Source organism: Cellulosimicrobium sp. I38E, assembly GCF_001647255.1.
Lineage (GTDB): Bacteria > Actinomycetota > Actinomycetes > Actinomycetales > Cellulomonadaceae > Cellulosimicrobium > Cellulosimicrobium cellulans_E.
On sequence record NZ_LUAZ01000061.1, the window covers coordinates 1 to 54965 of the forward strand.

Sequence of the window (54965 nt, forward strand, 5' to 3'; positions counted from 1 at the left end):
GAGCAGCCGCAGGCGCAGCGGGGCGCTGCGGTGCGAGGGCTCGGGGTGCGGCGGCGCGCGTCGAGGTGCGGCGGGCGGGGCGGGTAGCGGTGAGCGTCATGGGTGGCTCCGGGTGCGTCGGGCCGACGGCGTCGCCGGGGAACCGGCGGGTCGGCAGGGGTCGAGGGCTGAACCGAGGTGCGGGAGAGGGTTCAGGCCTGACAACAGACGCACATGACCGCGCCCGGGAGCGCGCCGGACGGCGCGCTGGCGGGACGGGTCGAGGTGCTCACGGGAGCGAGCATGGCAGCGCACCGCGCAGTACGCCAAGGGGAGCGCGGGAACTTCTCAGCATGCGGACTTCCGGAGTCTCGCGTTCCGGGCTCGGGTTCGGACGACGGGCGGCGCGCCCGGGGTCGCTCGAACGTGTCCGCGCAGGGAGGAGGGGTCAGACGACGCCGTAGAGGCGGTCCCCGGCGTCACCGAGGCCGGGGACGATGTACGCCTTCTCGTTGAGGCGCTCGTCGACCGCGGCGACCACGAGCTGGACGTCCACGCGGTCGCCGACCGCGTTCTCCAGCACCTGGATGCCCTCGGGGGCCGCGAGCAGGCAGACCGCCGTGACGTCGCGCGCCCCGCGCGCGAACACGTAGTCGATCGCGGCGACGAGCGTGCCGCCCGTGGCGAGCATCGGGTCCAGGAGGAACACGTGCCGACCCGTGAGGTCGTCGGGGAGGCGGTTCGCGTACGTGACGGCCTCGAGCGTCTCCTCGTCGCGCTGCATCCCCAGGAACCCGACCTCCGCCGTCGGCAGCAGGCGCGTCATGCCCTCGAGCATCCCGAGGCCCGCGCGCAGGATGGGGACGACGAGCGGGCGGGGCTCCGCGAGGCGCACACCGACCGTCGTCGTCACCGGCGTCTCGATCTCGTGCGGCTCGACGCGCACGTCGCGCGTGGCCTCGTAGGCGAGCAGCGTGACCAGCTCGTCGACGAGGAGCCGGAACGTCGGGGACGCCGTCTCCTTGTTCCGCAGGACGGTCAGCTTGTGGGCCACGAGCGGGTGGTCGGCGACGTGCAGGCGCATGGCGACAACGGTATCCGACCGCAGGCCCTCCCGTACCGCCCGGTAACCCGCCGCCGTCCGCGAGTTGTCAGCGCCACACCGGTCTATAGCCTGGTGAGGCGCTGACAGCTCCCCGCACCACCGAGCGGTCAGCACCTCGTCGCGGTATGGCGCGACGTGCCGCTGACACCTCGGAGGTCCCGTGCCCGACGACGTCGCTCACCCCGGCGACCCCGCCCACCCGGGCGGGGGGCCGGCGTCGGGCACCGTGGGGCCTGCGTCCGGCACCGGGCGACCCGCGTCGGGCACCGGGAGGGCTGCGCCGGGCGCGATGGCGGCCGGCGCCGCCCCGGAGCCGCGGGGGCTCGACCTGCCGTGGGCGGACGGGACGTTCCCGCCGGACACGGTCGCGGCACGCCGCCAGGTCTGGGACGCGCTCATGGGCCTCGCGCTGCACGAGGCGACCCACGCGCTCGCGAGCGACGACGTGCCGGTGGGTGCGCTCGTCGTCGGGCCGGACGGACGCCTGCTGGGCGTGGGGCGCAACCGGCGCGAGGAGACCGGCGACCCGACCGCGCACGCCGAGGTGCTCGCCCTGCGCCAGGCCGCCGCGACGCTGGGGGAGTGGCGGCTCGAGGGCTGCACGCTCGTCGTCACGCTCGAGCCGTGCGTCATGTGCGCCGGGGCGCTCGTCCTCGCGCGCGTCGAGCGGCTCGTGCTCGGCGCGTGGGACCCCAAGGCCGGCGCGACCGGCTCGGTGTGGGACCTCGTGCGCGACCAGCGCGCCAACCACGCCGTCGAGGTGGTCGGCGGCGTCCGCGAGGACGAGTGCGCCCACCTCCTGCGCGCTTTCTTCGCCGCCCAGCGCTGACGGTCACCCCCGCACCCCGCCGAGCACGACATGAGGGTCGTTATCCAGCGGATAGCGACTCCCAGGTCGTGCTCGACGCGGGCTCGTGTCGTGCTCGGTGTCAGCGGGGGAGGGCCGCGGCGAGCGTCGTCAGGGTCTCGGTGGTGCCGGCGTCGACCTTGAGCGTCGCGAGCGGGTCGCCGCGCGTCCAGCCGCGGTTGACGATGACGACCGGCTTGCCGGCCTTCGCCGCGTGCCGCACGAACCGCAGCCCGCTCATCACCGTCAGCGACGAGCCCGCCACGAGCAGCGCGTCGCCCTCGTCGACCATCGCGTACGCCCGGTCGACCCGCTCGCGCGGCACGTTCTCGCCGAAGTACACGATCTCCGGCTTCAGCACCCCGCCGCAGAACTCGCACGGTGCCGGGCGGAAGTGCGACGTCTGCTCGATCACGGCGTCCGCGTCCGGGGCGATCTCGACGTCCGCGACGTCGCCGATGCTCTCGATGAACCCCGGGTTCAGCGCCGTGAGCCGGTCCGCGAGGTGCTCGCGCGAGATGACGCGCCCGCACTGGAGGCAGATCACGCGGTCGTACCGGCCGTGCAGGTCGATGACGTTCCGGCTGCCCGCGTCCTCGTGCAGCAGGTCCACGTTCTGCGTGATCAGCCCCACGAGCACGCCCGCGTCCTCCAGCCGCGCCAGCGCACGGTGGCCCGCGTTCGGCTGCGTGCGGTGCACGTGCTGCCAGCCCACGTGGTTGCGCGCCCAGTAGTGGCGGCGGAACGCCTCGTCCTGCACGAACTGCTGGTACGTCATCGGGTTGCGCGGCGGCGAGTCCGGGCCGCGGTAGTCCGGGATGCCCGAGTCCGTAGACAGACCCGCGCCCGTCAGCGCCGTGACCCGCAGCCCGCGCAGGAGCTGCACGGCGTCCTCCGCCGTCCCCAGCGGCGGCTCCGGCTCCGTGCCCGACGGCGGCGGCTGGCTCGGACGCCACGCGAGCCGCGAGGTCAGGGTCGGGACGGTCGACGGCGGCAGGTCCGCGGAGGACGTGGCCACGTGCGCGGGGGACGCGGTCGAGGGTTCGGTGGAGTCGCTCGGGTACGGCGCGGTCGGGTCGGTGGGCACGTCTCCCACGGTACGACGGCGCGAGGTAGAGCCGCGGTTGTGCGAGGTAGAGCCGTGGTTCTTGTGCTCGACGGCGCGTGGTCGGCCTGGGTGGTCGGGGAGGGTGGTGGTGCCGCGTCTACCATCCGCCGCTCGTTCCTCGCGGCTCCCGCCAGGCCCGCCACGACGCGGCACCACCACCCACCCCTCCCGGCGTCGTCTCACCCTGGTCCGCCCTCACCCGGGTGACCGCCCGTGGTGTGTCTTGTCCGCGTCGAGCGCGCGACCAGGGTTCTCTCTCGGCGGGGATGGCTCTGCCCGACGGCCTGTGGTGGTCGCCGGGCAGAGCGTTCGGGTCTGGACGCGTCAGGACTCGGTGGTGCTGTCCTCGGTCGTGGTGCCGCCCTGAGTGCCCCGGCCTCCAGCGGGGCGGCCGCCGATGCCGCCGCCGGTCCACTCGCCCGCGACGGCGGTCACCGTGCCCGCGGGGGTGGTCACCGTGTAGGTCTCGCCGGTCGTCACGTCGCCCGAGGAAAAGACGACGTTCGCGGTGTCCTTGGTGACCGCGTACTCCGTGAGGACGGTGCCGTCGGCGGCCGTGACGGTGACGGTGTCGCCGGTGCCCGCGGACACGTCCGCCGCGAGCCAGCCCTGCTCCGAGTCGGTCGACGGCACGACGACCATCCCCGCGCTGCCCGCGGCGAGGAGCGAGCCGCCGCTGATCGCGAACGTGCCGTTGACGTCCAGCGCGCCGTTGCCGTCGTTCGTCGGTCCCTGGACGACGATCTCGCCGCCCGTGACGGTGAGAGAGCCGTTCGAGTCGATGCCGTCGCCGCCGGCGTCGACGGCGAGGGTGCCGCCGGAGATCGTCAGCGTCGAGCCGTCGTCGGTGTCCATGCCGCCACCCATGCCGCCGCCGGGGCCGCCCTGGGGCATCTCCGTGCCGTCAGGGAGCTCGCCGCCCTGCGGGGGCTCCGGCATCTGGCCGTCGGCCGGCATCTCCGGCGGGGTGCCGCCGGCCGCGGCGCCGTCCGGAGGCTCGGGCATCGTGCCGTCCGCGGACGCACCGGGCGCGGTCCCGTCGGGCACCGAGCCAGCCGCGGCGTCGCCGCCCGTCGAGCCGTCATCGCTCGCCGTGCCGTCGGTGCCGGTCGCCGCCTCGTCGGTCGTCGACCCCACGGTCGCGTTGAGGCCGTCGTCGCTCGCCGTGACGTCGAGGTCGCCGCCGGAGATGGTGATGGCCGCGCCCTCGATGCCCTCGACGGACGTCGTGACGGTGAGGTCGCCGCCCGAGACGGTGACGTCGCCGTCGGCGTGCACGCCGTCGTCGCCGGACGACAGCTCGACCGTCCCGCCCGAGACGGACACGGCGCCGTTCGAGTGCAGCGCGTCGTCGGCGGCGTCGACCGTGACCGACGCGTCGTCGCCCACCACGACACCGACGTCGCCCTTGAGGCCCTTCGCCGAGGCATCCTCGGCGACGGTCTCGCCGGCGCCGCCCGCGGCGGTCACGGACAGCGTCCCGCCGGAGACGATGACGTCGGTGACGGCCTGCGCGCCGTCGTCGCCCGACGCGATGGTGATCGACCCGCCACGCACGTCGACGAACCCGAGGGTCTCGTCGCCGTCCTCGGTCGACTTGAGCCCGTCCTTCGCGGCGGTGACGTCGAGGGTGCCGCCCGTGATGACGAGGTAGTCCTTGCCGCGGATCCCGTCGTCGCCCGCGTCGACGGTGAGGTCACCGCCCGCGACGACGAGCCCGTCCTTGGAGACGATGCCGTCGTTCGCGTGCGACGTGACGCTGAGCTCGCCGTCGCCGCCGATCACGAGGTCGGCGGTCGAGAACAGCGCCCCGTCGGGCTCGCCGTCGGCGTCCTGGGCGGAGTACGTCTCGGCGTCGGTGAGGCTGTTGGTGGAGCCGTCGGCGAGGACCACGGCGACCTTCTCCGCCTCCTGCACGTTCACGGCGGCGTTGGTCGTCGCGGTGATGTCCACGCCGTCGAGGACGAGCTGGACGAGCCCGTCCTCCGCGGTGTCCACGACGACCTGGCCGTCGAGCGTGCCGCTCAGCACGTACGTGCCGGGGGCCGTGATCGTGACGGTCGAGCCGTCGACGGTCACGCCGTCGCCGTCCGCCGTCGCGGTGTCGCCGTCGAGCGCGACGGCCACCGCGGAGGACTCGTCGTACGCGAGGTCGGCGTCGTCCACCGTCACCTCGGCGTTGTCCGCGCGGGCCTCGTCCGGGGTCAGCCCGGCGACGGCGTCGGAGACGACGCTCGCGGTGGTCGTCGCGTTCGTGTCGGTCGAGGCGGTGTCGGTGGTCGCGCTGCTGCCCAGCACGGAGCAGCTCGCGAGGACGGCGGCCGCCGCGGCGGCGGTGAGAGTGGTCAGGGGTCGGCGGATGCGCATCAGAGGCTCCTGTCGTCGTGCCCGGGAGTGCGGGCGGGAGGGGTCGTGGTCCCCGCGGGCGCGGTGGCGCCGGGGGAGGGGGAGAGGTGGCGGCGGATCACGCGCCGCCACGGGCCGTCGGGCAGGTCGGGGCGCAGGAGCGCCAGGCCGGTGCCGTACTTGGAGATCCGCTCGGGCCGGTGGCCGTGCCGCCACAGCAGGCGGTCGAGGTCCGACGGCGTCGAGCCGCCCTTCGTCTCGACGACCACCAGGTGCGGGACGGACCAGGCGAGCGGCGCGTGCGCGCCCGGCTGGTCGAGCTGCCACGTGAGGCCGGTGTCGACCGTGGCGCGCGCGGCGCCGTCGGCCCGGGGGAGCAGGAGCGTCGTGCGGCGGTACCGCGACACGAGGCCCGGGGCGAGCGCGTGCTCCGGGACGCCGTCGATGCCCTCGGCCGCGAGGGTCCGGCCGACGAACGTACGGCCCGCGCCGAGCGCCGTCGGGCACTCGTCGTGCGCGACGCGCTGCTTGAGCGTCGTGCCGCGCGCGGCGCGGGTCTTGACCTCGAGAAAGCTCGTGCCCGAGTCCAGGTAGGTGCGCGTGCGGACCTTGAACCGCCGACGGCGGCGCGTCGCCGTGAGGCGGAACGACGCAAGGTCGGGGGTGTCGAAGTACACCGACTCGTACGCCGAGCTGCGCGCGCCGTCGATCTCGAGGACGCGGGCGGGGGTCGACCGGGCGAGAGCGTCGAGGACCTCCACGGCGTCGTCGACCGGGAGGACATACTTGCGGTCGACCCGGGTGAGGAGCGCGGCAGCGTCCACGAGCTCGTCCAGGCCGATGCCGTCGAGCGGGTAGAGGACGGCGCGGACGCGGTCGTCGGCCGTCACGGTCCGGGGGCTCATGCGCGCACCCCGGTCCGCTCGGGAAGGGCAGCTTGTGCGGTCGCCCGGGTGAGGGGCGCGGAGGGTGCGGCCTCGCGCGGGGCCGGGAGCGCGGCGTCGGGCACGGGGAGGGGTGCGGCGGGCACCGAGCCGTCGGCTGAGGCGGGCCCGAGAGTGGCGGCCGGGGCGGGCCTCGGCGTCGCACGACGGCGGGCGCGGGGCTCGGTGTAGCGGACGTCCACCCAGGTGGTGTCGTTGACGAGGTCGAGGCGCTGGACGCTCACGCCGCGCACCTCGGCGCCGAGGAGCTCCTCCAGGTAGCGGGTGAGCTCGGCGCGGTCTGCGAGGGCGCGGTCGACGACGACGCTCTGGCTCTGCGCCCGGCGCAGGACCCGCGGGTGGTCGACGACGGCCATCACGCCGACGACGAGCGCCATGCCGGCGAGGGAGAGCCAGCCGGTCGTCGCGCCGAGGCCGCCGAGGAGGCCGAGCGCGAGGGCCGCGAAGTAGTACGCGACCTCGGTCTGCGACAGCTCGGTCGAGCGGAGCCGGATGATCGACAGGACGCCGAAGAGCCCAAGGCCCAGCCCGGCGCCGACGCTGCTCGTCGCGAGCGTCGCCGCGACCGCGAGCACCCCCACGTTGACGCCGAGGTACGCGACCACGAGGTCGCGCCGGCGGTGCCGGGGGAAGTAGAGGCCGAACGCGAGGACGGTGACCGCGACGAGGTCGACGAGGTACAGGACGGGCTGGGACACGAGGCCTCCGGGTGCCGGGGCGCTGGGCGCCGTGGTCGAGGACGTTCCCATTCCGCCGGGGGAGTCTGTGCGGTCGCTGTGGAGGGCACAGGGTGCGTGTATGAGCTGCGTTCAGCCGGGCGTGGCCCGGATTTCACACAGTCCGCCGCGGCGCTGGCGGCGCTCGCGGCTCGTGACCGGGATCACGGCCGCACGCTCACGCGGTGATGTTAGCCTCACCTAAGTCACCGACGAGAGGTTGTCATGTCGACCACCACCGCGCCCGCGCCGCGGCGCGCCCGCCCCCAGACGGTCCTCGAGGTCCTCGAGACCGCGTGGCTCTCCCCGCACCTCGTGCGGGTCGTGGCCGGGGGCGACGGGTTCGCCGCGTTCACCACGAACGAGCACAGCGACAAGTACGTCAAGATCATCTTCGCCAAGCCCGAGCTCGGGCTCGAGCCGCCCTACGACCTCGCGGCGCTGCGCGAGACGCTCACGCCCGAGGACCTGCCGGTCACCCGCACGTACACCGTGCGGTGGGTCGACGAAGCGGCGCAGCGGCTCGCGATCGACTTCGTCGTGCACGGCGACGAGGGCCTGGCCGGTCCGTGGGCCGCGCGCGCGAAGCCCGGCGACCGCATCGTCTTCTCCGGCCCCGGCGGCGGGTACGCGCCCGACCTGGCCGCCGACTGGCACCTGCTCGCGGGCGACGACTCCGCGCTCCCCGCGATCGCCGCCGCGCTCGAGGCCATGCCGCGCGACGCCGTCGGGCACGCCGTGCTGGAGGTCGGCACCGAGGCGGACCGCCTCCCGCTCGAGGCGCCTGCCGGCGTCGATGTCACCTGGGTGCTGCGCGGCGACGCGCCCGCCGGGACGACGACGCTCCTGCCCGACGCCGTCGCCGACCTCGCGTGGCGCGAGGGCCGCGTGCACGTCTTCGCGCACGGCGAGCGCGAGGCCATGAAGGCCCTGCGCCGGGTGTTCGCCGAGCGCGGCGTCCCCCGCGCCGACCTGTCGCTCTCCGGCTACTGGGCCTACGGCCGCGCAGAGGACCGCTTCCAGGCGGAAAAGCGCGAGCCCGTCGGCCAGATCTTCGAGGACTGAGGAGTCCCATGCACCGCACCGCACGCACCGTCCGCACCCGCCGCACCCTCGTGGGCGCGGTCGCCGTCGCGACGCTCGCACTCACCGCCGCCTGCTCTGGCACCGACTCGGACGGCGACGCCGACCAGGGCGACCCGTCGCCGTCGGACGCCGAGAGCGCCGAGGCGTTCCCCGTCACCATCCCCACCGCGTTCGGCGACGTCGAGATCGCGGAGGAGCCGGAGCGCGTCGTCGCCCTCGGCTGGGGCGACGCCGAGACGGCGCTCGCGCTCGGCGTCCAGCCCGTCGGGGCGAGCGACTGGCTCGCGTTCGGCGGCGACGGCGTCGGCCCCTGGCTCGACGGCGCGTACGACGAGTCGCCCGCGATCATCGGCACGCTCGAGCCTTCGTACGAGCAGATCGCCGTGCTCGACCCCGACGTCATCCTCGACGTGAAGTCGTCCGGCGACCCCGAGCGGTACGAGCGGCTTTCCGAGATCGCCCCGACCGTCGCCATCCCCGAGGGTGGGGAGGCCTACCTGACGCCCATGGAGGACCAGGTCGGCATGATCGCCGCGGCCCTCGGGCGCAGCGAGGCGGGCGACGAGCTGCTCGCCGAGGTCGACGACGCGTTCGCCGCCGCGCGCGACGAGCACCCCGAGTTCGCGGGCAAGACCGCCGTCATCGGGTCGTACTGGGCCGAGGGCTTCGGCGCCTACGTCTCGACGTCCAGCCGCGGCGAGTTCATGCAAGGCCTCGGGTTCGAGACCAAGCCCGAGATCGACGAGGCCGCCGGCGAGGAGTTCTCCGCCAACCTCGGCACCGAGAACGTCGACCTGCTCGACGCTGACCTCACGGTGATCCAGCCCATCGGCTTCACCGCCGCCGACGTCGAGGCCCTCCCGATCTTCCAGACCGTGCCGTCCGTCGCCGACGGCCGCTACGTCGTGTTCGACGACAAGGACCTCTCCAACGCCTTCTCGCTCGGCACGCCCACGGCCGTGATCTACGCGATCGACAACGTCACGCCGCTGTTCGCGGACGCGCTCGGCGGGTCGTGACGACGGGCCTCCGGGCGTCGGACCGGCCGGTCTGACCGGCCGATTCGGTGTCCGGGGGTCTGACCAGGTATCCTTCCTGGGCCGGGTTTCCCGGCGAAGGTAGCGTGTCCGAGCGGCCTAAGGAGCACGCCTCGAAAGCGTGTGTGGGTGAAAGTCCACCGTGGGTTCAAATCCCACCGCTACCGCCACCGGAAGGGCCCCACCCGCAGAATCTTGCGGCTGTGGGGCCCTTCGTCATGTAGAGGTCACCGGAAACTCACCTGTTGGCGCTCGGTGGTCGTCGACCCCGCCGCCGAGATCAGCTGGTCGATGACGACCCGCAGGTCCGGCGCCACGTGGGTGCGCTTCACGTAGTGCCGGACGGTCGTGCCCTCGTCGGCGTGACCGAGCAGCGCCGTCGCGTTGCCGATCGTCGTCGAGTTCGCGACCTGTGTCGCCACGGTCCGGCGGAAGTCGTGCGGGGTGACCGTGGTGCCGATGGAGGCCTGCGCGTCGCGGAGCTGGTCACGCACCCGGCTGGGGGAGCGCGGCGTCGCCCGCGTGGACGGGAACACCAGGGCGTCCGGCCCGCCGTCCAGCCCGAGGTCCAGGGCCTCGCGGATCGCGGTGACGACGAACGCGGGAGCGTGATCGTGCGCCGCGACGAGTCGGACTTCGGCTTGGGCTGCCGCACGAGCCGGTCCTCGACCCGGCCGACGGTCCCGGTCACGGTGAGCGTCGGGGACCTCGGCGTCGAGGTCGACGTCCGCCTCTCGCAGCGCCAGGCACTCACCGATCCGCAGGCCGGTGCCGAGCATCGTGTCGACGATCTGCGGCAGGAGCGTGACGTTGCGGCGACCGCGCGCGAGGGCGGGGCGGTCCTCCCACTCGCGCACGGCCTTGCGCAGCAGCGCGATGTCCTCCAGCCCGAGCGTGCGGACCTCGGCGCGGCGCGGCTTGCGGACGGTCACCGCATCGCGGACCGGGTTGAACGGCGCGGCTCCGTAGCGGACGCACAGCATCATGACCTGGGACATGACGTTGCGGGCCTGCCGCTCGGTGTCGAACTTCTGCGCCCGTGCTCAGCGCCGATGAGCACCCGATCCACCGCGACGGGAGTGACCTCCCGGACCCGCAGCAGGCCGAACGCGGCTCTGCTGCGCGGACGGCCTCCCGGCCGGGGCCCCGCGCTCCGGCGCTTCGCGCCTCTGCGCACCCCACCTGTCGGGCCGCCCACATAGCGAAGGCGGCCTCGGACCATTCCGAGACCGCCGTCAACGTGACCGTTGGCCACACGGTCACCGCCAGTACCGCTGCTCGCGCCACCAGAACCCGTCGACACCCCCGACCATCCGCGCATCCGCATCGCGCACCCGCGCGCGCAACTCGTCGGCAGCGCCCGACGGCGTACAGCGGATGAGCTTCTCGATGATGTCGCGCGTCTCGGCGACGGGCCTGTGGTAGCCGCAGCACTCCCAGATGCCGCAACTCGTCATGGGCGGCTCCTCTACGGCCGGCGCGACCGACCAGACCTGTAGCGCCACGAGCAGCATTCCACGCGGCAGGTCCGCCTGACGCTCGTACTGGAGCACGGCGGCGCGGGCCGACCCTGACAGGTTCGCGCCGCCGACCTTCGGCCGTCGAAGTGGTGTAGCCGGCCGCTTGTGCAGCTGCGCCTCTGCGCGCAACTGGGAGGGACGCCTACGCGGCATATCCCTTCGTGGAGATGTGCATGGCGGCATCCTAGAGCCGCGGTGACCGCCGAGCCGACCCCGTACCGTCCGGCTCCGGACCGATCGCCGAGCATCCGGCCGACTCTAACCCGCGTCAAGGGCGCCTGCGGCGTCGCTACGCGATGGCCTGCGGCCACCCTTGACCCGGGCCTCCGCCGGCCTCTTGTGCTCCGCTATCGGTTCGGCGCCTCCGAGTGTCCCCACCTGGCGTACGGTCAGCCCGTGGACCAGCCGGAGATCGGACTGCGGCGACTTGGTGCCGCGCAGACGAAAGACCAGGTCGTCGATGCGCTCTGGGACCTCCGCGACTCCTCCTACGACCATCCGGAGAGGTGGAACGCGTTCACCGCAGAGGCGTTCTTCCAGCGGCTCGCTGAAGAACTCGAGGCTGCGCCGGGCGACGGAGGCGCCGCGTTGCCGGCCGAGCTCCTGGCGCGAGCTGTCGAAAGAACGCGCGATTACCCGAGCGCGCGCTAGGGCGAGGCTGCGCCGTTCGCTCGCGAGGTCACCCTCTACCCTCCTCTTTGCTGACCAATCGAGCGCAAGGACGAACAACACGTTGCGCGCAGCAGCGAAGCGTTCGACGAGGTCAGAGGCAAGATCGTCCAGCCGGGCGAACACAGTCCAACCTCTGCGGCTCAACCCCACCGCTACCGCCACCTGGAGGGCCCCACCCGCGCGAATCCGCGGCCGTGGGGCCCTTCGTCATTCGAGATCAGCAGAGACTCACCTGTCTTACGCCCGGATCGTCGCTCCCGCCGCCGAGATCAGTTGGTCGACGACGACCCGCAGCTCCAACGTAGGTGCGCTTCAGGTAATGCCCGACGGTCGTACCCGCATCAGCGCGACGTGTGCGTCGCTGCCAGCCCGAACCGCGCGAAGCGAACGTCGCCGGGCGCACCATGCGCGCCCGAGCAGAGCAACTCCAGCCACAACGGCCCCTTGCGTCGCCCCAGCAAGGAGGACGACGACGAGCTCGAGAGCGGGGAGGAGCGGGTGCGTCGCAGGAAGGTCGATGAGGGCGAGCATCACCAGCGTCGTCCCCAGCGAGGCCCAGGGGAACATCAAGCCGTAGTACCAAGCGAGCCCAGCAAGATCACCGTCGAGTCCGCCGCCGGTCAGCGCCAGGGCGAGCAGCGCAGAGAGGGCTGAGGCAGCCGCGACGAGCCATCGCGCTCGACGAGTCATGGCGGGCTCCTTGGTAGAGGTGAGGTGATGGTACCGATTCGCCGTCGTGCGAGGCGCCGTCTCGGGGAGGGTGCCTAGCGAGGATCCTCATTCGCCCCTGAACCGACGCCGAACACCGGGCAGGTTCTGCTCCGGGGACGCCAGCCGTGTCGCCGCATCATGTGATCCGCCTCTGCTTCCATGCAGGCTCTCCATCCGCAGGTTGGATGAGAGCCATCGCTGCAGCGAGGAAGTGTCCAGGCGATCTGCTTGAGCGCGCGGTCCGACTCGGGCTGGACGCGACTTCCTGAGGCACCGCGGGACGGTGATCAGGCTCCTCCGGCGAAGAGGTGGTGGAGGTGCTGGTCGATCGCTGCCAGCGCGGCCTGCGGCTGGATCACCTCGAGCTCGAGCAACGGAGTGAACCCGGTCAGCGCCAGAAGGAGATCCGTCTCGATGTCCGGGTCGCGGTCCGGTGCGATCTGGCCCTGGGCGATCGCCGCTCGGACAAGCTGCGCGACCAGGGCGCGGCCGTCACGTAGCCCGAGGCTCGCCTGCTCGTGCAGCGCCGGGTCGTGCAGCGCCTCGAGGACATAGGCGGCGCTCATGCGGCTCGACGCCCGCGCGTCGGGACCCAGGGGAAGCATCTCGACGACGACCAGCCGGAGCACGTCCCGCGGGTGCGGAGGCTGCTCGAGCGCGGCCAGCCCCCGTGCGACCCGGTCGGCGGTCTGCTCGGCTGCGAATTCCATCGCGAAGGTCAACAGCTCGGTGCGTGAGGCGAAGTAGTGCTGCACGTGCCCGACCGAGACCCCCGCCTCGCTCGCGACCGTCCGCATGGTGGCCTTCGTCCAGCCCTGCTGGTCGACGACGCGCCACAGCGCACGCGCGATCGCCGCGCGACGCTCCTGGTGGTCCACCAGTCTTGGCACTCAGGCCCTCCCTCGTTGACGATACCCGTGACACAATACAGCCGTATGGTCAACGACGGAACGGAGGAGCGATGACCGACCCCCACCCACCCCCGGCGTTCTTCAACTCCTCCGCGGTCGCCATCGACGACGAGGTGGCGATCGCCCTGCTGGCCGACATGCACATCCGCAGAGCGATCGAACGCGGCGAGTTCGACGACCTTCCCGGCAGCGGCAAGCCGCTCCCCATGCCGGACCGCTACGACCCCGACTGGTGGCTGAAGAACCTCGTCAAGCGCGAGCGGCTCGTGATCCTGCCGCCGTCCATCGAGCTGCGCAGAGAAGACGCCGCGCTCGACGAGCGCCTCGACGAGATCTGGGTCGAGGAAGACGTGCGGCACGAGGTCGAGGAGTTCAACCGGCGCGTGCTGCGCGGCCGCTACCAGCCGCCCGCGGGCCCGCCCCTGGTCACCATGCCGCGGGACGTCGACGAGACGGTCGCCGCATGGGCACGCCGCCGGGCGGCACGCGCCGCGGAGGCGGAGGCGAGGTCGCGCGCGAGCGCACCCGTCGAGCGTCGACGTCGCCGTCGGCGCTTCCTGGGGCGGCACCGCTAGCCGCACGTTCCCCTCAGAGCCCGACCTCGGCTGCCGCGGCGCGCAGTGCGTCGGCGGACCGGTGCAGCGCGGTGAGCTCCGCGTCGGACAGGGGTGTCGGCAGCAGGGTCCCGGCGCCGTCGTGGCTGACCATGGTCGGGACGGAGAGGCACACGTCGTCGATTCCGCGGTAACCGTTCACGAGCGAGGAGACGGGCATGATGCGGTGCTCGTCGTTGGTGATCGCCTCGACGATCCGGGAGGCGGCGAGGCCGATCGCGTAGGCGGTCGCGCCCTTGCCCGCGATGATGTCGTAGGCGGAGTGGACGACGTCGTGCGTGATGGCGTCGCGGACCTCCTGGGTCAGCGGCTCCCGCCCGTCGAACGGGTCGAGCTCGAGGAGCGGCACGCCGCCGATGGTCGCGGACGACCACAGCGGCACGGCGGTGTCGCCGTGCTCGCCGGCGACGTAGGCGTGCACGTTCTGCACGGCCACGCCGACGTGGTCGGCGATGAGATACCGGAACCGCGACGAGTCGAGCACCGCGCCGGAGCCGAGCACCTGCGTGCGCGGCAGGTCGGAGTACTTCAGGGCGGCGTAGGTGACGACGTCCACCGGGTTGGTGACCATGAGGAAGACGGCGTGTGGCGCGACCTCGACGAGCTGGGGCATGAGCGTGCGCGCCAGGCCGACGGTCTTGGCCGCGAGGTCCATGCGCGTCTGGCCGGGCTGCTGCTTGGCGCCCGCCGTGACGACGACGACGTCCGCACCCGCGCACACCGCGACGTCGTCGGAGCCCTCCACGCGCGCCATGGGCATGAACTGGATGCCGTGCGCGAGGTCGAGGGCCTGTGCGCGGACCTTGGCCGTGTCGACGTCGTACAGGGCCACCTCCCGCGCCGCCCCGCGGATCAGGACGGCGTAGGCCAGGGTCGCCCCGACCGAGCCAGCCCCGACCACCGCGACCTTCGCCGTCGTGCCTGCCTGGATCCCGCCCGTCCCGGTTCTCGTCTCGCCGGTCTGGATGTCGCTCCGCTCCTGCCGCACCGCAGTCACTCCCTCGTCGCGCGCGTCGCATGAGAAGTACGGGCCGCTTCCAGGCTAGGACGTCTCGGCGGACGGTGACGCGGGAGCGTGTGTTCGGCCGTTGGCCAGGCAGAGGGCCGCCGACTCCTGGACGGGTGTCCACCGGCCCCGAGTCGGCCGTACAACGCAGAAATCTCCGTGCGGGCGAATTTCGTTCGGACCCTGGCGTAAACACCTCCGTCCAGGTACGTTGCAGGAGACCGAACAAATCCCGGGATCCCAGCCCGGGCCGAAGAGCAACGAGGCCTTCATGAACGATCGATCGACACCCAGCGCGGCCTCCTCGGGCCGCTCGCTCGCCAAGACCTCGCCCGCACCGACCGCCCGCTCGCGCGTGGTCGCCGCCACCGCCGTCGCCGGGGCGCTCGCCCTGACCGCGGCGACCTTCGCGTCGCCCGCCGTGGCGGCGCCGCAGCCCACGGCCAAGCCGGCGGCGTCCGTCGCCGGACCGTCGGACATCAACGGGTTCCGCAGCGTCGGCTACGTCATGGCCGACTCGCGCGTGACTCGCGACTTCCACGTGGTCGACCTCCTCCGCACCGGCGCGATCGAGGACCTCACGCACATCAACTACGCGTTCGGGAACGTCACGACCGACCTCGTGTGCGACATCGCCGACGTCCCGGGCGAGGGCGACCCGCTCAACGACTTCGTCGCGCAGGTCGCGGCCAAGGACTCCGTCGACGGCAAGGCCGACAAGCCCGGCCAGAAGCTCGCGGGCAACTTCAACCAGCTCAAGAAGCTCAAGGCCGTCAGCCCCGACACCAAGATCCTCATCTCGCTCGGCGGATGGACCTGGTCCGACAACTTCTCCGAGGCGGCGTCCACGGCCGAGGGCCGCACGGCGCTCGTCGACTCGTGCCTCGACCTGTACATCGACGGGAACCTGCCGGTCGTCGACGGCAAGGGCGGCCCGGGCGCCGCGGCCGGCATCTTCGACGGCATCGACATCGACTGGGAGTGGCCGGTCACCGGTGGCGAGACGGCGAACGCCCGCCCCGAGGACAAGGAGAACTTCCTGCTCCTCATGGAGGAGTTCCGCACCGAGCTCGACGCGCGCGGCGCGGCGAACGGCGAGGACTACCTCCTGACGGCGTTCGCGCCGGCGGGCGGCTGGAACGCCGGCCAGGGCGGCTGGCTCGACCCGCGCCTGTTCGCGGTCGTGGACTTCCTCAACGTGCAGGGCTACGACTTCCACGGCGGCTGGGTGCCGAACCAGACGGGCCACCAGGGCAACCTGCACCCGGACGGCACGCAGAACTGGGGCCTCGGCCTCGACGGCGCGCTCGGCATGTACGTCAACGCGGGGGCGGACCCGTCGCAGGTCAACGCCGGCCTCGCCGCCTACGGGCACGGCTGGTACGGCGTCGAGGACGGCACGCAGGGCTGGCAGCCCGCCGCCGGGTACGTCGGCACCAAGACGTACGCCGAGCTGCGCTCGTTCGGCGGGAAGAAGTTCTTCGACCCGGAGATCGGCGCGAGCTGGCTGTACGACGGCGACCAGTGGTGGAGCTACGACGACCCGGCGTCGGTCACGGCCAAGGCCGAGTTCGTCGCGACGCAGGGCTACGGTGGCGCGATGTGGTGGGACCTCTCGGGCGACTACCGCAACGAGCTGGGTGACGCGCTGGGCTCGACGCTCCGCGCGGCGACCCCCGGCCCGGGCGTGGCCGACGAGTGCGCCGTGCCCTGGTACGGCACCGGCGTCTACACCGGTGGCGAGGTTGTCTCGCACGAGGGGTCGGAGTACAAGGCCCAGTGGTGGACCCGCAACCAGGAGCCGGGCTCGTCGTCCGCGTGGAAGAAGATCGGTCCGTGCGGCACGGCGCCCGAGGTCGCGGTCGCGGACTGCGCTCCCGCCTGGTCGCGCGAGGCCGTCTACACCGGCGGCCAGACCGTGTCCCGCGCGGGCGTGAACTACACGGCCCAGTGGTGGACCAAGGGTGAGCTGCCCGGGTCCGTGACGTGGGGCTCGTGGGACCCGGCCGGTCTCTGCGAGTGACCTGACGGGACGTCCGGGCGCGCGCATCGCCCGGACGGCCCCCGCACGACGACGGCGGGCCCGGTCTCAGGACCGGGCCCGCCGTCGTCGTGGGAGGGATGTGCAGACCAGCGCTCTCTCCGCGCAGAGTCCGCCTCTGTCAGCGCTGCGCGCGGACGTCGCGGCGCAGGTAGTTCCAGGCGAGCACGCAGCAGACGATGCCGTTGATCAGGCCCACCACGACGTCGGCCGGGCCGTGGGCGCCGCGGTAGAGGCGCGAGAGGCCCACCGCGAGCGGCACGAGGCAGCACAGGACGGTGACGACGACGCGCAGGACGGGGTGGGTGATGCGCTGCGCGAGCAGCGCGAGGGTCAGGTAGAAGGCCGCGGACGCGCCGGTGTGGCCGGAGGGGAAGCTCGAGGTCGGCGGCGCTTCGTCGAGTCGTGAGACGTCGGGACGCTCGCGCCCCACGACGATCGACGACGTGAGGAAGATCAGGGCCTGGAGCGCGACGGCGAGCGCGGGCACGACGGCGAACCACCACTGCCGGGTGCGCCACCAGACGAGCAGGATCGTGAGCACCGTCCCGCCGATGATGAACTCGGTGGTCCCGATGAGGGAGAACAGGTCGGTCACGGTGTCCCAGAAGGGCGTGCGCCGCTCCTCCAGCCAGCGGTTCACCCCGACCTCGCCCGGCAGGTCGCCTAGCGGACCCGTCACGAGGAACCCGGTCGCGACGATGAGCACCCACAGGACCGCGCCGGGGAGGAACGCCCGGAGCCCGACGTCGCGCAGCACCTCCTTCGCGGTGGGTCGGGTCGTGTCGAGCTCGTAGCGGTGCACGAAGGGATGCATCAGACCTCGTTCCTGGGAGCGGAGCCGGAAGAGCGGACGGTCCGGGCGGACGTCCACCCGTGGTAGCCGACGGCGGACGCCCCCGCGACGGCGCCGCCGAAGAGGATCCCGCCGACGACGTCGGACGGGTAGTGCGCGCCGAGCAGCACGCGGTCGGCCGCGGTGACGAGCGCGAGCACGGTCGAGCCGCTCACCACGGCGACGCGGCCGCGGCGCCCGAGCAGGGGCCACACCAGGACCGTGAGGCTCACCCCGACGGCGGCGGCGTTCATCGCGTGCCCGGACGGGAAGCTGGACCCGGGCACGACGGTCACCGCGTCCTCGACGACGGGACGGGCGCGGTCGACAAGCTCCTTGGCCCCGAGCCCGAGCGCCCACGCGCCCCAGATGGTCCCCGCCGCCCAGGCCGCGCGCGACCCGAGGCCGCGGCGCCGCCAGGCCCAGAGGCACACGCCCATCGCGGCGAGGTTCATCCACCGCGCGGCGAGCACCTCCTGGCCCACGAGCAGCGTGCGTTCGAACGCGGGCCGCTCGCCGGTGAACCGGGTCGCCGCAGCGACGGCAGCCCGGTCGGCGTCGACGACGAGCCCCGACTCCGCGCGCACGAGCCACGCGAGCACGAGGACGGGGACGGACGCCGCGACCCCGTACGCCGCGGCCCGACCCAGGGCGCGCCCGAGCGAGCGGCGTGGGGCAGGGTCGGCGGGCACCCCCGGACAGTAGCGGGGGGCGCGGAACCACGCCCGTGGAGACGGGGGTCAGCCGCAGGACGTCATGGACGCAGCGCTGCGACCGCCTCGATCTCGACGAGCGCGCCGGGCCGGCCGATCCCGACCCGCAGGACCGTCACCGCGGCCGGGTGCGGGCCCCAGACCTCGCCGACGGCGGCGAAGCCCTCCATGAGGTCGGCCTCGGGGTCGAGGTAGACGGCGAGCCGCGCGACGTCCTCCGGCCCGGCGCCGGCCTCGGCCAGCACGGCGAGGACGTTGCGCAGCGCCTGCGCCGTCTGGGCCGCGATGCCGCCCTCGACGATCGCGCCGTCCGCGTCGGTGCCGTTCTGGCCGCCGACGTAGAGCGTGCGACCGGTCTCGACGATCGTGCCCTGGGAGAACGCCGGGTTGCGGTGCAGCCCAGCCGGGTTGAGGTGCGTGACGCTCGGCGTGGTCATGGTCGTCCCCTCCTGCGTTCTGGTCCTGAGACGGCCGACGCTACGCCGCGCCACCCACACGCTCCGGGCGGGCGCGCACCGGTTCTGCGCCCCGGACCGGGCTCGCGGCCCACCCGCCGACGGGGCGGCGACCCGGCCCCGACGGGCCGTCCCGCCGTCGGCTGTGTAGGAAGGAGGGGTGAAGCAGTCAGCAGGGCTCGTGCTCTACCGGTTCCGTGGCGACGTCGTCGAGGTGCTCCTCGGGCACATGGGCGGTCCGCTGTGGGCGCGCAAGGACGCGGGCGGCTGGACGATCCCCAAGGGCGAGGTGGAGCCGGGCGAGGACGGCCACGCCGCGGCGCTGCGCGAGTTCGCGGAGGAGCTCGGCGTCCCGGCCCCCGCGGCGGAGGCGCCTGACCTGGACCTCGGCACCGTGCGCCAGCGCGCCGGCAAGCTCGTCGCAGCGTGGGCGCGCGAGGCGGACCTCGACGTCACGGCGATCTCCAGCAACACGTTCGCGCTCGAGTGGCCGCCGCGCTCGGGGCGGATGCAGGAGTTCCCCGAGCTCGACCGGGCCGGCTGGTTCCCGCTCGCTCGAGCCCGCGGGCTCGTCGTCGCGGGCCAGGTCCCGCTGCTCGACCGCCTCGAGGAACGGCTCGCGCTGCGGGCACCGGGTTCGGCACGGCCGGGCGCCACGCCGGACGTCTGAGGAGTGCCCCGACCCCCCGGGGCGTACCGCGCGGGGGAGGGGGCGTACTGTCAGGCGATGGACTCCGCATGAGTGTCATCGAGAAGTGGGTCGGCGTGACGTGCCCGGACTGCGGTGCGCCTGCGCGCGCCCGCGTCCTGCACATCATCGCGTGGGGTGCGATCCCGGGTTCCGCGGTCCCGCACCACGTCAGCATCGTGTGCGAGCACCTGTGCCGGGTCACCGGCATCGCCGCGAGGGAGACCGTGTGCCTCTGCCCGCACTGCCGGGCTTTCATGGGGTGACGTCCGTGCGCGGGAGACCGCGCAGCTTCGCGACGGCCGACGTCGAGACACTGGACCGGCTGCAGCCGGTCCAGCGCCTCAGCGGGCTCACGTCTGAGCCCCGGCAAGGGACCCGAAGCCTCTTCTCAACGACGAGACCGTCACCACGACGATCCTTGCACGGCCCGCCGCCCCACACCGCGCTGGGCTCCGGTGCCCGCCGGCGGGCCTGACCGTCAGCCGAGCAGGTACGGCGCCGCGGCGAACCCGGCGGCAAGGCCGACGAGCGCGACGGCGACGGCGGACAGGTGCGAGTGGCGCGCGCGGCTCGCGGTGCGGCGGGCTGCCTCGGTCACGGTGGTCATGACGGTCCTCTCGTCGGGGGCGGTTCCAGGGAGAGAGACCGCGCCCGACGCGATCCATGACGCGGTTTCGGCCGACCTCGGCGCGATCTGCGTCACACCGCGGCGACCGAAGCGCGCCAACCCTGGTGCAGCATCGTGCACCAGGGTCGGATCGTTCGCGCGGGCAAGCGCGTGCGGCGGGGTCGCGCTGCGCCCGACGAGGGCGTCAGGCGCGCAGGATCAGCGCGTCGCCCTGCCCGCCGCCGCCGCACAGCGCCGCCGCGCCGACGCCGCCGCCACGGCGCTTCAGCGCGAGCGCGAGGTGCAGCGCCAGGCGGGCGCCCGACGCGCCGACGGGGTGGCCGAGCGCGATGGCGCCGCCGTCGGTGTTCACGACGTCCGCGTCGATGCCGAGGTCCGCGACCGACTGCAGCGCGACGGCGGCGAACGCCTCGTTGATCTCCACGAGGTCGAGGTCCGCGGCGGCGATCCCCTCGCGCTTCACGGCGGCCTCGATGGCCCGCGCAGGCTGGGAGTGGAGCGAGTTGTCGGGTCCCGCGACCTGGCCCGCCGCACCGATCTCGGCGAGCCACTGCAGGCCGTTGCGCTTCGCGAAGGCACGGCTCGCGACGACGACCGCCGCGGCGCCGTCGGACAGCGGCGAGCTCGACCCGGCGGTGATGGTCCCGTCCTTCACGAAGGCGGGGCGCAGGCGCTCGAGCGCTTCGAGCGTCGTGTCGGCGCGCACGCCCTCGTCGTGCTCGACGACGACCGGCTCGCCGCGCCGCTGCGGCACCTCGACGGGCGCGATCTCCTCGGCGAGCCGCCCGGCGTCGCGCGCCGCGGCGGCGCGCTGGTGCGAGCGCAGCGCGAACGCGTCCTGCTCGGGGCGGCCGATACCGCGCGTCGGGCAGCCGCGGTCGGTGAGCTCGCCCATGACCTCGCCGCTGAACGGGTCGTTGAGGCCGTCGTGCGTGAGCGAGTCCGCCATCGTCACGTCGCCGAACGCGAACCCGGCGCGCGACCCGACCACCAGGTGCGGCGCGTTCGTCATGGACTCCTGCCCGCCCGCGACGACGACGCTCGCCTCGCCGGTGCGTACCAGCCGGGCCGCGTCGATGATCGCCGTGAGCCCGGAGAGGCAGAGCTTGTTGATCGTCACGGTGGGCACGTCCCAGCCGAGGCCCGCGAGGATCGCGGCCTGGCGTGCGGGGCCCTGCTTGGCGCCCGCCTGCACGACCTGCCCGACGATCACCGTGTCGACCTGCTCGGGCGCGACGCCCGACGCCGCGAGCGCGCCGCGGATCGCGTGCGCGCCGAGCTCGGCGGCCGAGAGCGAGGCCAGGCCCCCGCGGAAGCGCGCGAACGGGGTGCGCGCGCCGTGCAGGAGGACCGGGGTGACCTCGTCCTCGCGGGTGACGGCGGCGGCGTCGGGCAGGGGGGTGGCGTCGGTGCTCATGGGGCTCCGTCCGGGGAGAAGGCGGGAGGGCAGGGGCGGAAAGGGGAAGCCCCGGCGCCGCGAGGAGGGGCGAGCGGCGCCGGGGAGCAGGGGGAGGGTGTGCGCCCTCGGGACCGTCAGACGAACGCGGAGACGCCCGTGATGTCGCGCCCGACGATGAGCGCCTGGACGGACTCGGTGCCCTCGTACGTGTGCAGGGCCTCGACGTCCGCGAAGTGCCGCGCGACGCGGTTCTGGAGCAGGATCCCGTTGCCGCCGAGCAGGTCGCGCGCGCTCGCGGCGACCTCGCGGGCGCCGCGCGTGCACGTGTACTTGGCGAGCGACGCCTGCGGCCCGGTGAGCGTCCCGGCCTCGTCGAGCCGCGTCATCTGCGCGACGAGGAGCTGGAGCTGCGTGATCGTCGAGAGCATCTTGGTGAGGCGCTCCTGCACCATCTGGTTCGCGGCGAGCGGGCGGCCGAACTGGACGCGCTGCTTCGCGTACGCGACCGCGGCCTCGTAGCAGGCCACCGCGTGCCCGACGGCGGCCCACGCCACCCCGAGGCGCGTCGCGAAGAGCACGCGCGAGGTGTCCTTGAACGACCGCGCGCCGGGCAGCGCGTTCTCGGCCGGGACGAACACGTCGTCGAGCACGACGTGCGCCTGCCAGATCGCGCGCAGCGACACCTTGCCGGTGATGGTCGTGCCCGTGTAGCCCGGGGTGTCCTGCGGCACGACGAACCCGTGCACCTGGTTGTCACCGTCCGCCGATTCGCTGCCGACCAGCCGCGCCCACACGACCGTGATGTGTCCCGACGACCCGTTGCCGATCCACTTCTTCTCGCCGTTGAGCACGTAGCCCTCGACGCCGTCGCGCGTCTCCTTGCGCGCCGTCGTCTCGAGCGAGACGGAGTCCGAGCCGTGGGTGGGCTCGGTGAGCGCGAACGCGCCGAGGATCTCCCCGCGCGCCATGGGCTCGGCGTACTTCGCTCGCTGCTCGTCGGAGCCGAGCATCTGGATGCTGCGCAGCGCGAGGCCCCCCTGGACGCCGCAGATCGTCGCGACGGAGCCGTCGCCGCGCGACATCTCCATCGCGGCGAGGCCCGCGCCGAGCAGGCTCACGCGCGGGCGGCCCTCGACGTCGACGCCGTCACGCAGCAGGTCGAGCTCGCCCATGCGCTTGACGAGGTCGAAGGGGACCTCGGCGCGCTCCCAGTAGTCGTCGATGACCGGGAGCACCTCGTCCTGGACGAACTGCCGGACGCGCTGCTGGTGGGCGCGGTCCTCCTCGGTCGCGTCGGCGAACGCGCCGGCGTAGTCGAGGTCGAGCGGGGTCGCGAGGTCGTAGGTGGGCTCGGTGACTCCGGGCATGATCGGGGTGGTGGGCATCGGTGCTCCCCTGGGAGGGCGGCTGCGGTCGGTCGTGCGCGACCGGCTCCGGCGCGGGGTTCCCGGGTGCGGGCCCGGCGTCGGCGGCGGTCTCTCCCATAGTGCAGCGATACCGGGTATCAGTCAATCTGAGACGGCGTATCGCGCCGTTCGGCGACGCCGTGCGGCCCCGCGGCCCCCGTCCTACCGTCGAGAGATGGACCTCGACCTGTTCGTGACGATGCACGTGCGCGACCACGACCCCGCGCGCGACTGGTACGTCCGCCTGCTCGGGGCGGAGCCGGCGTTCGTCGCGACGCCCACCGAGTCCGTGTGGGAGCTCGCCGAGCGCCGGTGGCTCGTCGTCGAGCAGGCGCCCGAGCACGCCGGCCACGGCGTGGTCACGGTGTTCCGCGACGACGTCGACGCCTTCCTCGCGGCGGCGTCGGACCGGGGGGTCGAGCCGGACCGTCGGGAGACGTACGACGGCGGGGTCGTGAAGACCGTGTTCCGGGACCCCGACGGCAACGAGATCGGGCTCAGCGGCGCGCTCCCGTCGTCGTAGGGTGCGCGCGTGACGACGACGGCCGGCCGGGTGACCTGGGACGACGACGCCTCCGCGGGTGCGTGGATCGCGCCGCGCCTCGGGGAGTTCGGCCCGCGCGTCGACGGCACGGTCCCGCGCGGGTACGCGGCGTACGCGTGCGTCCCGCACCCGGGCTGGGACGACGACGTCACGCTCGCGACGCGGACCGACGCCCTGGCCGCGGCGCTCGCACCCTTCACGGGCGACCAGGCGGTGCACCTCGCCCTGTGGACGGGCCACGCGTTCCTCTACGACCACGGCACGGACCCGCGCGCGAGCTCGGGCGTCGCGCCGCTCGTCGGGTGGCCCGAGGACGAGCCGCGGCCGACCCCCGAGGAGATCGAGCGCGCGGTCGCCGAGGCGTGGGAGCACCTCGCGCCGACGCTCGTCGAGCGCCCGGCCGCCCCGATGCTCCTGCTCCCGCACCGTGAGTACCACCTGTGGACGGGGACGCTCGCCGACGCCGGCGCGTTCCGCGACCACGAGCAGCCGCCCAACCTGTGGTGGCCGGAGGACCGCTCGTGGTTCGTCGGGGCGGAGATCGACGCCGCCGCGACCTACGTGGGCGGGAGCGAGGTGCTCGTCGAAGCGCTGTGCGCGGACCCGACGCTGCGCGCGAGCCGGGTGGCGCCGTCGGACCCGATGCTGTTCGAGGACTGACCCGCGACCCCTGTCCGGGCCGCGGACCCGCGGGTCAGGCGGGCGCGCCCGCCGCCTCGGCCTCGGCCGTCGCGCGGCGGTTGACGCGCCACCACACGAAGAACCCGACGAGCGTGAACGCGCCGTAGAACACGTACATGAACGCGGACGCGTAGAAGCCGGCCGAGATCAGCAGCGGCACGCCCACGACGTCCACCGCGACCCAGATGAGCCAGAACTCGACCCAGCCCTTGGCCATGCCGTACGTCGCGAGCAGCGAGCCCATGAAGATCCACGCGTCGGCCCAGACGGGCTCGTACGACTCGAGCGCGCGGAACACGGGGGTGAGCAGCGCCGTCCCGCCGACGAGCGCGACGACGAGGAACGCACGCTGGCGCCACGACGCCCAGCGCGGCACGACGGCGACACCGTGGCTGTCCGCGTCGGCGTCGCCGAGCCGGGCCTGGGTCTTGCGCCACTGCACCCAGCCGTAGACCGACACGACGACGAACATCACCTGGCGGCCCGCCTGGCCCAGCAGGTTGACGGGGTTGGGCGTCGCGAAGACCGCGCCGAGGAACACCGTGAGCAGCAGCAGGTTGCCGACGATGCCCACCGGCCACGCCCACACCTTGCGCCGCATGCCGCCCAGCGCCGACGCCAGGCCGAACCCGTTGCCCACGATCTCGCGCCACAGCAGGTGCTGGTCGCCGATCGTCAGCTGCGCGTCGAACAGCGCGTGGATCAGGTCCATCGGATGTCCTCGTCCTCCCGGGCACGTCGGCTCCGGGGTGAGGGCGGGCGGCGGGGCCGGGCCACGAGGGCCCGACGGCGTCGCTCACCACGGCGGGGCCGTGCCTCGTCGCGCGGGCTCGTCAGAGCCCGGCCGAGGACGGCCGCGCCGCACGTGCTTCCTCCCATCCGGACTGTCACCGTCGGTCCTGGAGTTCCACCAGGTCAACCGCGCGTGGGCGCGGGTCGCGGACTGTCACCGCCGGCTCGGAATTGCACCGACCCCGGAGCACGTTCGTGCGTACTGCGTTCTGCAACCGCCGATGCTACTCGGGCATTCCCCGCGCGCGACGAGGTCGCGCGGCCGTCCCACGGGCTGGGACGGGTGGCGTACGGGCTCAGGCGAGCGCGTCGCGGACCGCTCGTGCGACGTCGTCCGCGACGCCCTGCGCGTCCGCCCCCGCGTCGACCACGGTGACGACGACGCGGCGGCCGGGCAGGCCGTCCCCGGGGTCGCGGCGCTGGGCGGTGGCGGCGTCGGGTGCGGCGTACCGGCCGACGGCGGCGCGGCGCAGGTCCGCGAACGCCTCCTCGAGCTGGGGACGCAGGTCCTGGTCGGGGGAGCGCAGCCACCGGCGCAGGAGCGCGTTGTGCACGGCGACGACCGACGCGGCGAACGCGATGGACGCGGTGGAGCGGCGCTCGTCCGGCGGGAGCGCGTCGCGCAGGTACGCGGTGAAGGCGCGTTCGTAGCGGTGGGTCGTGACGAGCTCGCGGTCGCGCAGCGCCGGCACCTGCTGGAGGAGCTGCCAGCGGGCCAGGGACGTCTCGCGCTGCCCCACGTGGTGGTCGAACACGAGCCGCGCCGCGCGGCAGACCTCGACGTACGGGTCGACGGCGGGGTCCGGCGTGAGCCGACCCTCGGCGTCGGGCACGGGTCGCGTCGCGGCGAGCATGACGACGACCTCGTCGAGCAGGAGCTCGTGGTCTGCGAAGACCACGTCCTCCTTGGACCCGTAGCGACGGAAGAAGGTGGCGCGGCTGACCTGGGCGGCGTCGGCGATCTCCTCGACGGTCGTCTGCTCGTAGCCCTTGCGGGTGAAGAGCTCGATCGCTGCGTCGACGGCCTGGGCATGGGTGCGGCTGCGGACGTCGGTCATGCACCGGACGGTACACCGGTACCCGCCGCTCGCCCGGTCCGGGTGGTGGTCGTGCGGCCCGGCCAGGTGCGAGGCTGGGAGCATGCCCGACCAGCCCCGCGTGCACACGATCCACGTCGCCAAGGCCCGGCGGCTGCCGACCCGCGTCGTCGAGCAGGTGGAGGCCGAGGAGGGCAAGGGCCTCGTCGGCGACCGGTACCACGGCTCCAAGCACCGGCACGTGACGATCCAGACGCTGACCGACCTCGCGGACGCGTCCGCGGACCTCGGGCAGGAGATCGACCCCGGACTCACGCGTCGCAACGTCACGCTCACCCACGGCGACCTGCCGACGAAGCCGGGCACGTTCCTGCGGATCGGGGACGTCGAGCTCCAGGTGCTCCGGATCGCCGCGCCGTGCCGGCTGCTCGACGACTGGATCGCGCCCGGGGCGATGCGCGCGATGCACGCCCGGGGCGGGGTGGTCTGCCGCCTGCTGTCCTCGGGCACGATCCGCGCGGGCGACGTGGTCGTGTGGGACGACCCGACCGACGCTCAGGGCACGAGCCGGTAGAACCGGAAGAACGAGAAGTCGTCCACGGGCAGCACCTCGACGTCCGCGAACCCGGCCTCGCGCGCGTAGCGGCGCAGCGTCGCGGGGCGCATGACGGTCCCGGTCCCGACGGACGGCGGCGACGACAGCCCGTCGGGCAGGCACACGAAGAGGCTGTACCCGTACATGACCCGGTCGACGTCGTCGGCAGGCGCGGTGAACTCCTCGCCGACGGCCTCGTCCATGACCACGACGACGCCGTCGGGCCGGACCGCGCGGCGCACGGCGTCGAGCACCGCCGCAGGTCGCGGCATGTCGTGCACGCACTCGAACGCGAAGGCCGCGTCGAACGGCAGCCCGGCGGGCTCGACGAGGCCGAGTTCGGCCGCGTCCGCGAGATGGAACGTCACGCGGTCCGCGAGCCCTGCCTCCTCGGCCGCGGCGCGGGCCGCCGCGACCGACGGCCCGTCCACGTCGACGCCGTGGAGCACCGCGTCCGGGTAGGCGCGTGCGAGGGCGAGCGTCGACCACCCGAACCCGCACCCGACGTCGACCACCCGGGCCCCCGGCCGGCTCAGCACGTCGTGGACCGCGGGGACCTGCGCGAGAGTCGGCGCGAGCCGGCGCTCGAACCACGGCCGGTTGACCTCCGCCTGGGCCTCGCGCGCGTCGTCGCCGAGCTGGTCCCACGACACGCCGCCGCCCGTGCGGTACGCGTCGAGCAGGTGCGGGAGCTGCGGGCCGATCGCGCCGACGAAGCGTGCGAGCGGGGCCACGTACGCGAGCGAGGCCGTGTCGGTGAGCACCTCCGCGTGCGCGGCAGGCAGGGCGTAGAGGCGCTCCCGGGCTGCCGCGCCCGGGTCGGCGGCGAGCGCAGGACCGGCGCCCGGGTCCTCGGCGGCGAGGATCCCGCTGGCCGCCTGCTGCTCCAGCCACTCGCGCGCGTAGCGCTCGTGGGTGCCGGTGCGCTCGGCGAGCCCGGTCGAGGTGAGAGGCCCGGCGTCGACGAGCGCGCGGTACCACCCGAGCCGGTCGCCGACGTGGACCGCGAGGACGTCGATCGCGCCGAGCGTCGCGGCGAACAGGCGCTCGGCGAACGCGTCGGCGTCCGACGTCGTGCCCGACGGCGCCGGGTCGTTCCCCGCGCGGTCGTCCCCCGGGCCTGAGGGACCGTTCTCGGCTGTGGCGACCATGCGCGGCCTCCGGCTGGACGTTGGCCGGGCGCGTGCCGTGGGCAGCGGCGCCCGTGGTTCGACGGTAGACCTCCGGAGCGTCCGCGTCGATGGGTGGAGCGGCTGAAACGTGGGCCGTCCACAGTCGCTCGTCCGTCCACAATCCCGGTGCCCCGCCCGGCGCCGGATGGCACCATGGCGGCCATGCTCGTGACCCTCGCCGCGACGGCGTCCCCAGGGACGCTCGACGACGCCACCGACCTCGGGTTCCTCCTGCACAAGCACCCGGACCGCGCCCAGGTGTTCGACCTGCCCGTGGGCCGCGCGCACGTGTTCTACCCCGAGGCGACGGCGGAGCGGTGCGAGGTCGCGCTGCTGCTCGAGGTCGACCCGGTGGGGATCGTGCGGAACAAGCGCTTCGGCGGAGGGGACGCCTTCGCGCTCGCGCAGTACGTCAACGACCGCCCGTACGCGGCGTCGTCGATGGTCGCCGTCGCGCTGGGCAAGGTGTTCGCGACGGCGATGGCGGGCCGGTGCGACGCCCGGCCGGACCTCCCCGACGTCGCGCTCCCGCTCGACGTGCACGTCCCGTCGCTGCCCTGCCGGGGAGGCGTCGACCTGGCGCGCCGGCTCTTCGAGCCGCTGGGCTGGCACGTGACGGCGGCCGCGGAGCCGCTCGACCCGACCGTCCCCGCGTGGGGCGCCTCGCGGTACGTCGACCTGCGCCTGCGCGGCTCGCGCCGGCTCGCCGACGCGCTCGCCCAGCTCTACGTGCTGCTGCCCGTGCTCGACGACGCGAAGCACTACTGGGTCTCGACGGACGAGGTGGACAAGCTCGTGCGCGCGGGCGGGGGCTGGCTCGCCGACCACCCCGAGCGCGCGCAGATCCTGCGCCGCTACCTCGCGCACCAGCGCCGCTACGTCGAGGACGCGACGGCGCGCCTCGCCGCGCTCGACGGCGCCGCGCCCGCGGAGGAGCACGTCGTGCCCGACGGCGGGGTCTCGCCCGACGGCGCGGCGTCGCCCGAGGCGGACGCGCCGGAGCCGCCGCTCGCCCGGCAGCGCGCGGACGCGGTGCTCGGGGTGCTGCACGAGGTCGGCGCGCGGACGGTCGTCGACCTCGGCTGCGGGGAGGGCGCGCTCCTGCGCCGCCTCGCCGCCGACCGGTCGTTCACGCGCGTCCTCGGCACCGACGTCTCGGCGCGCGAGCTCGAGCGCGCGGCCGCACGTCTGCGCCTGCACGACGCGAGCGACGCCGAGCGCGAGCGCGTGTGCTTGCTCCAGTCGTCCCTCACGTACACCGACGACCGGGTCACGGGGTTCGACGCCGCGGTGCTCATGGAGGTCGTCGAGCACGTCGACCCGTCGCGCCTCGACGCCCTGGCGCAGGCGGTGCTGGGGCACGCGCGACCACGCGTCGTCGTCGTCACGACGCCCAACGCGGAGTACAACGTGCACTACCCGAACCTCCTGGACGGGCCGGGCGGGAGCCGGGTGCGGCACCCCGACCACCGGTTCGAGTGGACGCGCGCCGAGCTGCGCGCGTGGGCGGACGCCGCCGCGCGCCGGTACGGGTACGCGGTCGAGCACCGCGACGTCGGTCCGCTCGCGCCGGACGTCGGGGCGCCCACCCAGATGGTGGTCCTCACGCTGGACGGGACCACCCCGCCCGGTGGGACTGCCGCGGCAGGTCCCGGCACGCACGGCGGAGGGGAAGCGCGATGAGCGAGCACGTGACCGAGCAGGCCACCGAGCGTGCGACGGCGACGCGCGACCTGCGCGTCCCCGCGTCGAGCCTCGTGGTGCTCGTCGGGGTCTCCGGATCCGGGAAGTCGACGTTCGCGCGCGAGCACTTCGGCCCGTACGAGACGGTGTCGTCGGACGTGTGCCGCGGGCTCGTGTCGAACGACGAGAACGACCAGGCGGCCACCCAGGCCGCGTTCGAGGTGCTGGAGACCATCGTGTCCAAGCGCCTCGAGGCGAACCTGCTCACCGTCGTCGACGCGACGAACGTGCAGCGCGAGGCCCGCAAGTCCCTCGTCGCCCTCGCGCGCGCCCACGACGTGCTGCCCGTGGCGATCGTCCTCGACGTGCCCGAGAAGGTCGCGGTCGAGCGCAACGCGGCGCGCGCGGACCGCGGGTTCGGCGCGCACGTCGTGACGCGTCAGCGGGCGGCGCTGCGGTCGTCGCTCAAGAGCCTGTCGCGCGAGGGTTTCCGCACCGTGCACGTCCTGCGCGGGGAGGACGAGGTCGCGGCGGCGCGCATCGTGCGCACGCCGCTGCTCACCGACCGCCGCGACGAGCACGGCCCGTTCGACGCGATCGGCGACGTGCACGGCTGCCTCGACGAGCTCGTGGCGCTCCTCGGCGAGCTCGGGTACGCCGTCGTGCGCGACGACGCAGGCCGGCCCGTCGACGCCGCCCACCCCGAGGGCCGTCGCGCGATCTTCCTCGGCGACCTCGTGGACCGCGGCCCCGACTCGCCGGGCGTGCTGCGGCTCGCGATGGGCATGGTCCGCGCGGGGCACGCGCTCGCGGTGCCGGGCAACCACGAGCACAAGCTCGTGCGCGCGCTCGGCGGGCGCGACGTCAAGGTCTCCCACGGCCTCGAGACGACGCTCGCCCAGCTCGCCGAGGAGCCCGAGGAGTTCCGGCGCGAGGTCGCGGAGTTCTGCCGCGACCTCGTGTCCCACCTCGTGCTCGACGACGGCCGCCTCGTCGTCGCGCACGCCGGGCTCAAGGAGTCCTACCAGGGCCGGGCGTCGGGCCGGGTGCGCAGCTTCGCGCTCTACGGCGACACCACGGGCGAGACCGACGAGTTCGGGCTGCCGGTGCGCTACCCGTGGGCGGACGACTACCGCGGCCGCGCCACGGTCCTGTACGGGCACACGCCGACGCCCGAGGCCGAGTGGGTCAACAACACGATGTGCCTCGACACGGGCTGCGTGTTCGGCGGGAAGCTCTCCGCGCTGCGCTACCCGGAGAAGGAGGTCGTGCAGGTGCCGGCCGCCCGCGAGTACTACGCGCCCGCGCGCCCGTTCCTGCCGGACGGCTCGGACGGCCCGGGCGCACCCGAGCGCGAGCCCGACCTGCTCTCCGTGGCCGACGTGCTCGGGCGCCGCGTCGTCGAGACCTCGACGCACGGGCGCGTGACCGTCGGCGAGGAGCAGGCGGCGGGCGCTCTCGAGGTCATGAGCCGGTTCGCCGTCGACCCGCGCCTGCTGCTGTACCTGCCGCCGACCATGAGCCCGGTCGCGACCTCGACGCTGCCCGGCCTGCTCGAGCACCCCGACGGCGCGTTCGCCGCGTACGCGCGCGACGGCGTCGACCGGGTCGTGTGCGAGGAGAAGCACATGGGCTCGCGTGCGGTCCTGCTCGTCGCGCGCGACGCGGGGCCGGACGGCTCGCGCGTCGTCGCCGAGCGGTTCGGCATCGAGGCGCCCGGCGCCGTGCACACGCGCACGGGGCGGTCGTTCCTCGACGAGCCGACGACGGCGCTGCTGCTCGGACGGGTCGCCGCGGCCCTCGAGGAGGCCGGGACGTGGGACGCGCTCGGCGCCGACTGGGTGCTGCTCGACGCCGAGGTGCTCCCGTGGTCGCTCAAGGCCGACCAGCTCCTGCGCGACCAGTACGCGAGCGTCGGGGCGGCCGCGCGGGCCGTCATGCCGTCCGCGATCGCGGCCCTGGCCGCCGCGGAGGCGCGCGGCGTGGACGTGGGCGAGCTCCGCCGTCGGACCGCGCGGCGCGCGACCGACGCCGAGCTGTTCGTCGAGTCCTACCGGCGCTACCGGTGGGACACGGGGGTCACCGTGGACGGCGAGGACGTCCAGGGCGGGGCCGACCCGCTGCGCGGCGTGCAGGTCGCGCCGTTCCAGGTGCTCGCGAGCGGGACGTCCGCGCGACCGGGGTCCGCGGAGGCGACCGGGACGACGTACGCCGAGCGCGACCACCTGTGGCACCTCGACGTCGCGGACGGCCTCGTCGCCGCCGACCCGGCCCTGTTCCGCACGACGCGGCGCGTCGTCGTCGACCTCGCGGACGACGCGTCGCGCGCCGAGGGGGCGGCGTGGTGGGAGGAGCTCACGGCGGACGGGGGAGAGGGCATGGTGGTCAAGCCGCTGGCCAACCTCGTGCGTCGCCGCGGCGCGGCCGGGAAAGGTGGCGGGCTCGTCCAGCCGGGCCTCAAGGTCCGCGGCCGGGAGTACCTGCGCATCATCTACGGCCCCGAGTACACCGAGGAGCGCCACCTCGAACGGCTGCGCGAGCGGTCGCTCGGACGCAAGCGCTCGCTCGCGCTGCGGGAGTACGCGCTCGGCCTCGAGGCGCTCGACCGGGTCGCGTGCGGCGAGCCGACATGGCGCGTCCACGAGCCGGTCTTCGCGGTGCTCGCGCTGGAGTCGGAGCCGGTCGACCCCCGGCTCTGACCGCGCACGTCGTCCGCCGTTGCGGGCGGGGTCTCGTCACGCGGCTTAGGTTCGCCTATCCTGAGCCGCGTGATCGCGGACGAGTCGTCGAACGGCACCACGGAGCCGCTGCTCGCGGTGCGTGGTGTGAGCGTCCGGTACCACGAGCACGACTCCGCAGGGCCCGGTGCAGACCCCGGGCCGCGCGCGTCCGGGCGACCGACGCCGGACGGCGTCACGTTCGACGTGCGTCCCGGCGAGGCGGTGCTCCTGCTCGGTCCGTCGGGCTGCGGCAAGTCGACGCTCGCGCTCGCGACGAACGGGCTCGTCCCGCACGTCGTCGGGGCGGACCTGGAGGGAGCGGTCCGCGTGCGCGGCCGGTCCACGGCCGAGGCGACGCCGCCCGAGCTCTCGCGCGACGTCGCGATGGTCTTCCAGGACCCCGACGCCCAGGTCGTCACGGGCACGCTGCTCGACGAGGTGTGCTTCGGCCCCGAGAACCTGCGCCTGCCGGTGGACGACGTGCTCGCCCGCGCCGAGGACGCGCTGCGGCGGGTCGGGCTCTGGGAGCGTCGCGACGACGACCCCGCCGTGCTCTCGGGCGGCGGCCGCCAGCGGCTCGCGATCGCGTGCGCGCTCGCCCTCGGGTCCCCGCTCCTCGTCCTCGACGAGCCGACGGCCAACCTCGACCCGCAGGGCACCGAGGAGGTCTACGCGGTGCTGCGCGACGTCGTGGCGCGCGGCGACCGCGCGGTGCTCCTCGTCGAGCACGACCTCGACGCCGCGGTGTCGCTCGTCGACCGGGTCGTCGTGCTCGACGGCGCCGGGAGGCTCGCGCACGACGGCGCCGTGCGCGACGTGCTGGGCGAGCGGGCCGAGGAGCTCGCGGCTCTGGGCGTCTGGCTCCCCACCGCGACGCTCGCCGCGCTGGCTCTGCGCGCCGCGGGCGTGCACCTCGACCCCGTGCCGCTCACTCCCGACGAGCTCGGGACGGCCCTGGCGACCGTGACGCACCTGCCCGACGCGTCCCCGCACCGTCGCGAACCCGGACCGGCTGCGCCCGAGCCGGTGCTCGTCGTCGACCGCGTGACGCTGCGGCGCGGCGACCGCCGCGGGCGCGGAGCGACGTCCGTGCTGCGCGACGTGTCGCTCGCGGTCGCGCCCGGCGAGCTCGTCGCCGTCGTCGGCGCCAACGGCGCGGGCAAGACGACGCTCGCGCAGCTCGCCGCGGGCGTGCTGCGGCCGCGCCGCGGGACGTTCGACGGCCGTGTGACCGTCGCGGGCCTCGACCCGACGCGTGCCGACCCGCGCGAGCTCTCCCGGCACGTCGGGTTCGTCTTCCAGAACCCCGAGCACCAGCTCGTCACGTCCCGCGTCGACGACGAGCTCGCGCTCGGACTGCGCGTGCGCGGCGTGCCCGAGGACGAGGTCGCGGCGCGCGTCGAGGACGTGCTGCGCCGGTTCGGTCTCGCCGACCTGCGCGCCCGGCACCCGTTCCTCCTGTCCGGCGGGCAGAAGCGGCGGCTCTCGGTGGGGACCGCGATCGTGTGCCGCCCCGAGGTCCTCGTGCTCGACGAGCCGACGTACGGGCAGGACCGCGAGCGCGCCGCCGAGCTGCTCGACCTGCTCACCGACCTGCACCGCGACGGGACGGCGGTCGTCGTCGTGAGCCACGACATGCAGCTCGTCGCGGAGCACGCGACGCGCGTCGTGGCGCTCGCGAACGGGAGCGTCGTCGCCGACGGCGCGCCGGGCGACGTCCTCGCGGACGAGGACGTGCTGCGCCTCGCCGGCCTGCGCACGCCACCGCTCGCGCGCGCGACCCGGCACCTGGCCGACCCCGCGTGGCGGCGCGTCGCGCGCCTCGCGGACCTGCCGGTCGCGCCCGTCCCCGCGGGGGTCGGGGCATGAGCGCGGGCACGCTCGACGCCCGGTCCCGCCCAGCGCGCGCGACACCGGACGACGCGCGCCTCGGCCGGTTCGCCGGTCCGGCGTGGGACCTGCGCACCTACGACCCGCTCGTCACGGCGTTCGGCCCGCTGCCCGTGGTCGTCTGGGTGTTCACGACCCGTGACCTGCTGACGCCCGCGCTCGTCGGGCTCGCGGCGCTGCTCGTCATCCTCGTCATGGTCCGGCCGCCGCGGCGCGTCGTCGCGGTCCTGCTGCTCGCCCTGCCCGCGCTCGTCGCCGTCATGACGGTGTCGTTCGGCGTGCTCACCGACCCGCGCGACGTCGACGGCACGACCCTGCTCGCGACCGTCGGCCCGTTCCACCTGTGGTCCGGGGCCCTGGAGACCGGCCTCGCGACGAGCCTGCGCACGTGCGCGCTCCTGCTGCTCGTGCTCGTCGGCGGGCTGTCGACGACCGGGCAGGACGTCGTCCGCGCCGTGGTCCAGCAGCTCCGCGTGCCGTACCGCGTGGGATACGCGGCGCTCGCCGCGCTGCGGTTCGTCCCGCGGTTCGGGCACGAGCTCGAGGTGATCCGCGCGGCGCACCGCGTGCGCGGCGTCGACCATGGGCGCGGGCCCGTCGCGGCGGGACGGCGCCATCTCGGCTACGCCGTCCCGCTCCTCGCGGGCGGCATCCGCCACGGCGAGCGCGTCTCGCTCGCGATGGAGGCGCGCGGGTTCGGCGCGCACGCGACCCGCACCGAGCGGGTTCTCGTGCCGTTCCGCGTGCGCGACGTCGTCTTCCTCCTCGCGACGTGGGGCGTCGCGGCGGGCATCGCGCTCGTCGTGGTGCCCGCGCTGACCGGCTGACCGCGGCTTGCCGCCCGACCCCTCGCGCCCTGGCTCGACCGCTTCCATCCACCCCGCCCAGACCCTCGACGCCCCGGAGCCCACGATGCCCAGCACCACCCGCCGTCAGTCCCTCACGACGCGCTACCTCATGACGTGCGCGGCCATCGGCGCGGCGACGGGCGTGCTGCTCGTCCCCGCGAACTTCGTCGCCGCGGCGCTGGCCTCGACCGTCCCCGTCCTCTACTCCGCCATGCTCGGCCTGTGGATCGTCGGGCCCGTGCTCGCGCTCGCCCTCGTGCGCCGCCCCGGCGCCGCGGTGCTCACGATGCTCGTCGCGGGCGTCATCAGCTCCGCGTCGCCGCTCGGGGCGTCGTCGATCCTCACGTGCCTCATGGTGGGTGCTGCGCTGGAGGTCGCGTTCCTCGTCACGCTCTACCGCGTGTGGGCGCCGTGGCTGTTCTACGTCGCGACGTTCGTCTTCTCCGCGCTGTACACGTGGTCGGCGTTCGTCGCCTTCGACGCCGCGTCCATGGCGTCGGTCGTGCAGGTGCTCATCGTGGCCCTCATGATGGCGAGCTCGCTCGTGGGGACGTGGGCGGGGCTGCTGCTCGCCCGCCGCCTCGAGCGCGCGGGCGTCGCGCGGGGGCTCGCGCCGACCCGTCGCGTGGCGGCCGCCGACGCCGGGGCCGCGGGCGAGGGTTCGCCCGCGGCGGCCGGTCAGGGCTGAGCGGGGATCCTCAGCCGCCGAGGAACGCGTTCATCGCGAGCACCGAGAACAGCACCGCGCCGGCCACGACGGCCACCGCGACGAGCCAGCCGTTCGCCCGCTCGACGGGCGGGACGGCGGGGCGCGGCGCGGGGCGGACCGCGCGTCGTCGGGCACCCCGGCCACGGCGCGCGGTGAAGCGCAGGCCGCGCGCGGCCGCGCGGGCCGACGGCTGCTCGGAGGACCGGTCGGGGAGGGCCTCGGGGAGCTTCTCGGGGAACGCCGCGTCCCGGGCGGGGGTGGGGGTCGTCACGGTGCGCCTCCGGAGGTCTCCGGCGCCGCTGCCCGACGCCGTGCCGCCAGTCTTCCCGCCGAGCCGCCTCGGGCGCGTCGGCCGTCCGGTGGATCCTGCGGTCCACCGGGGTGCGACCTCCGGATGACGAGCAGCGCCACCCCGTGGCCCGTGCGGGCGACGGCGCCCCGGGAGTCAGCGGGGCGCGTTCTCCTGGTAGCGGGGTCGGCCGCCGCGTGCGGCGCGCTGGAGGTAGCGGACCTCGCGGAGCGCGACGGCCGCGGCGACGAGGAGCGGGAACCAGGCCCAGACGCGCCCACGGAGCACGAGGACGAGGCAGACGAGCGCGACGGCGATCCCGCCGAAGACGGTCGCGACGCTCGCCCAGCGCACGCCCGTGCGCACCTCGTCGGCCCGCTGCCACCAGCGCCGCAGCCGTTCGCCGACGCCGGGCCGCGGGGCCGGGCCCGGGGCGGTGCTCACGGGCGGCCCTCGCGGGCGAGCGCGACGCCCTCGATGCTGCGCACGGCCATGCGCAGCGCGTCGGCGCGCGACACCTCGCCCTCGTCGTGCATCGCCCACGCGTTGAAGAGCATCCACCACAGGGTGCGGACGAGCCACGAGACGCTGAGCTGGTCGTCGAACACGCCGTCCGCCTGGCCGCGGCGCAGGAGCTCGCGCACCGGCTCCTCCGCGGCGTCGGACTCCGCCCAGAACTCGGGCTCGCCGCCCGCCAGCTCGTTGAACAGCACCATGTACCAGGGGCCGAGGTCGAAGTACTCGAACGCCAGGCGGCGCAGCGCCGCCGCGGGGCTGCCGTCGTCGAGGCGCGCCGCGGCGATCGCGGCACGCGTGCGCTCGACCGCCTCGGCGCCGATCGCTTCGACGAGGTCGGCGCGCTCGGGGAAGTAGCGGTGGAGCGTCGTGCGCCCGACCTGCGCGGCCTGGGCGACGTCGCCGAGCGACGCGGACTTGTCGGTGCTGAGCACGGTGACCGCGGCGTCGAGGATCGCACGCCGGGTACGGGCGCGGGCGCCGCTCTCCGGCGGCGACCCGTCGCCCGGCTCGCTGGGAGGCGGCGCCGTGGTGGCGTCTCGCGCGCTGGTTCGTGCCGTCACGCGCCCACGATAGCCCTCCTCGCCGTGGTACACCTCTTGCCACTAGTGGAACAGTCATGTTCCACTAGTGGCCAAACCTGCTCCGTTCTCGGAAATCCACCCGCGCGTCAACCACAGTTGACACGAGAGAGGATGTCAACCATGGTTGACGCCATGTCCACGACCGACGCGTCCGACCCGCCGACCACGCCGCCCGCCACGGCAGACGCTCCGAAGGGCCCGTTCCTCCCGCGGCTCAAGGTGCTCTGGGAGTTCGTCCGACCGCACCGCCGCACGCTCCTGCTCGGGCTCGTCCTGGGGCTGGGCACCACGGCCGCGGCGCTCGCGACCCCGATGGTCACCAAGTGGGTCCTCGACACCCTCGGGACGGGGGAGTCGCTGACCCCGGCCGTCCTCACGCTCGTCGGGCTGCTCGTCGTGGGCCTCGTGCTCGGGCTGTGGCAGTGGATCCTGCTCGGCACGCTCGCCGAGCGCGTCGTGCTCGACGCGCGGTCGTCGATGGTCCGCCGCTACTTCCGCGCCCGGATCGGCGCGCTCACCGGCCGCCCGACGGGCGAGCTCGTCACGCGCGTCACCTCCGACACCGTGCTGCTGCGCGAGGCGGCGTCGTCGAGCATCGTCAACCTCGTCAACTTCGCGGTGTCGCTCGTCGGGACGATCATCCTCATGGGCGTGCTCGACATCGTGCTGCTCGGCACGACGCTCGGCGCGATCGTCGTCATCGCGGTGCTCGTCGGCGGGCTCATGCCGCGGATCGCCAAGGCGCAGGAGAAGGCGCAGGAGTCGCTCGGCAGTCTTGGCGGGACGCTCGAGGGCGGCCTCCGCGCGATCCGCACCATCAAGGCCAGCCGCGCCGAGGGCCGCCAGATCGAGCGCGTGCTCGACGACGCGCAGGCCTCCGCGCGGCACAGCGTCCGGGCCGTGCGCACCGAGGCCGTCGCGTGGACCATCGCGGGCGGCGGGATCCAGCTCGCGATCATCGTCATCCTCGCGCTCGGCGCGTGGCGCGTCGACGAAGGGCTGCTCGCCGTGTCGAGCCTCGTCGCGTTCCTCCTCTACGCGTTCCAGATCGTCGAGCCCGTCACCGGGCTGACCATGAACGTCACCCAGCTCCAGGCCGGCATCGCCGCCGCGGGCCGGATCAGCGAGGTCCAGGCGATCGAGCCGGAGGAGGACGACGACGCGGCACAGCCGGTCCGGGCAGGCTCGGCGACGCTCGACCCGGCCCGGTCGGAGACGGGCCGGCCGGCGGAGGCGGGTGCGGCGTCGGGCACCGACGGGACCGCGGCCGGGACGCCGCGACTCTCCCTGCGCGGCGTCACGGCGCGCTACCTGCCGGGCGGCGAGCCCGTGGTCCGCGACCTCGACCTCGACGTGCCCCACCGCGGGCAGGTCGCGATCGTCGGGCCGTCCGGAGCGGGCAAGACCACGACGTTCTCGCTGCTCCTGCGGTTCCTCCTGCCGGAGTCGGGGCAGATCCTGCTCGACGGCGTGCCGTACGACGACCTCACGTTCGACGACGTCCGGCGCCGGTTCGCCTACGTCGAGCAGGAGACGCCCGTCGTCCCGGGGACGATCCGCGAGAACCTGCACCTCTCCGACCCGGGTGCGACCGACGAGGCCATGTGGGCGGCGCTCGCGAAGGTCCGGCTCGAGGCCAAGGTGCGCTCGCTCGCCGACGGGCTCGACACGTCGCTCGTCGGTACCACCGTCTCGGGCGGCGAGAGGCAGCGCGTCGCTCTTGCGCGTGCCGTCCTGCACGCGCCCGACGTCCTGCTCCTCGACGAGGCGACGGCCCAGGTCGACGGGCTCACCGAGGCAGCCGTGCACGCCGTCATCGAGGACCTCGCGCGCGACCGCGCGGTCGTGACCATCGCGCACCGGCTGTCCACCGTGATCGACGCCGACCTCATCCTCGTCATGGAGGACGGCCGCGTCCGCGCCCGCGGCACGCACGCCGAGCTCCTCGCGACCGACGATCTCTACCGCGAGCTCGTCGCCGCCCTGCGCATCGCGACCGAGGAGGCCGCCACGTCGAGGTAGTGGGCGCGATGAGTTCGGGACCCGCGTCCGGTCGGAGGTGGCGACAGGAGTGACGACGGCGGTCGCGGCTCGCGCCGGCCGCGGAGGGTGAGGGTGGCATGGGGAACGTGACGTGCGACGTGGCGGTGTCGGTGGACGGGTTCTCGTCCCGGCCCGACCAGACGCTGGAGCACCCGTTCGGCGAGGGCGTGGACCTGCACCGGTGGATGACCGAGACGGCCGACGAGAACGCCGCCGAGATGGAGGCGATCGTCGCCGCGGGGGCGTTCGTCATGGGGAGGAACATGTTCACGCCCGGGCGAGGGGAGTGGGACCTCGGCTGGCGCGGCTGGTGGGGACCCGAGCCGCCGTACCACGGGCCGGTGTTCGTCCTCACGCACCACCCGCGCGAGCCCCTCGTCATGGAGGGCGGGACGACGTTCTTCTTCGTCACCGACGGCATCGAGTCCGCCGTCGCGCAGGCGCGGGAGGCGGCAGGCGACCGGGACGTCTCCATCGCGGGCGGCGCCGCGACCATCAACCAGGCGCTCGCGGCGGGTCTGCTCGACGAGCTCCGGCTGCACGTCGTGCCGCAGGCCCTCGGTCACGGGGACCGCGTGCTCGACGGCGTCCCGCCCCTCGCGTTCGAGACGGTCGCCGTGCGCGCGGCGTCGCTCGTCACGCACGTGACGTACCGGGTGCTGGGGCCGCTCGGCTGACGGGTCGGTCGCGGGCGGGGCGTCAGCCGAGCACGGCGAGAAGGAGCGGCGCCGCGACGACGAGCACGACGACGGCCCCGACGACGAGGACCCGGCGCCACGGCCCGGTGTCCTGCGACGCGCGGCGCGCGCGGGTGCGGTCGGTCCACTCCGCGCCGTCGTACCAGCGCTCGCTGTCCGATCCCGGCGCGTCCGCGTACCATCCCGCCGCTGCCTTGCGCACGTCGCCTCCTCGCGTCGCGTCCCGTGAGCCCCTTCGTACGGAACATGTGTCACGGGACCCTCACCTCTTACACGCAGCGGGGCGCTCGCAGGTTCCCTCTGCACGATCGGAGGTTCCGCGACCGATACGTCGAGCCGCTGGCACACTGTGCGGGTGGAGGACGGTCGGGAGGCGCGGCACAGCCGTGGATACGACCCCGTGGCGACCTGGGGCCTCGTCGTCAGCCTCGTGCTGGGCGCGGTCGCGGCGGCGCTGTCGGTGGCCGGCTACCTGGTCGACCTGCCGATGTGGCTCGTCGGAGTCTCTCTGGGCGCTGCTGTCCTGGGCGGGCTCGCGGCGGCGGTCTTCGCAGCCCGGCAGGCCCGGCTCGAGCACCGGTCCGCCGGGCGCATCCTCTGGGAGACGGCGACCGCACCTGTCCGCTTCGTGTTCGACGTCCTCTTCTAGGCCCTACAGCCCATCGACCTGCGTGGCACCCTCCGTGGCGATCTGCTCGAAGACGCGCTGGTCGGCGGCGAACTGCGTTCCCGGGATGGGCCAGTGGACGACGATCTCCGTGACGCCGACCTCCGCGTAGCCGCGCGCCGTCTCGACGAACGCGTCGACCGACTCCAGCGCGGGGTCGGGCGTGAAGCCGGTGAGCAGGATCCGCTCGACCGATCCGGGGTCCCGCCCGGCGTCGGCGCACGCCCCCTCGAGCCGCTCGACCTGGTCGCGGACCGCCGCCCGCGACTCCGCCGGGGTCGCGTCGTCGCCGAGGCGCCCGTCGCCCGTCGTCACCCACGCCTGGCCGTAGCGCGCGGCGAGCCGCAGCCCACGCGGACCCGTCGCGGCGATCGCGAACGGCACGCGCGGGGACTGGACCGGGCCCGGGATGGTCCGCGCCTCGTGCGCGCGGTAGTGGCCCTCGTCGTGCGTCACCGCGGGCTCGGTGAGCAGCCGGTCCAGCAGGACCGTGAAGTCGCGCAGCCGGTCGGCGCGCTCCCGCGCGGACCACGCCTCGCCGCCGAGGACCGTCGCGTCGAAGCCCGTCGTCCCCGCCCCGAGGCCGACGGTGACCCGTCCGCCCGACAGGTCGTCGAGCGTCATGACGTCCTTCGCGAACGTCACGGGCTCGCGGAAGTTCGGCGACGACACGAGCGTGCCCAGCCGCACGCGCTCCGTCACGCCCGCCGCGGCGGCGAGCGTCGGGACGGCGCCGAACCACGGCCCGTCACGGAACGTGCGCCACGACAGGTGGTCGTACGTGTAGGCGGCATGGAACCCGAGGTCGTCGGCGGCCCGCCACACGTCCCGGCCCTCGCGCCACGGGTAGATCGGCAGGATCACGGTGCTCACGCGCATGGTCGCCAGCCTAGGGACTGAGAGCGACGCTGTCCGTCCGCGCGGTGTAACGGAGGAACGGCGACGTAGTTCCCTCCGGGCAGAGGTCGACGTCCGCGGCGAGCGCGCGGCCCGTCTCGACGACGAACCGGCAGACGGTGTCGAACGTGGCCTGGTCATGGATCTCGCGCGCGTCGACGTCGAAGGCGATCTCGTCCCCGGGCCACAGGAACAGGTTCATCGACACGGTCGCGTCGGGGCGGACGAAGACCGTCGGGAGCTCGCCGTCCTCGGTCGGACGGAGACCCGTGGCCTCCAGCCGCCGACCGTCCTGCTCGACCCTCCAACCGAGCGCCTGGTACCGCAGGAGGAGGAGAGCGTGGTCGGCTCCGGTCGTCCCGTGCACGACCCCGTCCGGCAGGGACCCTTCGCCGCTCCCGTCGAAGTGCCTGGAGACCTCGCGCCAAGGGATCCGCACGCCGCGAGACTATCGGGCGGCGGCCACGGCACCCGTCTACGGTGTCGGTGTGATCCAGCACACCGTCGCCTTCCGCCTCGTCCACCCCTCCGGCAGCGCCGAGGAGGCCGAGTTCCTCGGCACCGCGCGTCGCACGCTCACCGCGATCCCGGGGGTGCGGGACTTCACGGTCTCGCGCCAGGTGAGCGCCAAGAGCCCGTTGACGTTCCAGTTCTCCATGGTGTTCGACGACGACGCCGCGTACGCCGCATACGACGCCCACCCGGACCACCGCGGCTTCGTCGCCGACCGCTGGGTCCCCGAGGTCGCGGAGTTCCAGGAGCTCGACCTCGTCCCCCTCGCGGACTGACCGCACTAACCCCGGAGGTGTTCGCCGAGGTAGGACGTCCGGTCGCGAGGTAGGACACGCGGGCCTCTACCTCGCGACCGGACGTTCTATCTCGCGGGTCGGGTTGTTCCGCGGGCGGAGGCAAGCGGGCCCGTGTGGCAGGGTGACGGCATGACCCAGATCGACCTGCGCATCTTCACCGAGCCCCAGCAGGGCGCGTCCTACGACGACCTCCTCGCTGTCGCGAAGGCGACCGAGGACCTCGGTTTCGACGCCTTCTTCCGCTCCGACCACTACCTCGTCATGGGCGACGGCGACGGCCCTCCCGGCCCGACCGACGCGTGGACGACGCTCGCGGGCCTGGCCCGGGAGACGAGCCGCATCCGGCTCGGCACGCTCGTGTCGTCGGCGACGTTCCGGCACCCGGGCGTGCTGGCGATCCAGGTCGCGCAGGTCGACCAGATGTCGGGCGGTCGTGTGGAGCTCGGGCTCGGCGCCGGCTGGTTCGCGCGCGAGCACGAGGCGTACGGCATCCCGTTCCCGGAGAAGCGGTTCGGGATCCTCGAGGAGCAGCTCGCGGTGATCACGGGACTGTGGGAGACGCCCGTCGGCGAGACGTTCTCGTTCAGCGGCGAGCACTACACGCTCACGGACTCCCCGGCCCTGCCCAAGCCGGCGCAGGAGCGGGTCCCCGTGATCGTCGGCGGCCACGGCCCCCGGCGCACGCCGGCGCTCGCGGCCCGGTACGCGAGCGAGTTCAACGCCGCGTTCCCCGACCCGGGCGTGCTGCCGGAGCGGTTCGAGAACGTGCGCGCCGCGTGCCTCGACGCCGACCGCGACCCCGACTCGCTCGTGTACTCGGCCGCGTTCGTCGTCGCGGTCGGCAAGGACGAGGCGGAGTTCCGCCGTCGGGCCGACGCGATCGGTCGCGAGCCCGACGAGGTGCGCCGCAACGGCCTGGCGGGCACGGTGAGCGAGGTCGCGGACAAGGTCGCCGCCGCGGCCGAGCAGGGCGCGACGCGCTTCTACCTCCAGGTGCTCGACCTGCACGACCTCGACCACCTCGACCTCATCGCGTCCGAGGTCGTGCCGCAGCTGCCCTGACGGCTCAGGCCGACGTCCGAACCCGCGTCGCGACGAGCGGATCGTCGCGACGCGGGCGGGCCGGGCTGGTGGGCACGGTGCCGACCGTCAGCCGACCGTCAGCCGACGGAGGACGGTCCGTAGACGGTCACCTGGACGTTGCCGCCGACGAAGAGGTCCACGCGCGCGCACGCGGCGCTCTCGTCCGGGACGCTCGTCGTCGGGAACGGGCCGTCGACCGAGGCGAGAGCCTCGTCGGCGATCGCCCGGGCCTCGCCGAGAGAGACGCACCCGTCCGTGATCCCGCTCTTCAGCGCGGACACGATCGCGGCGACCACCGGGTCCTCGAGGATCCCGTCGGAGCTGCCAGAGGCGCCGACGACGACCGCGCGACCGCCGACGTCGACGGTCGCGAACGCGCACACCGGCGTCCCGTCGGCACCCTCGGGCAGCGCGTCGTGCTCGCCGACGGACCAGTCGTCCAGGCCGAGCCGGTCGAGCTCGTCCTCGGCCCAGGCGACACCCTCGGCGACGGTGCGGCACGTGCTCGCCCCGCCGTCGACCCGGTCGGTCACGCTCTGCTGCAGCTCGACCACGGCAAGGTCCACCGCCGAGCGGCCCTCGAGCCGCTCGACGCCGTCGGGCACCTGGTCGGCCGGGGCGACATACGTCTGGCCGTCCCAGGCGAAGGCCACGGCGTCCTCGATCGGCGGCAGGCCCTGCTCCGCGAGGAGCGTGGTGCAGTCCGCGTACGGGTCGCCGGTGAGCCAGGGCCCGGCCGCGTCGACGTCCAGGCCTTCGGCGACGTCGGGGCTCCAGGCGGTCACGCAGGTGACGCCCTCGCCCGACGAGCCGCGGAACGCCTGGATCGCTGCGTACGCGACGCCCCCGCCCGCGAGCACCGTCGCCAGGCCGAGCGCGACCGCGCCACGGCGCCCGAGCCGTCGCCGACGCGATGGCGGAGCGGCGGGGGCCGCGTTCGTGGGGTCGAGCGTGGTGGTCATGAGGATCTCCTCCCGCAGGGCGGCGAACGCCGCCTCGTCCACGGCACCGAGACCCGCACGGCGGGCCGGGTCCACGCTGCGCAGCTGCATCATCGGGTCCGTCATCGTGCCTCCTCGGTTCCGGGGCGGGGCCGTCCCCACCCGGTGACCACGTGTCCGGTCGGGTCGTCCCGTTTCCTCTGCGGTGCTGACGCCGGTGCGCCGGGTGCGCCGGGCGCCACGAGTCCGTCGAGCTGCTCGGCCAGCCGCCGGCGCGCCCGGTGCAGGCGCACCCGGACCGCGGCCCGCGAGATGCCGAGCACCAGGGCGATCTCGTCGCGCGCGAGCTCCTCCCACGCGACCAGGCGCAGCAGCTCCTGGTCGTCGGGGCCGAGCCGCGCGAGCGCACGCTCGACGTCGCTCACCTCGCCGGTCGGAGGCGGGACCGCTTCCGCGACCTCGGCGCGGAGCCTGTCGGCGAGGGCGAGCCGGCGCCGCGCGCCCCGGTGGAGGTTGGCCAGGACACGGCGTGCGACGCCGAACATCCACGGTCGCGCGTCGTCCCCGACGGGGACGTCGTCGAGGCGTCGCCAGGCGACGAGGAACGCCTCGGCGACGACGTCAGCGGCGTCGGACGGGTCGGCCACGCGTCGCACCGCGTAGGCGAGCAGGGGACGGTGCGTGGCCTCGAACAGGGCCGTGAACCGAGCCGCGCGGTCCTCGTCCGGCGGTGGGGCCGACGGGGTCCGCTCGGGCGGGCGGTCAGGGGCGGGCATCCGGGGTCCTCTCGACCGGGTGACGTGGACGACCGTCTCATGTCCGGTGCTCGCCGGTGCGTTACACCCTCCCGGTGCGGTGGCGGTGACCGTCCCTCGGTGCGCGACGGCGCGATCCCTGTGGACGGCCGGCTCGCCCTCCGGGGCGTCCACCCGTCGGACGTGCGGCGCGTCGGCGCCGTGAATTCTCCGTTTCCGCCCGTGAACGGCGCGTTTCCGGGTCGTGCGAGCCACCGCTCGGGTGAGCGCTCACCGCGTGGGGCGGGACGGCGTCGGGCGGGGACGGGAGCGGCGCCGCGCCAACGATCCGGGCCGCGAGGACGGTGCAGCGCCGGGTCCCGACCGTTCCGTTCACATTCGCCGTCGTGCGCCGACATCGTGGCGGTCACCGCTCGCGCGACCCGTGACACGGCCGCCTCGTACCGCTACCTTCGGCGCAGACGACGAGGTGGCCCGCTCCCGGCGGGCCACCTCGACCCGTCTCCGGGTCTCTCCGCACGAGGGCACCGGCAGGGGGCTCGACAGCACCGCCGCGCACGCACTCACGACGCCGACGACGTCGCCGCACCCGGGCTCAGGAAGCCGGCGGGCATCCGCTCGCCGACCTCGCGTCCGATTCCCGACCCGCGAGGTCCCCGCACGGGACCTGTCGAGAGCCGAGGACCCGCGATGGCCGTCTCCGAGTTCGACCGCCTGGTCGTCACCCCGCGCCGCACGCAGCACGTGCGGCCCGCCCCGTTCGGCCCGAGGGCCGACGTCGACCGTCCGACCGGCCCGCCGCGCGACGAGAACTCCGCCGCGCGCTCGCCGTCGCTCGTCATGATCATGCTGCTCGCGACGCTCGGCGTCGTCGCGTACGCGGTGTTCCTGCTCAACCCCGCGAACCGCGGCGACGCGCTGCCCTACGTCATGGTCATCACGGCCGAGACGGTGCTCGTCGCCCAGGCGCTGCTGGCGATGTGGACCGTGCTGTCGAGCGGGCACGACCCGCGCGGGTTCTCGTTCCACCACGCCAAGGACCGCCTGTTCGACGTCCCCGAGATCATCCGGGACGGCGCCGAGGACGACCCGACGCGCTGGAACCTCTATCTCCACGACCGCCCCGTCGCCGTCGACGTCCTCATCACCACCTACGGCGAGGACCTCGACACCATCGCGCGCACGGTCCGCGCCGCCGTCGCGCTGCGCGGCACGCACCGCACGTGGGTGCTCGACGACGGACGGTCCGACGACGTGCGCGACCTCGCCGCCCAGCTCGGCGCACGCTACGTGCGGCGCCTGTCCAGCAACGGCGCGAAGGCCGGCAACGTCAACCACGCGCTCGCCATCGCCAAGGGCGACTTCTTCGTCATCCTCGACGCCGACTTCGTCGCGAGGCCGGAGCTCCTCGTGGAGACCGTGCCGTTCTTCGTCAAGGACGACGTCGCGTTCGTCCAGACGCCCCAGACGTACGGGAACCTCGACAACCTCATCTCGCGCGGCGCCGGGTACATGCAGGCCGTCTTCTACCGGTTCGTGCAGCCCGGCCGGAACCGGTTCAACGCCGCGTTCTGCGTCGGCACCAACGTCATCTTCCGCCGTGCCGCGATCGACGACATCGGCGGCATGCACACCGACTCCAAGTCGGAGGACGTGTGGACGTCGCTCATGCTCCACGAGCGCGGGTGGCGCACGATCTACATCCCCACGACGCTCGCCGTCGGCGACACCCCCGAGACCGTCGAGGCGTACACCAAGCAGCAGCTGCGCTGGGCGACCGGCGGGTTCGAGATCCTGCTCCAGCACAACCCGCTCAGCCCGCGCCGCACCCTCACGCTCGACCAGCGGCTCCAGTACACCGTCACCGCGACGCACTACCTCGCGGGCATCGCGCCGCTCGTGCTGCTGCTCGTGCCGCCGCTCCAGATCTACCTCGACCTCACACCCATGAACCTCACCATCTCGTGGGGCACGTGGCTGCTCTACTACGCGGGGTTCTACGTCCTCCAGATCGCCATCGCGTTCTTCACGCTCGGGTCGTTCCGGTGGGAGGTGCTCATGCTCGCGTCCGTGTCGTTCCCCATCTACACCAAGGCCCTGTGGAACGCGCTGACCGGCAAGGAGCAGGCGTGGCACGTGACCGGGAGCAGAGGCAAGGTCACGTCGCCGTTCAACTACATGATCCCGCAGGTGCTGTTCTTCGCGTTCCTGCTCGTGACGTCGGTGGTCGGGGTCTGGAAGGAGTGGGGCGACCCGATGCCGAGCCTCGCGCTCGCGTGGAACGTCACCAACACGCTGATCCTCGGGGCCTTCGTCGTGACGGCCCTCCGGGAGTCGCGGTCTGCCCGGCGCGCGGCGCGCTCGGTCCGGCGGCGAAGAGGGGCGGCCGCGGCCGTCGTCGACGAGGCGCTGTCGGAGCGCCTCGGCGTCGAGGTGACGGTCGGCGTCGGGACGCGGGCCGGGAGGCGGCGAGCGCACCGTGGTGGGGTTTCGTCCGGACCTGTCGGAGGTGTCGCATGACCTGGTCGAACCGGTTCCGCCTCGTGGGCGGGCTGCTCGTGGTGGTGCTCGTGTGCGCGGCGCTCACGCTCGTGATGAACCGGCGCCTCGGGCAGGCGACGAGCACGACGGCCACCATCCGGGCGGAGGTGCTCGACGTCGGCAGCGACTACGCGGGGACCGTCACCGCGGCCGAGGTGGCCGAGGGGGACGAGGTCGCCGCGGGCGACCCCTTGTTCACCGTGAGCAGCCTGACGCTCCAGCACGACATCGCGCTCGGGCTCGTCAGCGCGGACACGTCCGCGTACCAGGTGGCGCCCGACGGGACGATCACGCTCGTCGCCCCCTACGACGCCGTCGTCACCCACGTCGCGGCCCGCGAGGGCGGGTTCGTCCAGGCGGGAGAGGTCGTCGCGTCGCTCGAGCGGGAGGGGTCGCTGTTCGTCGACGCCCGCCTGACGCTCGACCCGAGCGACTTCGCACGCGTCCGCCAGGGCGCGGAGGTCACGGTGGTCCTGCCGAACCAGGCGGAGGTCGCGGGCGAGGTCGCGTCGGTCGCGGTGCAGAACACCGCCAACCAGGCGGAGGCCACCGTCGAGGTGACGAGCGACGCGCTCGTGCGCGGGGCCGAGCACGGCCTCGTCGCGTCGGGCACGCCGGTCACGGCGAGCATCGAGCTGCACGACGACGGCCCGCTCGCCGGGGTCGACGAGTCGTTCGGCGAGTTCCTGCGGAAGGTGGGGCTGTGACGCCCCGCCGAGGTCGACCCGAGCGTCGCGAGGTCGACCTCCCGAGGGTCGATCTGGGACGCTCGGGCCGATCTCGGGGCCGGGTGGTCGCGGCGGTGCTCGCGTCGGTAGCTCTTGCCGCGGGGTGCGGGCTGTTCGAGCCGGACACCTCACCGGGGGCGACGGGCCCGCCCGGGGCGGGTGTCGCCGTCGGGCATCCCGCCGCGGACCTGACCGGAACCGTGCCCGACGTCGACCCGTCGATCCTGCCGCAGGAGTCGCTCGCCCCGATGCCCGCCGCGCGGCTCGTCGACGGGCTCGTCCCGCCGACGAACCGATGGTTCTCCGGGCTCGTGTTCGGCGCCGAGCCCCTGCCGGTGTTCCCCGTGCCGCTCGCGTTCGGCGCGACCGCCGGCGGGTTCGCGTTCGGCCTGCCCGACGTCCAGGTCACCGAGCAGTCGATCCTCGGGCCGTTCGTGCCGCAGGTCGGCGTGGACGTCGGGGCGTCGTCGGTCGTGGTCACCGCCTACGACACCGCGTCCGTCACGCTCGACCTGCTCGACGGCGCAGGCTCCGTCCTGGGGGCGGTGACCCTCGTCGAGGGGTCGCCCGTGCTGCGGTACACCGCGGCGACGGACCAGACGGCGGCGCTCACGGTCGCCTTCGCCGAGACAGGCGGGCTCGTGAGCGTCGAGGCCGGCGGGCGCGAGTACGTGCTCGTCGGGGCGGACGACGTGCTGTCGGGAGGCGGCCGGTCGCTCGACCTGGCGGAGGGAGACTCCGTCGCCTGGTTCCCCGTGCCCGACGGCGCCCCGGACGGCGCTGTCGCGACGCTCGCCGAGGCGGCCGCGCACCCCGTGACGGGCACGACGCTCGCCTACGGCGTGGCGGACGACGCCGTCACCACGGCGATCACGTACGAGACGGGAGACGACGCTTCCGGCGCCGCGACCGTCGTCGTGCGGCTCCCGCACCAGCGCGAGAGCGAGGGCGCGACGTGCGGCCTCGGCACCTACGCGACCGTGCGCGGGACGGCCGACGTGTGCACGGCGAGCACGCTCGCGTGGACGAGCCCCGCCGTCGAACCCGCCGGGACGCTCGACGTGACCGCGCTGGGCGAGGACGAGAAGACCGAGCTCGCCGACCAGGTGCGCGCCGACGCCTCTGCGCTCGAGCCCCGACCCTCGGACACCTACTTCGGGGGCAAGGCCCTCGCGCGCGACGCGAACCTGCTCGCGCTCGCCGAGCAGCTCGGGCTCGACGACGTCGCGGTGCCGCTGCGCGACGACCTCGCCGCCGCGCTGCGTGAGTGGGCCGAGCCCTCCGGCTGCGCGGAGCGCGACGCGCGCTGCTTCGTCGACGACCCCGAGGTGCGCAGCGTCGTCGGCAGGACGCCGTCGTTCGGGTCGGACGAGCTCAACGACCACCACTTCCACTACGGGTACTTCCTCTACGCCGCGGGCGTGGTGGCGGCCGACGACCCGGCGCTCGCGGCCGACCTCGCGCCCGTGCTCGACCTGCTCGCGGCGGACGTCGCGTCCGGTGCGGGCGGCGAGGACTTCCCGGCGCTGCGGGTGTTCGACGCCTACGCCGGCCACTCGTGGGCGTCGGGGTACGCGCCCTTCGCGGACGGGAACAACCAGGAGTCCGCGTCCGAGGCGGTGTCGGCGTGGAACGGGCTGGCGCTGTGGGCGCGCGCGTCGGGGGACGCGACGCTCGAGGCGCAGGCGCGCTGGCTGCTGTCCGCCGAGGCGGCGTCGGCGCGCGCGTACTGGACGGACTTCGACCGCGAAGACCCGGCGATCGAGGGGTTCGGGCACACCGTGACGTCGCTCGTGTGGGGCGGCAAGCGCGACTGGGCCACGTGGTTCAGCGCCGAACCGAGCGCGATGCTCGGCATCCTCGTGCTGCCGATGCAGCCCGTCGCCGGGTACCTCGCGGGCGACCCGGAGCGCATCCGGGCCAACCTCGACGAGGCGCTCGCGGGCCCGCGCGAGGACCCGGCGTCGTGGGACGTGATGTTCGGCGACCAGCTCCTCATGTACGCGGCCCTCGCCGGCCCGGACGACGCCGCGGCCGCCCTGAAGTTCGCCCGCAGCCTGCCCGCCGAGCGCATCGACGACGGCAACACCCGCAGCTACCTCCTCGCGTGGCTCCTGGTGCACGCGGCCGCGTAGCACCGCCGACCGCCGAACCGGGGTCGCTCCTCACCGGACCGCTCGCGTGAGGAGCAACCCCGGGTTCGGCGGGCACTACCCTGCTCCGGGGGTCTTCACACGAACTTCACGGACGGGAGAGACATGAGCGCCATCGGGTGGCGGTTGCACGGGAACGGGAAGACGGTCGCGCCGGGGGACGTCGTCGACCCGGACGAGCGGCTGACCTGGCCGCGGACCATCGGGATCGGCATGCAGCACGTCGTCGCCATGTTCGGCGCGACGTTCCTCGTGCCGCTGCTCACCGGGTTCTCGCCCGCGACGACGCTGTTCTTCTCCGCGATCGGCACCGTCGGGTTCCTGCTCATCACGCGCAACCGGCTGCCGAGCTACCTCGGGTCGAGCTTCGCGTTCATCGCCCCGATCGGCGCCGCGACGGCGTCGCAGGGCCAGTCCGTGGCCGTCGGCGGGATCCTCGTCACCGGTCTCGTGCTCGCCGCGGTCGGCCTGCTCGTGCACGTCGCGGGCGCGCGGTGGATCGACATCGTCATGCCGCCGATCGTCACGGGCACGATCGTCGCGCTCATCGGCCTCAACCTCGCCCCGGCCGCGTGGGACAACTTCAAGAAGGCGCCGGTCACGGCGCTCGTCACGCTCGGGTCGATCATCCTGGTGAGCGTCCTGTTCAAGGGCATCCTCGGACGTCTGTCGATCCTCGTGGGCGTCATCGTCGGGTACGTCGCGGCGCTGCTCCAGGGCGAGGTGGTGTTCGACGCGGTGCGCAAGGCCGCCTGGGTCGGGTTCCCCGAGTTCGTCACGCCCACGTTCGACGTCGCTGTGCTCGGCCTGTTCGTCCCGGTCGTGCTGGTGCTCATCGCGGAGAACGTGGGGCACGTGAAGTCGGTCGCGGCGATGACGGGCAAGAACCTCGACGACCTCACCGGCCGCGCGCTCTTCGCGGACGGCCTCGCGACCACGCTCGCGGGCGTCGGCGGCGGGTCGGGAACCACGACGTACGCCGAGAACATCGGCGTCATGGCCGCGACGCGCGTGTACTCGACGGCGGCGTACTGGGTCGCGGCGGCGACCGCGCTGGTGCTCTCGCTCTCGCCGAAGTTCGGCGCGCTCATCGCGACCATCCCCGCCGGCGTCCTGGGCGGCGCGGCGACGATGCTCTACGGCATGATCGGCATCCTCGGCGCGCGCATCTGGGTGCAGAACAAGGTCGACTTCTCCAACCCGGTCAACCTGACGACCGCCGCCGTGCCGCTCGTCGTCGGCATCGCCAACTTCACCTGGGCCGTCGGCGACCTGACGTTCGCGGGCATCGCGCTCGGCACGGCCGCCGCGCTCGTGATCTACCACCTCATGCGGACCATCGCGCGGTGGCGCGGCACCACCCAGGAGCCCGCCAGCCCGGCGTCGGCCCCCGGCGGCGACGAGCCGATCGTCCACGACGCGGTCGAGGACGCCCGCTGACCCAGGGCTCCGCCTGACGCCGAACCCGGGATCTCTCCCCAGCCGAAGCCTTCGCTGAGGAGTGATCCCGGGATCGGGCGTCGGGACGTCACGCTGCACGACGGCGTCCCGTCGACAGGAGCGCGCGGCGGACCGTGGCCGCGGCGCGGCCCGGCACGCGCGTGTCGGCGAAGGTGAACCGAAGCACCGCGGCGACGTCGGCGGTCACGAGGTCGTTGTGCCGTTCCCGGTCGGCGAACGCGGCGCTCGGCGTGTCGTGAAACTCCGCGCCGTCGGCCTCGGCGACCACCCAGCGGCCGTCGTCGAGCCGCCAGCCCAGGTCGCCGCGCCGTTCCCGGCCGCTCGACCCGACCAGCGGGACCTGGAGCTCGTCCGGGGAGACCCCGCCGTCGACGCAGTCGAGCCGCACCCACGTCTCGAGCGGCGACTCCGCGCGACCGTCCGCGAGGGCCCACCACGAGTGCGTCCGGGCGACACCCCGCCGACCACGGGCGTGGTCGTGCGCGCGGTCGAGACCTTCGGTCGACACCAGCCCGACGTGGAGAGCCGAGTCCATGACCGCCACGGCCCAGGGCCGGTCGAGCTCGGGCACCGCCTGGGCCAGAGCCCACTCGGGGGCCGCGACGTACCGGCCCGCCACCCGCACGACCGTCATCCCGTCGTCGAACATGCGCAACCGGATGCCGTCGCGCGACTCGAGCCCGCGAGCCCCGGGCAAGGTCGCCTGCGGGACGACACGTGCGGGCAGGCCGGCGACGCCCAGCAGCGCGAGCGCGCACGGCCCGACGGCGATCGCCTCCGGGCCGAAGGCGAGCAGCGCCGCCCAGGCGGCACGTCGGCGTCGGGGGTCGGGTGGCCGAGCGTGCAAGGGGGTCGGGTCGAGGTCGTACACGCCGGCGGTGACCCGTGACCAGGGCCCCGAGCGGACGAGCCGGGTCAGGACGTTCGGACTCACTCCGGCGTCGAGGCACTGCCTCGTGCCGACGAGCGACTCCTGCTGGGCGGCGACTGCGCGGAGGGCTTCCGGTACTGGAGAACGGGGCGGCATAAGTCGCATCCCAGCGCACCTGTCGTCGTCGGAGGAGCTCGCCGGACGGCCCTGTGGAAGGGACCCTCTAGCGGAGGGACTGTGAACTCCGACGAGGCGGGGCTCGCATCGCGAGAGGAATGCCGAACCCTTGATCGCTCCTCAGGTGCGCGCGGCAGGAGGGAGAAATCCAGGGTTCGGCACCAATCCGGGATCTCTCCCCAGGGCGAGCTGCGGGTGAGGAGCGATCCCGGGTTCGGCAGAGGGGGACGGTCAGAGGCGGAGGCCCAGGAGCAGGCCCTCGTCGACGTCGAGGCGGGTGAAGCCGAGGTGCTCGTAGAAGCCGATCGCGGAGACGTTGTCCTCTGCAACGCCGAGGTGGACGCCCTTGACCCCGGCGGCGCGCAGGGCGTCGAACAGCGCGTCCATCAGCCGGCGGCCGTTGCCGCCGCCCTGCGCGACGGGCAGCAGGTCGACGTGGAGGTGCGCCGGGTAGTCGGGGAGCACCGAGGGGTCGGTGCGGTGCGGGCGGTGGATCTGACGGACGAGCGCCTCGTCGCGGGAGCCCTCCGGGAAGCTGCCCAGCGGGTACCGCTCGCGCAGCGGCGGCCACCACTCCCGCTCGGACCGCGCCTCGAACGCGGCGGTGTCGCGCGCGCCCAGCACGTAGCCCGCGGCCACGCCGTCGACCTCGACGACGAACGCGAGCGACGGCTCGAGGGCGAGGTACGCCCCGAGGTAGACCTCGCCGAGCAACCGCGGGTCGGTGTACAGGGAGGTCGCGTCCGCGCCGGACGCGCCGGTCCGCAGGCAGATCTCGTAGAGGCGGTCGACCTCGTCGGGGTCGGTGGTCCGGGCGGGCCGGAGGGGCAGGGTGCTCATGGGTACCGTTCGGCGGTCGTCAGGCTCGGCGGGGCGCCGGGCGAGGGACGTGCTCAGCCCTCCGCGGGCGGCACGGGCAGCGGCTGGGGGGTGATCTCCTCGATCGCGACGCACCCGGCGCGGCTCTCGAGCGGCACGTCGCTGGACAGGCCGACGAGCTCGGGGTCCACGACGTCCTCGAAGTCGGCCCCCACGTAGAGGTCGACGGTGGAGGCTTCGCGCGTGTCGAGCACCAGGCCCGGGTTGTCGTAGTGCGCCGCGAGCGTGTACGCCTGCGCGAGCCCCGTGACGCCGAAGTGGATCTGCGTCTGCGCCACGACGTCCGAGCTGCCGTCGCCGTCCAGGTCCGGCGCGTTACCGGTGGTGAGCACCGTGAAGCCCCGGGACGTGAGCAGTTCCTGGTTCAGCCGCCCGAGGGGGGCGTCCTTGCCGGACGCGTTGTAGACGTTGACCTGGACGTCGGCCGCCGCCGCCGGGAGCGTGCCCTCGGGCAGGCAGGGGACCTTGACGTCCGCGAGGTCGTCGACCGCCTCGGGCGACGACAGCGGCCGGTCGAACGGGGCGTCGATCGCCCCCGTGTAGACGGCCAGCGCACCCAGCCCGACGACGGCGAGCGCGGCGATGAGGAGCCCGAACACGACGGCCTGGCGCTCGTGCATGCGTCGGCGACGCTCGGCGCGTGCGGTGTCGGGGCGGGTGGTCACGCCAGAAACCTACCGGACCCCGCGCTCATCGCACGGTCAGGACGCGGGCGTGCAGGATGGCGCGCTGCTGGAGCGCGGCGCGCACCGCGCGGTGCAGTCCGTCCTCGAGGTAGAGGACCCCCTCGTACTCGACGACGTGCGCGAAGAGGTCGCCGAAGAACGTCGAGTCCTCGGCGAGGAGCGCGTCGAGGTCGAGCGTGCGCTTGGTCGTGACGAGCTCGTCGAGGCGCACCTGACGAGGGGGCACCTCGGCCCAGTCCCGCGCGGTCACCCGGCCGTGGTCCGGGTAGGGGCGCCCGTCGCCGACGGCCTTGAAGATCATGCGGCACATCCTAGAGGCCGGACCCCGCTCCTCGCCCGGGTCGGCGCGGTGCCGGTCACGCAGTCGTCACGATCTCCCCACGTGGAGCACCCGGGTCCTCCGCGTCAGGCGGCGTCGGGCGGCCCGTCCGGTCGGGCCCTGAGCAGTCGCCGCCGGCCGAGCCGGCGTCCGAGGTGGAGCTGGACGAACAGGGTCACGACCCCGGCGACGAGCAGCCCGGCGACGTTCACGAGGAGCTGGACGCCCGCGCCGAGCGCCTCGTCCCACGCCCCGACGGCGAGCGTCAGGCCGATGGCCCCGACAGCGGGCACGGTCGTGATGGAGATGAAGACGCCGACGAGAGCAGCCGACTTGGAGGTGGTGAGGGAGAGCACACCCGCGACGCCCGCGAGGAGCGCGATGACGAACGACCAGGCGTCGGGCGACACGATGAACTCGGTCTGCG

General features: G+C 74.1%; 57 protein-coding genes, 1 tRNA gene and 1 riboswitch (1 of these 59 running past the window's edge). Of the genes, 26 read left to right on the forward strand and 32 right to left on the reverse strand.

Annotation, left to right across the window (positions count from 1 at the left end; all coding sequences use genetic code 11):
• Positions 1-427: 427 nt before the first annotated feature.
• Positions 428-1063 carry a uracil phosphoribosyltransferase gene (gene upp, locus A0J59_RS17175; RefSeq protein ID WP_047232332.1) on the reverse strand — a complete coding sequence of 212 codons (636 nt, stop codon included), beginning with the start codon at positions 1061-1063 and terminating at the stop codon, positions 428-430.
• 418 nt (positions 1064-1481) lie between these two features.
• On the opposite strand from upp, the gene A0J59_RS17180 reads away from it, so the two are divergent.
• Positions 1482-1913 carry a nucleoside deaminase gene (locus tag A0J59_RS17180; RefSeq protein ID WP_064316991.1) on the forward strand — a complete coding sequence of 144 codons (432 nt, stop codon included), beginning with the start codon at positions 1482-1484 and terminating at the stop codon, positions 1911-1913.
• 100 nt (positions 1914-2013) lie between these two features.
• On the opposite strand, the gene A0J59_RS17185 is transcribed toward A0J59_RS17180, so the two are convergent.
• The 4 genes from A0J59_RS17185 to A0J59_RS17200 form a co-directional block, all read right to left on the reverse strand.
• Complete coding sequence (locus A0J59_RS17185) at positions 2014-2838, reverse strand: NAD-dependent protein deacetylase (RefSeq protein ID WP_047232387.1); 825 nt, start codon at positions 2836-2838, stop codon at positions 2014-2016.
• Between the two features lie 525 nt (positions 2839-3363).
• Positions 3364-5406 carry a carbohydrate-binding domain-containing protein gene (locus tag A0J59_RS17190; protein ID WP_064316927.1) on the reverse strand — a complete coding sequence of 681 codons (2043 nt, stop codon included), beginning with the start codon at positions 5404-5406 and terminating at the stop codon, positions 3364-3366.
• Positions 5406-6290 (reverse strand): polyphosphate polymerase domain-containing protein, encoded by an 885-nt coding sequence (locus A0J59_RS17195; RefSeq protein ID WP_172820081.1) that lies wholly within the window; start codon positions 6288-6290, stop codon positions 5406-5408. The genes A0J59_RS17190 and A0J59_RS17195 overlap by 1 nt, the downstream gene beginning before the upstream one ends.
• Entirely contained in the window at positions 6287-7027 is a 741-nt protein-coding gene (locus A0J59_RS17200) for a DUF4956 domain-containing protein (protein ID WP_172820082.1), read from the reverse strand. The genes A0J59_RS17195 and A0J59_RS17200 overlap by 4 nt, the downstream gene beginning before the upstream one ends.
• 243 nt (positions 7028-7270) lie before the next feature.
• On the opposite strand from A0J59_RS17200, the gene A0J59_RS17205 reads away from it, so the two are divergent.
• The 3 genes from A0J59_RS17205 to A0J59_RS17215 all read left to right on the forward strand — a co-directional run bounded on the left by A0J59_RS17205 (position 7271) and on the right by A0J59_RS17215 (position 9338).
• Positions 7271-8110 (forward strand): siderophore-interacting protein, encoded by an 840-nt coding sequence (locus tag A0J59_RS17205; protein WP_064316929.1) that lies wholly within the window; start codon positions 7271-7273, stop codon positions 8108-8110.
• A gap of 8 nt (positions 8111-8118) precedes the next feature.
• Complete coding sequence (locus tag A0J59_RS17210) at positions 8119-9150, forward strand: iron-siderophore ABC transporter substrate-binding protein (RefSeq protein ID WP_064316930.1); 1032 nt, start codon at positions 8119-8121, stop codon at positions 9148-9150.
• Between the two features lie 98 nt (positions 9151-9248).
• A tRNA-Ser gene (locus A0J59_RS17215) sits at positions 9249-9338 on the forward strand.
• 57 nt (positions 9339-9395) lie between these two features.
• On the opposite strand, the gene A0J59_RS17220 is transcribed toward A0J59_RS17215, so the two are convergent.
• Positions 9396-10166, reverse strand: a complete 771-nt coding sequence (locus tag A0J59_RS17220; protein ID WP_082919141.1) for a site-specific integrase — start codon at positions 10164-10166, stop codon at positions 9396-9398.
• Positions 10167-10427: 261 nt separating this feature from the next.
• Entirely contained in the window at positions 10428-10721 is a 294-nt protein-coding gene (locus A0J59_RS17225) for a hypothetical protein (protein ID WP_156533134.1), read from the reverse strand.
• Between the two features lie 363 nt (positions 10722-11084).
• On the opposite strand from A0J59_RS17225, the gene A0J59_RS17230 reads away from it, so the two are divergent.
• Positions 11085-11339 carry a hypothetical protein gene (locus A0J59_RS17230; RefSeq protein ID WP_156533135.1) on the forward strand — a complete coding sequence of 85 codons (255 nt, stop codon included), beginning with the start codon at positions 11085-11087 and terminating at the stop codon, positions 11337-11339.
• A 333-nt stretch (positions 11340-11672) separates the two neighbouring features.
• On the opposite strand, the gene A0J59_RS17235 is transcribed toward A0J59_RS17230, so the two are convergent.
• A complete protein-coding gene (locus A0J59_RS17235; RefSeq protein WP_064316933.1) occupies positions 11673-12050 on the reverse strand; it encodes a hypothetical protein in 378 nt (125 codons plus the stop codon).
• 308 nt (positions 12051-12358) lie between these two features.
• The gene (locus A0J59_RS17240; RefSeq protein ID WP_064316934.1) at positions 12359-12961 is read right to left on the reverse strand and encodes a TetR/AcrR family transcriptional regulator; all 603 of its coding nucleotides are present in this window, start codon (positions 12959-12961) and stop codon (positions 12359-12361) included.
• Positions 12962-13032: 71 nt separating this feature from the next.
• On the opposite strand from A0J59_RS17240, the gene A0J59_RS17245 reads away from it, so the two are divergent.
• Positions 13033-13557 (forward strand): DUF1992 domain-containing protein, encoded by a 525-nt coding sequence (locus A0J59_RS17245; protein WP_064316935.1) that lies wholly within the window; start codon positions 13033-13035, stop codon positions 13555-13557.
• A gap of 13 nt (positions 13558-13570) precedes the next feature.
• Here A0J59_RS17245 and A0J59_RS17250 read toward each other — a convergent pair whose 3' ends face one another.
• Positions 13571-14563 carry an L-lactate dehydrogenase gene (locus tag A0J59_RS17250; protein ID WP_082919160.1) on the reverse strand — a complete coding sequence of 331 codons (993 nt, stop codon included), beginning with the start codon at positions 14561-14563 and terminating at the stop codon, positions 13571-13573.
• Between the two features lie 310 nt (positions 14564-14873).
• On the opposite strand from A0J59_RS17250, the gene A0J59_RS17255 reads away from it, so the two are divergent.
• A complete protein-coding gene (locus A0J59_RS17255; RefSeq protein ID WP_064316936.1) occupies positions 14874-16625 on the forward strand; it encodes a glycosyl hydrolase family 18 protein in 1752 nt (583 codons plus the stop codon).
• A 139-nt stretch (positions 16626-16764) separates the two neighbouring features.
• On the opposite strand, the gene A0J59_RS17260 is transcribed toward A0J59_RS17255, so the two are convergent.
• The 3 genes from A0J59_RS17260 to A0J59_RS17270 form a co-directional block, all read right to left on the reverse strand.
• Positions 16765-17460, reverse strand: a complete 696-nt coding sequence (locus A0J59_RS17260; protein WP_053371814.1) for a phosphatase PAP2 family protein — start codon at positions 17458-17460, stop codon at positions 16765-16767.
• The gene (locus tag A0J59_RS17265; RefSeq protein ID WP_064316937.1) at positions 17460-18170 is read right to left on the reverse strand and encodes a phosphatase PAP2 family protein; all 711 of its coding nucleotides are present in this window, start codon (positions 18168-18170) and stop codon (positions 17460-17462) included. The genes A0J59_RS17260 and A0J59_RS17265 overlap by 1 nt, the downstream gene beginning before the upstream one ends.
• A gap of 62 nt (positions 18171-18232) precedes the next feature.
• Positions 18233-18628: a RidA family protein gene (locus A0J59_RS17270; RefSeq protein ID WP_047232322.1), complete on the reverse strand. Its 396-nt coding sequence runs from the start codon at positions 18626-18628 to the stop codon at positions 18233-18235.
• A gap of 178 nt (positions 18629-18806) precedes the next feature.
• Here A0J59_RS17270 and A0J59_RS17275 point away from each other — a divergent pair, with 178 nt between their 5' ends.
• The gene (locus A0J59_RS17275; RefSeq protein WP_064316938.1) at positions 18807-19316 is read left to right on the forward strand and encodes an NUDIX domain-containing protein; all 510 of its coding nucleotides are present in this window, start codon (positions 18807-18809) and stop codon (positions 19314-19316) included.
• A gap of 68 nt (positions 19317-19384) precedes the next feature.
• Positions 19385-19600 carry a hypothetical protein gene (locus A0J59_RS17280; RefSeq protein ID WP_047232320.1) on the forward strand — a complete coding sequence of 72 codons (216 nt, stop codon included), beginning with the start codon at positions 19385-19387 and terminating at the stop codon, positions 19598-19600.
• Between the two features lie 215 nt (positions 19601-19815).
• Here A0J59_RS17280 and A0J59_RS22455 read toward each other — a convergent pair whose 3' ends face one another.
• The 3 genes from A0J59_RS22455 to A0J59_RS17290 form a co-directional block, all read right to left on the reverse strand.
• Positions 19816-19944, reverse strand: coding sequence for a hypothetical protein (locus A0J59_RS22455; protein WP_255318705.1), 129 nt, complete (start codon positions 19942-19944; stop codon positions 19816-19818).
• Positions 19945-20149: 205 nt separating this feature from the next.
• The gene (locus A0J59_RS17285) at positions 20150-21382 is read right to left on the reverse strand and encodes an acetyl-CoA C-acyltransferase (protein WP_064316939.1); all 1233 of its coding nucleotides are present in this window, start codon (positions 21380-21382) and stop codon (positions 20150-20152) included.
• Between the two features lie 116 nt (positions 21383-21498).
• Positions 21499-22749 carry an acyl-CoA dehydrogenase family protein gene (locus A0J59_RS17290; protein ID WP_064316940.1) on the reverse strand — a complete coding sequence of 417 codons (1251 nt, stop codon included), beginning with the start codon at positions 22747-22749 and terminating at the stop codon, positions 21499-21501.
• Positions 22750-22945: 196 nt separating this feature from the next.
• On the opposite strand from A0J59_RS17290, the gene A0J59_RS17295 reads away from it, so the two are divergent.
• Together A0J59_RS17295 and A0J59_RS17300 are read left to right on the forward strand one after the other, a co-directional pair.
• Positions 22946-23293: a VOC family protein gene (locus tag A0J59_RS17295; protein ID WP_064316941.1), complete on the forward strand. Its 348-nt coding sequence runs from the start codon at positions 22946-22948 to the stop codon at positions 23291-23293.
• Between the two features lie 9 nt (positions 23294-23302).
• Positions 23303-23974, forward strand: coding sequence for a hypothetical protein (locus tag A0J59_RS17300; protein WP_064316942.1), 672 nt, complete (start codon positions 23303-23305; stop codon positions 23972-23974).
• A 34-nt stretch (positions 23975-24008) separates the two neighbouring features.
• On the opposite strand, the gene pnuC is transcribed toward A0J59_RS17300, so the two are convergent.
• Positions 24009-24707 (reverse strand): nicotinamide riboside transporter PnuC, encoded by a 699-nt coding sequence (gene pnuC, locus A0J59_RS17305; RefSeq protein WP_047232316.1) that lies wholly within the window; start codon positions 24705-24707, stop codon positions 24009-24011.
• Between the two features lie 149 nt (positions 24708-24856).
• A riboswitch (FMN riboswitch) is annotated at positions 24857-24982 on the reverse strand.
• Between the two features lie 101 nt (positions 24983-25083).
• Entirely contained in the window at positions 25084-25845 is a 762-nt protein-coding gene (locus A0J59_RS17310) for a TetR/AcrR family transcriptional regulator (protein ID WP_064316943.1), read from the reverse strand.
• Between the two features lie 82 nt (positions 25846-25927).
• On the opposite strand from A0J59_RS17310, the gene A0J59_RS17315 reads away from it, so the two are divergent.
• Complete coding sequence (locus A0J59_RS17315; protein WP_053371806.1) at positions 25928-26398, forward strand: MOSC domain-containing protein; 471 nt, start codon at positions 25928-25930, stop codon at positions 26396-26398.
• Here A0J59_RS17315 and A0J59_RS17320 read toward each other — a convergent pair.
• Entirely contained in the window at positions 26380-27570 is a 1191-nt protein-coding gene (locus tag A0J59_RS17320; protein ID WP_052877532.1) for a bifunctional 2-polyprenyl-6-hydroxyphenol methylase/3-demethylubiquinol 3-O-methyltransferase UbiG, read from the reverse strand. The genes A0J59_RS17315 and A0J59_RS17320 overlap by 19 nt on opposite strands.
• 183 nt (positions 27571-27753) lie before the next feature.
• Between A0J59_RS17320 and A0J59_RS17325 the strand changes: the two genes are divergently transcribed.
• The 5 genes from A0J59_RS17325 (at position 27754) to A0J59_RS17345 (ending at position 35420) form a co-directional block, all read left to right on the forward strand.
• A complete protein-coding gene (locus tag A0J59_RS17325; protein ID WP_064316993.1) occupies positions 27754-29274 on the forward strand; it encodes a 3' terminal RNA ribose 2'-O-methyltransferase Hen1 in 1521 nt (506 codons plus the stop codon).
• Positions 29271-31973 carry a polynucleotide kinase-phosphatase gene (locus A0J59_RS17330; RefSeq protein WP_064316944.1) on the forward strand — a complete coding sequence of 901 codons (2703 nt, stop codon included), beginning with the start codon at positions 29271-29273 and terminating at the stop codon, positions 31971-31973. Before A0J59_RS17325 ends, A0J59_RS17330 begins: the two co-directional genes overlap by 4 nt.
• A 69-nt stretch (positions 31974-32042) precedes the next feature.
• A complete protein-coding gene (locus tag A0J59_RS17335; protein ID WP_255365310.1) occupies positions 32043-33863 on the forward strand; it encodes an ABC transporter ATP-binding protein in 1821 nt (606 codons plus the stop codon).
• Complete coding sequence (locus A0J59_RS17340; protein ID WP_064316995.1) at positions 33860-34711, forward strand: energy-coupling factor transporter transmembrane component T; 852 nt, start codon at positions 33860-33862, stop codon at positions 34709-34711. Before A0J59_RS17335 ends, A0J59_RS17340 begins: the two co-directional genes overlap by 4 nt.
• 85 nt (positions 34712-34796) lie before the next feature.
• On the forward strand, positions 34797-35420 hold the full coding sequence (locus A0J59_RS17345) for an ECF transporter S component (protein ID WP_047232312.1): 624 nt from the start codon (positions 34797-34799) through the stop codon (positions 35418-35420).
• Between the two features lie 10 nt (positions 35421-35430).
• On the opposite strand, the gene A0J59_RS17350 is transcribed toward A0J59_RS17345, so the two are convergent.
• From A0J59_RS17350 to A0J59_RS17360, 3 genes are all read right to left on the reverse strand, one after another.
• Entirely contained in the window at positions 35431-35712 is a 282-nt protein-coding gene (locus tag A0J59_RS17350; RefSeq protein WP_047232311.1) for a hypothetical protein, read from the reverse strand.
• A 174-nt stretch (positions 35713-35886) separates the two neighbouring features.
• Complete coding sequence (locus tag A0J59_RS17355) at positions 35887-36174, reverse strand: hypothetical protein (protein WP_255365312.1); 288 nt, start codon at positions 36172-36174, stop codon at positions 35887-35889.
• Entirely contained in the window at positions 36171-36809 is a 639-nt protein-coding gene (locus A0J59_RS17360; RefSeq protein ID WP_156533137.1) for a TetR/AcrR family transcriptional regulator, read from the reverse strand. The genes A0J59_RS17355 and A0J59_RS17360 overlap by 4 nt, the downstream gene beginning before the upstream one ends.
• A gap of 153 nt (positions 36810-36962) precedes the next feature.
• Between A0J59_RS17360 and A0J59_RS17365 the strand changes: the two genes are divergently transcribed.
• Both A0J59_RS17365 and A0J59_RS17370 read left to right on the forward strand, forming a co-directional pair.
• Positions 36963-38852, forward strand: a complete 1890-nt coding sequence (locus A0J59_RS17365; protein WP_064316945.1) for an ABC transporter ATP-binding protein — start codon at positions 36963-36965, stop codon at positions 38850-38852.
• A 98-nt stretch (positions 38853-38950) separates the two neighbouring features.
• Positions 38951-39550: a dihydrofolate reductase family protein gene (locus A0J59_RS17370; protein WP_047232310.1), complete on the forward strand. Its 600-nt coding sequence runs from the start codon at positions 38951-38953 to the stop codon at positions 39548-39550.
• A 22-nt stretch (positions 39551-39572) separates the two neighbouring features.
• On the opposite strand, the gene A0J59_RS22460 is transcribed toward A0J59_RS17370, so the two are convergent.
• On the reverse strand, positions 39573-39773 hold the full coding sequence (locus A0J59_RS22460; protein ID WP_053371803.1) for a DUF2510 domain-containing protein: 201 nt from the start codon (positions 39771-39773) through the stop codon (positions 39573-39575).
• 153 nt (positions 39774-39926) lie between these two features.
• On the opposite strand from A0J59_RS22460, the gene A0J59_RS17380 reads away from it, so the two are divergent.
• A complete protein-coding gene (locus A0J59_RS17380; RefSeq protein WP_220084512.1) occupies positions 39927-40220 on the forward strand; it encodes a hypothetical protein in 294 nt (97 codons plus the stop codon).
• 3 nt (positions 40221-40223) lie between these two features.
• On the opposite strand, the gene A0J59_RS17385 is transcribed toward A0J59_RS17380, so the two are convergent.
• Both A0J59_RS17385 and A0J59_RS17390 read right to left on the reverse strand, forming a co-directional pair.
• Positions 40224-41117 carry an LLM class flavin-dependent oxidoreductase gene (locus tag A0J59_RS17385; RefSeq protein ID WP_047232307.1) on the reverse strand — a complete coding sequence of 298 codons (894 nt, stop codon included), beginning with the start codon at positions 41115-41117 and terminating at the stop codon, positions 40224-40226.
• A gap of 10 nt (positions 41118-41127) precedes the next feature.
• Positions 41128-41574, reverse strand: a complete 447-nt coding sequence (locus tag A0J59_RS17390; RefSeq protein ID WP_156533139.1) for a hypothetical protein — start codon at positions 41572-41574, stop codon at positions 41128-41130.
• A gap of 49 nt (positions 41575-41623) precedes the next feature.
• Here A0J59_RS17390 and A0J59_RS17395 point away from each other — a divergent pair, with 49 nt between their 5' ends.
• Together A0J59_RS17395 and A0J59_RS17400 are read left to right on the forward strand one after the other, a co-directional pair.
• Positions 41624-41923: a Dabb family protein gene (locus A0J59_RS17395; protein WP_064316947.1), complete on the forward strand. Its 300-nt coding sequence runs from the start codon at positions 41624-41626 to the stop codon at positions 41921-41923.
• A gap of 159 nt (positions 41924-42082) precedes the next feature.
• Entirely contained in the window at positions 42083-43006 is a 924-nt protein-coding gene (locus A0J59_RS17400; protein WP_064316997.1) for an LLM class F420-dependent oxidoreductase, read from the forward strand.
• 98 nt (positions 43007-43104) lie between these two features.
• Here the strand turns inward: A0J59_RS17400 and A0J59_RS17405 are convergent, their stop codons facing one another.
• Both A0J59_RS17405 and A0J59_RS17410 read right to left on the reverse strand, forming a co-directional pair.
• Positions 43105-44094: a hypothetical protein gene (locus A0J59_RS17405; RefSeq protein WP_064316948.1), complete on the reverse strand. Its 990-nt coding sequence runs from the start codon at positions 44092-44094 to the stop codon at positions 43105-43107.
• Positions 44091-44744 (reverse strand): RNA polymerase sigma factor, encoded by a 654-nt coding sequence (locus tag A0J59_RS17410; protein ID WP_047232304.1) that lies wholly within the window; start codon positions 44742-44744, stop codon positions 44091-44093. Before A0J59_RS17410 ends, A0J59_RS17405 begins: the two co-directional genes overlap by 4 nt.
• A 669-nt stretch (positions 44745-45413) precedes the next feature.
• On the opposite strand from A0J59_RS17410, the gene A0J59_RS17415 reads away from it, so the two are divergent.
• The 4 genes from A0J59_RS17415 to A0J59_RS17430 all read left to right on the forward strand — a co-directional run bounded on the left by A0J59_RS17415 (position 45414) and on the right by A0J59_RS17430 (position 51585).
• On the forward strand, positions 45414-47243 hold the full coding sequence (locus A0J59_RS17415) for a glycosyltransferase (RefSeq protein ID WP_082919143.1): 1830 nt from the start codon (positions 45414-45416) through the stop codon (positions 47241-47243).
• Positions 47240-47971 (forward strand): HlyD family secretion protein, encoded by a 732-nt coding sequence (locus tag A0J59_RS17420; RefSeq protein ID WP_053371800.1) that lies wholly within the window; start codon positions 47240-47242, stop codon positions 47969-47971. The genes A0J59_RS17415 and A0J59_RS17420 overlap by 4 nt, the downstream gene beginning before the upstream one ends.
• Positions 47972-48066: 95 nt before the next feature.
• Complete coding sequence (locus tag A0J59_RS17425; RefSeq protein ID WP_255365314.1) at positions 48067-50127, forward strand: glycosyl hydrolase; 2061 nt, start codon at positions 48067-48069, stop codon at positions 50125-50127.
• A gap of 123 nt (positions 50128-50250) precedes the next feature.
• Positions 50251-51585, forward strand: coding sequence for a uracil-xanthine permease family protein (locus A0J59_RS17430; protein WP_064316950.1), 1335 nt, complete (start codon positions 50251-50253; stop codon positions 51583-51585).
• A gap of 88 nt (positions 51586-51673) precedes the next feature.
• On the opposite strand, the gene A0J59_RS17435 is transcribed toward A0J59_RS17430, so the two are convergent.
• From A0J59_RS17435 to A0J59_RS17455, 5 genes are all read right to left on the reverse strand, one after another.
• Entirely contained in the window at positions 51674-52540 is an 867-nt protein-coding gene (locus tag A0J59_RS17435) for a hypothetical protein (RefSeq protein ID WP_082919144.1), read from the reverse strand.
• Between the two features lie 345 nt (positions 52541-52885).
• Positions 52886-53494: a GNAT family N-acetyltransferase gene (locus A0J59_RS17440; RefSeq protein ID WP_047232301.1), complete on the reverse strand. Its 609-nt coding sequence runs from the start codon at positions 53492-53494 to the stop codon at positions 52886-52888.
• Positions 53495-53547: 53 nt separating this feature from the next.
• A complete protein-coding gene (locus A0J59_RS17445; RefSeq protein ID WP_231581764.1) occupies positions 53548-54198 on the reverse strand; it encodes a LytR C-terminal domain-containing protein in 651 nt (216 codons plus the stop codon).
• Positions 54199-54223: 25 nt separating this feature from the next.
• Entirely contained in the window at positions 54224-54520 is a 297-nt protein-coding gene (locus A0J59_RS17450) for a type II toxin-antitoxin system VapB family antitoxin (protein ID WP_024841670.1), read from the reverse strand.
• 104 nt (positions 54521-54624) lie between these two features.
• Positions 54625-54965, reverse strand: partial view of a DUF389 domain-containing protein gene (locus tag A0J59_RS17455; RefSeq protein ID WP_064316952.1) — the final stretch only. It continues 625 nt past the right edge of the window; only the last 341 of its 966 coding nucleotides appear in the window; its start codon lies beyond the right edge, outside the window; its stop codon occupies positions 54625-54627.

Coding starts and splice junctions, on each gene's coding strand:
- A0J59_RS17420 (WP_053371800.1), top strand. CDS start 47,240: ATGACCTGGTCGAACCGGTTCCGCCTCGTGGGCGGGCTGCTCGTGGTG.
- A0J59_RS17245 (WP_064316935.1), top strand. CDS start 13,033: ATGACCGACCCCCACCCACCCCCGGCGTTCTTCAACTCCTCCGCGGTC.
- A0J59_RS17410 (WP_047232304.1), bottom strand. CDS start 44,744: ATGCCCGCCCCTGACCGCCCGCCCGAGCGGACCCCGTCGGCCCCACCG.
- A0J59_RS17450 (WP_024841670.1), bottom strand. CDS start 54,520: ATGATCTTCAAGGCCGTCGGCGACGGGCGCCCCTACCCGGACCACGGC.
- A0J59_RS17365 (WP_064316945.1), top strand. CDS start 36,963: ATGTCCACGACCGACGCGTCCGACCCGCCGACCACGCCGCCCGCCACG.
- A0J59_RS17290 (WP_064316940.1), bottom strand. CDS start 22,749: ATGCCCACCACCCCGATCATGCCCGGAGTCACCGAGCCCACCTACGAC.
- A0J59_RS17310 (WP_064316943.1), bottom strand. CDS start 25,845: ATGACCGACGTCCGCAGCCGCACCCATGCCCAGGCCGTCGACGCAGCG.
- A0J59_RS17270 (WP_047232322.1), bottom strand. CDS start 18,628: ATGACCACGCCGAGCGTCACGCACCTCAACCCGGCTGGGCTGCACCGC.
- A0J59_RS17205 (WP_064316929.1), top strand. CDS start 7,271: ATGTCGACCACCACCGCGCCCGCGCCGCGGCGCGCCCGCCCCCAGACG.
- A0J59_RS17260 (WP_053371814.1), bottom strand. CDS start 17,460: ATGCATCCCTTCGTGCACCGCTACGAGCTCGACACGACCCGACCCACC.
- A0J59_RS17180 (WP_064316991.1), top strand. CDS start 1,482: ATGGGCCTCGCGCTGCACGAGGCGACCCACGCGCTCGCGAGCGACGAC.
- A0J59_RS17385 (WP_047232307.1), bottom strand. CDS start 41,117: ATGCGCGTGAGCACCGTGATCCTGCCGATCTACCCGTGGCGCGAGGGC.
- A0J59_RS17430 (WP_064316950.1), top strand. CDS start 50,251: ATGAGCGCCATCGGGTGGCGGTTGCACGGGAACGGGAAGACGGTCGCG.
- A0J59_RS17325 (WP_064316993.1), top strand. CDS start 27,754: ATGCTCGTGACCCTCGCCGCGACGGCGTCCCCAGGGACGCTCGACGAC.
- A0J59_RS17340 (WP_064316995.1), top strand. CDS start 33,860: ATGAGCGCGGGCACGCTCGACGCCCGGTCCCGCCCAGCGCGCGCGACA.
- A0J59_RS17235 (WP_064316933.1), bottom strand. CDS start 12,050: ATGACTCGTCGAGCGCGATGGCTCGTCGCGGCTGCCTCAGCCCTCTCT.
- A0J59_RS17440 (WP_047232301.1), bottom strand. CDS start 53,494: ATGAGCACCCTGCCCCTCCGGCCCGCCCGGACCACCGACCCCGACGAG.
- A0J59_RS17195 (WP_172820081.1), bottom strand. CDS start 6,290: ATGAGCCCCCGGACCGTGACGGCCGACGACCGCGTCCGCGCCGTCCTC.
- A0J59_RS17320 (WP_052877532.1), bottom strand. CDS start 27,570: ATGGTCGCCACAGCCGAGAACGGTCCCTCAGGCCCGGGGGACGACCGC.
- A0J59_RS17255 (WP_064316936.1), top strand. CDS start 14,874: ATGAACGATCGATCGACACCCAGCGCGGCCTCCTCGGGCCGCTCGCTC.
- A0J59_RS17405 (WP_064316948.1), bottom strand. CDS start 44,094: ATGACGGACCCGATGATGCAGCTGCGCAGCGTGGACCCGGCCCGCCGT.
- A0J59_RS17415 (WP_082919143.1), top strand. CDS start 45,414: ATGGCCGTCTCCGAGTTCGACCGCCTGGTCGTCACCCCGCGCCGCACG.
- A0J59_RS17330 (WP_064316944.1), top strand. CDS start 29,271: ATGAGCGAGCACGTGACCGAGCAGGCCACCGAGCGTGCGACGGCGACG.
- A0J59_RS17315 (WP_053371806.1), top strand. CDS start 25,928: ATGCCCGACCAGCCCCGCGTGCACACGATCCACGTCGCCAAGGCCCGG.
- A0J59_RS17220 (WP_082919141.1), bottom strand. CDS start 10,166: ATGTCCCAGGTCATGATGCTGTGCGTCCGCTACGGAGCCGCGCCGTTC.
- pnuC (WP_047232316.1), bottom strand. CDS start 24,707: ATGGACCTGATCCACGCGCTGTTCGACGCGCAGCTGACGATCGGCGAC.
- A0J59_RS17370 (WP_047232310.1), top strand. CDS start 38,951: ATGGGGAACGTGACGTGCGACGTGGCGGTGTCGGTGGACGGGTTCTCG.
- A0J59_RS17345 (WP_047232312.1), top strand. CDS start 34,797: ATGCCCAGCACCACCCGCCGTCAGTCCCTCACGACGCGCTACCTCATG.
- A0J59_RS17295 (WP_064316941.1), top strand. CDS start 22,946: ATGGACCTCGACCTGTTCGTGACGATGCACGTGCGCGACCACGACCCC.
- A0J59_RS17210 (WP_064316930.1), top strand. CDS start 8,119: ATGCACCGCACCGCACGCACCGTCCGCACCCGCCGCACCCTCGTGGGC.
- A0J59_RS17285 (WP_064316939.1), bottom strand. CDS start 21,382: ATGAGCACCGACGCCACCCCCCTGCCCGACGCCGCCGCCGTCACCCGC.
- A0J59_RS17190 (WP_064316927.1), bottom strand. CDS start 5,406: ATGCGCATCCGCCGACCCCTGACCACTCTCACCGCCGCCGCGGCGGCC.
- upp (WP_047232332.1), bottom strand. CDS start 1,063: ATGCGCCTGCACGTCGCCGACCACCCGCTCGTGGCCCACAAGCTGACC.
- A0J59_RS17280 (WP_047232320.1), top strand. CDS start 19,385: ATGAGTGTCATCGAGAAGTGGGTCGGCGTGACGTGCCCGGACTGCGGT.
- A0J59_RS22455 (WP_255318705.1), bottom strand. CDS start 19,944: ATGACCACCGTGACCGAGGCAGCCCGCCGCACCGCGAGCCGCGCGCGC.